Source organism: Rhizobium sp. S163 (assembly GCF_030380805.1).
Classification (GTDB): Bacteria; Pseudomonadota; Alphaproteobacteria; order Rhizobiales; family Rhizobiaceae; genus Rhizobium.
Map to the genome: position 1 here is coordinate 279,996 of NZ_JAUDSA010000036.1, position 53,981 is coordinate 333,976.

General features: G+C 62.7%; 55 protein-coding genes, 1 other RNA gene and 1 riboswitch (2 of these 57 cut by a window edge). Of the genes, 26 read left to right on the top strand and 30 right to left on the bottom strand.

Features of this window, described 5'->3' with window-relative positions; all coding sequences use genetic code 11:
• The 5 genes from QTL96_RS26435 to QTL96_RS26455 form a co-directional block, all read left to right on the top strand.
• Positions 1 to 1,152, top strand: partial view of a methyl-accepting chemotaxis protein gene (locus tag QTL96_RS26435; RefSeq protein WP_289729801.1) — the 3' portion only. It extends 786 nt beyond the left edge of the window; 1,152 of the gene's 1,938 nt are visible here — the last part of the coding sequence; its start codon lies beyond the left edge, outside the window; it ends in the stop codon at positions 1,150 to 1,152.
• A gap of 208 nt (positions 1,153 to 1,360) precedes the next feature.
• Complete coding sequence (locus tag QTL96_RS26440; protein ID WP_289729802.1) at positions 1,361 to 3,175, top strand: methyl-accepting chemotaxis protein; 1,815 nt, start codon at positions 1,361 to 1,363, stop codon at positions 3,173 to 3,175.
• Between the two features lies 1 nt (position 3,176).
• Positions 3,177 to 3,653 carry a chemotaxis protein CheW gene (locus QTL96_RS26445; protein WP_111563342.1) on the top strand — a complete coding sequence of 159 codons (477 nt, stop codon included), beginning with the start codon at positions 3,177 to 3,179 and terminating at the stop codon, positions 3,651 to 3,653.
• Positions 3,654 to 3,679: 26 nt separating this feature from the next.
• The gene (locus QTL96_RS26450; RefSeq protein ID WP_047509420.1) at positions 3,680 to 4,534 is read left to right on the top strand and encodes a CheR family methyltransferase; all 855 of its coding nucleotides are present in this window, start codon (positions 3,680 to 3,682) and stop codon (positions 4,532 to 4,534) included.
• A 12-nt stretch (positions 4,535 to 4,546) separates the two neighbouring features.
• Positions 4,547 to 5,641 (top strand): chemotaxis response regulator protein-glutamate methylesterase, encoded by a 1,095-nt coding sequence (locus QTL96_RS26455; RefSeq protein ID WP_047509418.1) that lies wholly within the window; start codon positions 4,547 to 4,549, stop codon positions 5,639 to 5,641.
• Positions 5,642 to 5,699: 58 nt separating this feature from the next.
• On the opposite strand, the gene QTL96_RS26460 is transcribed toward QTL96_RS26455, so the two are convergent.
• Together QTL96_RS26460 and QTL96_RS26465 are read right to left on the bottom strand one after the other, a co-directional pair.
• Positions 5,700 to 6,440, bottom strand: a complete 741-nt coding sequence (locus QTL96_RS26460; RefSeq protein ID WP_289729803.1) for a 3-oxoacyl-ACP reductase family protein — start codon at positions 6,438 to 6,440, stop codon at positions 5,700 to 5,702.
• A gap of 77 nt (positions 6,441 to 6,517) precedes the next feature.
• On the bottom strand, positions 6,518 to 7,096 hold the full coding sequence (locus QTL96_RS26465; protein ID WP_289729804.1) for a TetR/AcrR family transcriptional regulator: 579 nt from the start codon (positions 7,094 to 7,096) through the stop codon (positions 6,518 to 6,520).
• Between the two features lie 211 nt (positions 7,097 to 7,307).
• Between QTL96_RS26465 and QTL96_RS26470 the strand changes: the two genes are divergently transcribed.
• The 3 genes from QTL96_RS26470 to QTL96_RS26480 all read left to right on the top strand — a co-directional run bounded on the left by QTL96_RS26470 (position 7,308) and on the right by QTL96_RS26480 (position 10,341).
• Positions 7,308 to 8,108, top strand: coding sequence for an inositol monophosphatase family protein (locus tag QTL96_RS26470; RefSeq protein WP_289729805.1), 801 nt, complete (start codon positions 7,308 to 7,310; stop codon positions 8,106 to 8,108).
• A 100-nt stretch (positions 8,109 to 8,208) separates the two neighbouring features.
• Entirely contained in the window at positions 8,209 to 9,306 is a 1,098-nt protein-coding gene (locus QTL96_RS26475) for a flagellar motor protein MotA (RefSeq protein ID WP_289729806.1), read from the top strand.
• 3 nt (positions 9,307 to 9,309) lie between these two features.
• Positions 9,310 to 10,341: a peptidoglycan -binding protein gene (locus QTL96_RS26480; protein ID WP_018899686.1), complete on the top strand. Its 1,032-nt coding sequence runs from the start codon at positions 9,310 to 9,312 to the stop codon at positions 10,339 to 10,341.
• Positions 10,342 to 10,447: 106 nt separating this feature from the next.
• On the opposite strand, the gene QTL96_RS26485 is transcribed toward QTL96_RS26480, so the two are convergent.
• Positions 10,448 to 10,639, bottom strand: a complete 192-nt coding sequence (locus QTL96_RS26485; protein ID WP_047509410.1) for a YegP family protein — start codon at positions 10,637 to 10,639, stop codon at positions 10,448 to 10,450.
• A gap of 100 nt (positions 10,640 to 10,739) precedes the next feature.
• On the bottom strand, positions 10,740 to 12,530 hold the full coding sequence (locus QTL96_RS26490; RefSeq protein ID WP_289729856.1) for an ABC transporter transmembrane domain-containing protein: 1,791 nt from the start codon (positions 12,528 to 12,530) through the stop codon (positions 10,740 to 10,742).
• A 203-nt stretch (positions 12,531 to 12,733) separates the two neighbouring features.
• Here QTL96_RS26490 and rpmE point away from each other — a divergent pair, with 203 nt between their 5' ends.
• Positions 12,734 to 12,955 (top strand): 50S ribosomal protein L31, encoded by a 222-nt coding sequence (rpmE, locus tag QTL96_RS26495; RefSeq protein WP_037182697.1) that lies wholly within the window; start codon positions 12,734 to 12,736, stop codon positions 12,953 to 12,955.
• 161 nt (positions 12,956 to 13,116) lie between these two features.
• Here the strand turns inward: rpmE and QTL96_RS26500 are convergent, their stop codons facing one another.
• From QTL96_RS26500 to QTL96_RS26510, 3 genes are all read right to left on the bottom strand, one after another.
• Positions 13,117 to 13,632, bottom strand: coding sequence for a DUF1465 family protein (locus QTL96_RS26500; RefSeq protein WP_026283232.1), 516 nt, complete (start codon positions 13,630 to 13,632; stop codon positions 13,117 to 13,119).
• Positions 13,633 to 14,012: 380 nt separating this feature from the next.
• A complete protein-coding gene (locus tag QTL96_RS26505; RefSeq protein WP_289729807.1) occupies positions 14,013 to 14,201 on the bottom strand; it encodes a DUF1192 domain-containing protein in 189 nt (62 codons plus the stop codon).
• Between the two features lie 59 nt (positions 14,202 to 14,260).
• On the bottom strand, positions 14,261 to 15,538 hold the full coding sequence (locus tag QTL96_RS26510; RefSeq protein ID WP_018899678.1) for an MFS transporter: 1,278 nt from the start codon (positions 15,536 to 15,538) through the stop codon (positions 14,261 to 14,263).
• A 175-nt stretch (positions 15,539 to 15,713) separates the two neighbouring features.
• On the opposite strand from QTL96_RS26510, the gene QTL96_RS26515 reads away from it, so the two are divergent.
• Complete coding sequence (locus QTL96_RS26515) at positions 15,714 to 15,878, top strand: hypothetical protein (protein ID WP_018899677.1); 165 nt, start codon at positions 15,714 to 15,716, stop codon at positions 15,876 to 15,878.
• A 114-nt stretch (positions 15,879 to 15,992) separates the two neighbouring features.
• Positions 15,993 to 16,391, top strand: a complete 399-nt coding sequence (locus QTL96_RS26520) for a VOC family protein (RefSeq protein WP_289729808.1) — start codon at positions 15,993 to 15,995, stop codon at positions 16,389 to 16,391.
• A gap of 27 nt (positions 16,392 to 16,418) precedes the next feature.
• Here the strand turns inward: QTL96_RS26520 and QTL96_RS26525 are convergent, their stop codons facing one another.
• On the bottom strand, positions 16,419 to 16,862 hold the full coding sequence (locus tag QTL96_RS26525) for a helix-turn-helix domain-containing protein (protein WP_289729809.1): 444 nt from the start codon (positions 16,860 to 16,862) through the stop codon (positions 16,419 to 16,421).
• Between the two features lie 156 nt (positions 16,863 to 17,018).
• On the opposite strand from QTL96_RS26525, the gene QTL96_RS26530 reads away from it, so the two are divergent.
• The gene (locus QTL96_RS26530; RefSeq protein ID WP_289729810.1) at positions 17,019 to 18,821 is read left to right on the top strand and encodes a chloride channel protein; all 1,803 of its coding nucleotides are present in this window, start codon (positions 17,019 to 17,021) and stop codon (positions 18,819 to 18,821) included.
• A gap of 55 nt (positions 18,822 to 18,876) precedes the next feature.
• Here QTL96_RS26530 and QTL96_RS26535 read toward each other — a convergent pair whose 3' ends face one another.
• The 9 genes from QTL96_RS26535 to tkt form a co-directional block, all read right to left on the bottom strand.
• Complete coding sequence (locus QTL96_RS26535) at positions 18,877 to 20,235, bottom strand: voltage-gated chloride channel family protein (protein ID WP_289729811.1); 1,359 nt, start codon at positions 20,233 to 20,235, stop codon at positions 18,877 to 18,879.
• A gap of 90 nt (positions 20,236 to 20,325) precedes the next feature.
• Positions 20,326 to 20,406, bottom strand: a riboswitch (Fluoride riboswitch).
• Positions 20,407 to 20,479: 73 nt separating this feature from the next.
• On the bottom strand, positions 20,480 to 21,397 hold the full coding sequence (locus QTL96_RS26540; RefSeq protein WP_289729812.1) for a PhzF family phenazine biosynthesis protein: 918 nt from the start codon (positions 21,395 to 21,397) through the stop codon (positions 20,480 to 20,482).
• Between the two features lie 155 nt (positions 21,398 to 21,552).
• Positions 21,553 to 22,449 (bottom strand): fructose bisphosphate aldolase, encoded by an 897-nt coding sequence (locus QTL96_RS26545; protein WP_289729813.1) that lies wholly within the window; start codon positions 22,447 to 22,449, stop codon positions 21,553 to 21,555.
• A 252-nt stretch (positions 22,450 to 22,701) separates the two neighbouring features.
• Complete coding sequence (locus tag QTL96_RS26550; RefSeq protein ID WP_113011473.1) at positions 22,702 to 23,904, bottom strand: phosphoglycerate kinase; 1,203 nt, start codon at positions 23,902 to 23,904, stop codon at positions 22,702 to 22,704.
• Between the two features lie 72 nt (positions 23,905 to 23,976).
• Entirely contained in the window at positions 23,977 to 25,827 is a 1,851-nt protein-coding gene (locus QTL96_RS26555) for a potassium/proton antiporter (RefSeq protein ID WP_289729814.1), read from the bottom strand.
• A gap of 319 nt (positions 25,828 to 26,146) precedes the next feature.
• Positions 26,147 to 26,461: a hypothetical protein gene (locus tag QTL96_RS26560; RefSeq protein ID WP_112944904.1), complete on the bottom strand. Its 315-nt coding sequence runs from the start codon at positions 26,459 to 26,461 to the stop codon at positions 26,147 to 26,149.
• 82 nt (positions 26,462 to 26,543) lie between these two features.
• Positions 26,544 to 26,672, bottom strand: a complete 129-nt coding sequence (locus tag QTL96_RS26565) for a hypothetical protein (RefSeq protein WP_280637050.1) — start codon at positions 26,670 to 26,672, stop codon at positions 26,544 to 26,546.
• A 188-nt stretch (positions 26,673 to 26,860) separates the two neighbouring features.
• The gene (gap, locus tag QTL96_RS26570; RefSeq protein ID WP_111563323.1) at positions 26,861 to 27,871 is read right to left on the bottom strand and encodes a type I glyceraldehyde-3-phosphate dehydrogenase; all 1,011 of its coding nucleotides are present in this window, start codon (positions 27,869 to 27,871) and stop codon (positions 26,861 to 26,863) included.
• 72 nt (positions 27,872 to 27,943) lie between these two features.
• Complete coding sequence (gene tkt / locus QTL96_RS26575) at positions 27,944 to 29,917, bottom strand: transketolase (protein WP_209235490.1); 1,974 nt, start codon at positions 29,915 to 29,917, stop codon at positions 27,944 to 27,946.
• Between the two features lie 360 nt (positions 29,918 to 30,277).
• Between tkt and QTL96_RS26580 the strand changes: the two genes are divergently transcribed.
• The 3 genes from QTL96_RS26580 to ssrS all read left to right on the top strand — a co-directional run bounded on the left by QTL96_RS26580 (position 30,278) and on the right by ssrS (position 31,177).
• Positions 30,278 to 30,553: a DUF4164 domain-containing protein gene (locus tag QTL96_RS26580; RefSeq protein ID WP_018899664.1), complete on the top strand. Its 276-nt coding sequence runs from the start codon at positions 30,278 to 30,280 to the stop codon at positions 30,551 to 30,553.
• 15 nt (positions 30,554 to 30,568) lie between these two features.
• Positions 30,569 to 30,946 carry a cell division protein ZapA gene (gene zapA / locus QTL96_RS26585; protein WP_018899663.1) on the top strand — a complete coding sequence of 126 codons (378 nt, stop codon included), beginning with the start codon at positions 30,569 to 30,571 and terminating at the stop codon, positions 30,944 to 30,946.
• A gap of 72 nt (positions 30,947 to 31,018) precedes the next feature.
• A non-coding RNA gene (gene ssrS / locus QTL96_RS26590) (6S RNA) lies at positions 31,019 to 31,177 on the top strand.
• A 56-nt stretch (positions 31,178 to 31,233) separates the two neighbouring features.
• On the opposite strand, the gene QTL96_RS26595 is transcribed toward ssrS, so the two are convergent.
• On the bottom strand, positions 31,234 to 31,692 hold the full coding sequence (locus tag QTL96_RS26595; RefSeq protein WP_289729815.1) for a hypothetical protein: 459 nt from the start codon (positions 31,690 to 31,692) through the stop codon (positions 31,234 to 31,236).
• A gap of 180 nt (positions 31,693 to 31,872) precedes the next feature.
• Here QTL96_RS26595 and QTL96_RS26600 point away from each other — a divergent pair, with 180 nt between their 5' ends.
• From QTL96_RS26600 to QTL96_RS26630, 7 genes are all read left to right on the top strand, one after another.
• Positions 31,873 to 32,223 carry a hypothetical protein gene (locus tag QTL96_RS26600; protein ID WP_289729816.1) on the top strand — a complete coding sequence of 117 codons (351 nt, stop codon included), beginning with the start codon at positions 31,873 to 31,875 and terminating at the stop codon, positions 32,221 to 32,223.
• 471 nt (positions 32,224 to 32,694) lie between these two features.
• Complete coding sequence (locus QTL96_RS26605; RefSeq protein ID WP_289729817.1) at positions 32,695 to 32,838, top strand: DUF1127 domain-containing protein; 144 nt, start codon at positions 32,695 to 32,697, stop codon at positions 32,836 to 32,838.
• A 177-nt stretch (positions 32,839 to 33,015) separates the two neighbouring features.
• Positions 33,016 to 33,603 carry a YigZ family protein gene (locus QTL96_RS26610; protein ID WP_289729857.1) on the top strand — a complete coding sequence of 196 codons (588 nt, stop codon included), beginning with the start codon at positions 33,016 to 33,018 and terminating at the stop codon, positions 33,601 to 33,603.
• A 221-nt stretch (positions 33,604 to 33,824) separates the two neighbouring features.
• Positions 33,825 to 34,844, top strand: coding sequence for a phosphogluconate dehydrogenase (NAD(+)-dependent, decarboxylating) (gene gnd, locus QTL96_RS26615; RefSeq protein ID WP_209235487.1), 1,020 nt, complete (start codon positions 33,825 to 33,827; stop codon positions 34,842 to 34,844).
• Positions 34,845 to 35,011: 167 nt separating this feature from the next.
• A complete protein-coding gene (locus tag QTL96_RS26620) occupies positions 35,012 to 37,147 on the top strand; it encodes a mechanosensitive ion channel family protein (protein ID WP_289729858.1) in 2,136 nt (711 codons plus the stop codon).
• Positions 37,148 to 37,395: 248 nt separating this feature from the next.
• On the top strand, positions 37,396 to 39,999 hold the full coding sequence (gene mprF / locus QTL96_RS26625; RefSeq protein WP_289729818.1) for a bifunctional lysylphosphatidylglycerol flippase/synthetase MprF: 2,604 nt from the start codon (positions 37,396 to 37,398) through the stop codon (positions 39,997 to 39,999).
• Positions 39,996 to 41,378 (top strand): AcvB/VirJ family lysyl-phosphatidylglycerol hydrolase, encoded by a 1,383-nt coding sequence (locus QTL96_RS26630; RefSeq protein ID WP_289729819.1) that lies wholly within the window; start codon positions 39,996 to 39,998, stop codon positions 41,376 to 41,378. The genes mprF and QTL96_RS26630 overlap by 4 nt, the downstream gene beginning before the upstream one ends.
• Here QTL96_RS26630 and QTL96_RS26635 read toward each other — a convergent pair.
• The 9 genes from QTL96_RS26635 to ruvC form a co-directional block, all read right to left on the bottom strand.
• The gene (locus QTL96_RS26635) at positions 41,375 to 41,938 is read right to left on the bottom strand and encodes a DinB family protein (RefSeq protein WP_289729820.1); all 564 of its coding nucleotides are present in this window, start codon (positions 41,936 to 41,938) and stop codon (positions 41,375 to 41,377) included. The genes QTL96_RS26630 and QTL96_RS26635 overlap by 4 nt on opposite strands.
• Before the next feature lie 52 nt (positions 41,939 to 41,990).
• Positions 41,991 to 42,209, bottom strand: a complete 219-nt coding sequence (locus QTL96_RS26640) for a DUF2945 domain-containing protein (protein ID WP_113008782.1) — start codon at positions 42,207 to 42,209, stop codon at positions 41,991 to 41,993.
• Between the two features lie 48 nt (positions 42,210 to 42,257).
• Entirely contained in the window at positions 42,258 to 43,298 is a 1,041-nt protein-coding gene (ruvB, locus tag QTL96_RS26645) for a Holliday junction branch migration DNA helicase RuvB (RefSeq protein ID WP_018899653.1), read from the bottom strand.
• Positions 43,295 to 43,702: a PIN domain-containing protein gene (locus QTL96_RS26650; RefSeq protein ID WP_289729821.1), complete on the bottom strand. Its 408-nt coding sequence runs from the start codon at positions 43,700 to 43,702 to the stop codon at positions 43,295 to 43,297. Before QTL96_RS26650 ends, ruvB begins: the two co-directional genes overlap by 4 nt.
• The gene (locus QTL96_RS26655) at positions 43,699 to 43,977 is read right to left on the bottom strand and encodes an AbrB/MazE/SpoVT family DNA-binding domain-containing protein (protein WP_289729822.1); all 279 of its coding nucleotides are present in this window, start codon (positions 43,975 to 43,977) and stop codon (positions 43,699 to 43,701) included. Before QTL96_RS26655 ends, QTL96_RS26650 begins: the two co-directional genes overlap by 4 nt.
• Before the next feature lie 67 nt (positions 43,978 to 44,044).
• Positions 44,045 to 44,662, bottom strand: coding sequence for a Holliday junction branch migration protein RuvA (ruvA, locus tag QTL96_RS26660; RefSeq protein ID WP_112944919.1), 618 nt, complete (start codon positions 44,660 to 44,662; stop codon positions 44,045 to 44,047).
• A gap of 25 nt (positions 44,663 to 44,687) precedes the next feature.
• On the bottom strand, positions 44,688 to 45,107 hold the full coding sequence (locus tag QTL96_RS26665; RefSeq protein ID WP_112534084.1) for a type II toxin-antitoxin system VapC family toxin: 420 nt from the start codon (positions 45,105 to 45,107) through the stop codon (positions 44,688 to 44,690).
• Positions 45,088 to 45,351 carry an AbrB/MazE/SpoVT family DNA-binding domain-containing protein gene (locus QTL96_RS26670; RefSeq protein WP_018899646.1) on the bottom strand — a complete coding sequence of 88 codons (264 nt, stop codon included), beginning with the start codon at positions 45,349 to 45,351 and terminating at the stop codon, positions 45,088 to 45,090. Before QTL96_RS26670 ends, QTL96_RS26665 begins: the two co-directional genes overlap by 20 nt.
• A gap of 54 nt (positions 45,352 to 45,405) precedes the next feature.
• Positions 45,406 to 45,918: a crossover junction endodeoxyribonuclease RuvC gene (gene ruvC, locus QTL96_RS26675; RefSeq protein ID WP_111563306.1), complete on the bottom strand. Its 513-nt coding sequence runs from the start codon at positions 45,916 to 45,918 to the stop codon at positions 45,406 to 45,408.
• Positions 45,919 to 46,160: 242 nt separating this feature from the next.
• Between ruvC and QTL96_RS26680 the strand changes: the two genes are divergently transcribed.
• The 4 genes from QTL96_RS26680 to QTL96_RS26695 all read left to right on the top strand — a co-directional run bounded on the left by QTL96_RS26680 (position 46,161) and on the right by QTL96_RS26695 (position 52,201).
• Positions 46,161 to 48,473, top strand: coding sequence for a methyl-accepting chemotaxis protein (locus tag QTL96_RS26680; RefSeq protein ID WP_289729823.1), 2,313 nt, complete (start codon positions 46,161 to 46,163; stop codon positions 48,471 to 48,473).
• Between the two features lie 413 nt (positions 48,474 to 48,886).
• Complete coding sequence (locus QTL96_RS26685) at positions 48,887 to 50,089, top strand: TCR/Tet family MFS transporter (RefSeq protein WP_289729859.1); 1,203 nt, start codon at positions 48,887 to 48,889, stop codon at positions 50,087 to 50,089.
• Between the two features lie 111 nt (positions 50,090 to 50,200).
• Positions 50,201 to 51,079, top strand: a complete 879-nt coding sequence (locus QTL96_RS26690) for an aldo/keto reductase family oxidoreductase (RefSeq protein WP_289729824.1) — start codon at positions 50,201 to 50,203, stop codon at positions 51,077 to 51,079.
• Positions 51,080 to 51,205: 126 nt separating this feature from the next.
• Positions 51,206 to 52,201: an LLM class flavin-dependent oxidoreductase gene (locus tag QTL96_RS26695; protein WP_289729825.1), complete on the top strand. Its 996-nt coding sequence runs from the start codon at positions 51,206 to 51,208 to the stop codon at positions 52,199 to 52,201.
• A gap of 44 nt (positions 52,202 to 52,245) precedes the next feature.
• Here the strand turns inward: QTL96_RS26695 and QTL96_RS26700 are convergent, their stop codons facing one another.
• From QTL96_RS26700 to QTL96_RS26710, 3 genes are all read right to left on the bottom strand, one after another.
• Positions 52,246 to 52,863, bottom strand: a complete 618-nt coding sequence (locus QTL96_RS26700) for an SH3 domain-containing protein (RefSeq protein WP_289729826.1) — start codon at positions 52,861 to 52,863, stop codon at positions 52,246 to 52,248.
• Positions 52,864 to 52,908: 45 nt separating this feature from the next.
• Entirely contained in the window at positions 52,909 to 53,415 is a 507-nt protein-coding gene (locus QTL96_RS26705) for an invasion associated locus B family protein (RefSeq protein WP_112980030.1), read from the bottom strand.
• 236 nt (positions 53,416 to 53,651) lie between these two features.
• Positions 53,652 to 53,981 carry the 3' portion of a YebC/PmpR family DNA-binding transcriptional regulator gene (locus tag QTL96_RS26710; protein WP_018899637.1) on the bottom strand. 417 nt of this gene lie beyond the right edge of the window, so the window shows 330 of its 747 coding nt (coding positions 418–747); its start codon lies off the right edge, out of view — the gene reads right to left on this strand; the stop codon is at positions 53,652 to 53,654.

The following is a 53,981-nucleotide window of genomic DNA, read 5'->3' on the forward strand; positions in this document are numbered from 1 at the left end:
GACCAGGTGGCGCAGGGCGACCTCTCCATCGATCCGCGCCCGCTTTCGGAGAAGGACGTGCTCGGCATCGCCATGAAGGACATGGTCACCAATCTGCGCGCCACGTCTGCCATCGCCGACCGCATCGCCAATGGCGACCTGACGGTTTCGCCGAAGCCGCTGTCGGACAAGGACACGCTCGGCATCGCGCTGGAGCAGATGGTCGAGCGGCTGCGTGGGGTCGTTGCCGATGCGCTTTCGGCTTCCGAGAATGTCTCCGCCGGCAGCCAGGAACTGTCCGCCAGCTCCGAGCAGGTGTCGCAGGGTGCCAGCGAACAGGCAGCGTCCGCCGAAGAGGCTTCGGCTTCGATGGAAGAGATGGCGGCCAACATCAAGCAGAACGCCGATAACGCCGCGCAGACCGAGAAGATCGCCCGCCAGTCGGCCAAGGATGCCGAGGAGAGTGGTGCGGCGGTTACCCGCGCCGTGATCGCCATGCGCACGATCGCCGACAAAATCGTCATCGTGCAGGAAATCGCTCGACAGACGGATCTCTTGGCACTCAATGCCGCCGTCGAGGCCGCGCGTGCCGGCGAGCATGGCAAGGGTTTTGCGGTCGTGGCTTCCGAAGTGCGCAAGCTTGCCGAGCGCAGCCAGTCCGCTGCCGCCGAAATCAGCGCCATGTCTGGCGATACGGTGAAGGTTGCCAGCGAAGCGGGCGACATGCTTGGCCGGCTGGTGCCCGATATCCGCAAGACGGCCGAGCTCGTTTCCGAGATCAGCGCCGCCTGCCGCGAACAGGATATCGGCGCATCGCAGATCAACGAGGCGATCCAGCAGCTCGACAAGGTAACCCAGCAGAACGCCGGCGCCTCCGAGCAGATGTCGGCGACCTCGGAAGAGCTTGCGGCGCAGGCCGAGGAGCTTCAGGCCTCGATCGCCTTCTTCAAGGTCGACATGTCGGGCATGCGCGCAGGTGTGCGGACCGTTGCGGCCAAGCCCGCCGCGACACGGTCTGCCCAGGCCGGCGCCACCCGCCCGACGGCGGCCGGCAACAAGAATTTCAGTGCCCGCTCGGTCTCGGCCCAGCAGGCACGCGCCAAGGGGTTTGCTCTCGACATGTCGATGGGTGGCCCTGACGCCGGCGACGATGACTTTCTCGAAAGCGCTTGATCGGCGCTCTCGTCTAACGCCTGGAGCCGGTGGCTCCAGGTAACGGCCAACGAATGACGCGTTGGATGCGGCCACGGCGGCAGAATCCGTGGTGCAAGGGTAAATGCTCGCTCTTCCCATCATGATGCAAAATCCTTCCCTCAGTGGCGCGAATTAAGGCTCGCGGTTCCGAGGGAACTACTCAAATCCAATGCCCTGGAGCATACCCATGCGCTTTACGATCAAGTTGAAACTTGGCCTTGCCTTTGGCCTCATCATTCTCATGACATGCGGAATGGCAGGACTTGCCATCTCCAGCCTTTCCGGCCTGAACGTCGCCATCACCGATATCGTTCAGGGACCGGCCGCCAACCTGAAGAACTCCAGCGACCTCTCGGATTCGGTCTACAAGTCCGTGCGCGCCGAGAAGAACGTCATCCTCAACGAAGATGCATCGCAGATTCAGAGCTACGTCCAGGAAGTACAGTCTGCCCGCACGGACATTCAGGTACTGCTGACGCAGCTGGACCACGAAACGAATTCCGCCGTTGTCGCCAAGGTCGCGGAATTCCGCCAGGCCTATCCGCAGTGGCTGCAGATGCAGGACAAGATCCTCGATTTCGGTCGCCAGAACACCGCCGAATCCAACAAGCAGGCGGCCTCGCTTTCGATGGGCGAGGGTGCGAAGGTCACCGGCGTCCTGCTGACGGCGCTTGGTGGGCTGAATGATGCGATTGCCGCCGATCTCTCCAACACCGACCAGCTGACCAACACCCAATACAACGACTCCAAGATGCTGCTCATCGCGATTGTCGTCGGTGTTCTGCTCTTCTCGGCTGTCGTCGCCCTGTGGATCTCGCTCAGCATTTCCCGCGGCCTGAAGCGCGCCGTCAACCTGGCCGACGCTGTCAGCATTGGCGACCTCAATCAGGAGATCGACCACAAGAGCAACGACGAAATTCGCGATCTTGTGAACTCGATGTCGGTCATGACCGCAAACCTGCGCAACACGGCCAACATCGCCACGCAGATTTCGAACGGCGACCTGACCGTCGCGCCGAAGCCGCTGTCGGACAAGGATACGCTTGGTCTGGCGCTGGAGCAGATGGTCGAGCGCCTGCGCGGCGTCGTTGCCGATGCGATCGCAGCCGCTGAAAACGTCTCGGCTGGCAGCCAGGAACTGTCGGCGAGCTCCGAGCAGGTGTCGCAGGGGGCCACCGAGCAGGCAGCATCCGCCGAAGAAGCCTCTGCTTCGATGGAAGAGATGGCTGCCAACATCAAGCAGAACGCCGATAACGCCGCCCAGACCGAGAAGATCGCTCGCCAGTCCGCCAAGGATGCCGAGGCTTCCGGTGACGCGGTGACCCGCGCCGTCGAGGCAATGCGCACGATTGCCGAGAAGATCGGCATCGTCCAGGAAATCGCTCGCCAGACCGACCTGCTGGCGCTGAACGCCGCCGTCGAGGCAGCGCGTGCCGGCGAGCATGGCAAGGGTTTCGCAGTTGTTGCTTCCGAAGTACGCAAGCTTGCAGAACGCAGCCAGTCGGCAGCGGCTGAAATCAGCGCCATGTCGGGCGATACCGTCAAGGCCGCCAGCGAAGCCGGCGACATGCTTGGTCGTCTGGTTCCCGACATCCGCAAGACCGCGGAACTGGTCTCCGAAATCAGCGCGGCTTGCCGCGAACAGGATATCGGCGCCTCGCAGATCAACGAAGCGATCCAGCAGCTCGACAAGGTGACCCAGCAGAACGCCGGCGCATCGGAAGAGATGTCGGCCACCTCCGAAGAACTGGCGAGCCAGGCGGAAGAACTGCAGACCTCGATCGCCTTCTTCAAGGTTGACATGGCCGGCAGCCGCGACAGCCGCAAGCCCGCCGCCCGCATCAGCGTTCGCAGCCCGGCACCCGCAGCCAGCCGCAAGCCTGCATCCAAGCCGGTGGCCAACTCGGTCTCGGCGCAGCAGGCGCGCGCCAAGGGCTTCGCACTCGACATGGCCATGGGCGGACCCGATGACGGCGACGCCGATTTCAAGGAAAGCGCATAATATGGCAACCACCTCCCAGGAAGCGCAGTTCGTCACCTTCAGCCTCGGCGAGGAAATCTTCGCCGTGCCGGTGGAGGTGGTTCGCGAGATCCTCGACTATGCCGAGGCCTTCAAGATCCCTAATGGTCCCGACTATCTCCTTGGCCTGCGCGACGTGCGCGGCCAGGGCGTCCCGACCATCGATCTCAGGCTGAAGCTCGGCATGTCGAAGACGGTGCCCACGTCGCACACGCGGGTGCTTGTCCTCGATATCCCTATGGAGAGCCGGCTTCTCACGCTCGGCCTCGTCGCCGACCGGGTCTTCGAGGTCACGCCGTTCAGGCGAGACCAGATCGAGGCGGCGCCTGACATCGGCGTGCGCTGGCGCTCGGATTACATTTCCGGCGTCGTGCGCCGGGAAACCGGCTTCGTCGTCATCGTCGATCTCGCGCGGCTTCTGTCGCGCGAGGATGCCTCCGCCCTGCAATCGGCCGCCTGAGCGGACACGCTGGAGTATTTTGACTTATGAGCATGGCTGCCGTTGAGACCCAGATGGTGGGCGACAGGATCAGCAAGCGGAATTTCGAGAAGCTTGCACAGTTCATCTATGACTATAGCGGCATCAAGATGCCGCCGACGAAGCTGACGATGCTTGAGGGCCGGCTTCGCCGCCGGCTGCGGGCAACGCAGCACGCGACCTTCGACGACTATTGCGACTTCCTGTTTCACGACGACGGGTTGGAGCAGGAGACGGTCTATCTGATCGACGCGGTGACGACGAACAAGACCGATTTCTTCCGCGAGGCGCGCCACTTCGAATATATGCAGCAGGTGGCGCTTCCCGCACTCGTCTCGAGCGGCGTCCGCACGATCCGCACCTGGAGCTCCGCCTGCTCCACGGGGGCCGAGCCTTATACGATGGCCATGGTGCTGGAAGAGTTCGTCGCCGACCGGCGCGACCTCAACTACAGCATTCTCGCGACCGATCTCAGCACCGACGTGCTGGCGACGGCGCGGCGCGGCATCTATTCCGAGGATCTGGTGCATCCGGTGCCGCGCGAGCTGCAGCGGAAATATGTGATGGTGGCCAAGCAGAAGGATCGCCGCGAGGTTCGCATCTCGGCCGATCTGCGCAGCCGCGTCGGTTTCGCGCGCATGAACCTGATGGACGAGAATTATCCTGTCGGCGAGGGGATGCACATGATCTTCTGCCGCAACGTGCTGATCTACTTCGACAAGCCGACGCAATCAGGCGTTCTGAAGCGCTTGTGCGCGCGGCTTCTGCCGGGTGGCTACATGTTCATCGGCCACTCCGAATCCATCACCGGTATCGACCTGCCCCTGAAGCAGGTTTCCAACACCGTGTTCCAGCGCATCTAGGTCAAAGAGCATATGGGCAAGAAGATCCGCGTTCTCGTCATCGACGATTCCGCAAGCGTTCGCCAGACGCTCGTTCGCGTGCTGCAGGAAGATCCCGATATCGAGATCATGGGGGTCGCGACCGATCCCTTCATGGCGGCGAAGAAGATCCAGGAAGAGATCCCTGACGTCATCACGCTGGATGTCGAGATGCCGCGCATGGATGGTATCACCTTCCTGCGCAAGCTGATGTCGCAGCGCCCGATCCCCGTCGTCATGTGCTCGTCGCTGACGGAGGCGGGGTCGGAAACGCTGATGCAGGCGCTGGAGGCCGGCGCCGTCGACGTGATCCTGAAATCGAAGATCGGCGCTGCCGACAGTCTGGCCGACGATGCGGTCCGCATCCGCGAGGCGGTGAAAAGCGCCTCGCATGCGCGCCTCGGCAATGTCAGACGCAACGTCAACAGCCTGCGGCCCGGCGCGCCGATGCCGGCGCAGAAGCTGACGGCGGATGCGATGCTGCCACCGCCGACCGGGAAAGCCATGGCGAAGACGACGGAGATGGTGGTCTGCGTGGGCGCATCGACCGGTGGAACGGAGGCGCTGCGCGAGTTTCTGGAGGCGCTGCCGGCCAATGCACCTGGCATCGTCATCGTCCAGCACATGCCGGAGAAATTCACCGCCGCCTTCGCCAAGCGGCTGAACAGCCTGTGCGAGGTCGAGGTCAAGGAGGCCGTTGATGGCGATCCCGTGCTGCGCGGCCATGTGCTGATCGCGCCCGGCGACAGCCACATGCTGCTCGAGCGGCGCGGCGCGCGCTATCACGTTGCGGTCAAGAGCGGCCCGCTGGTCTCGCGCCACCGGCCATCGGTCGATGTGTTGTTCCGCTCGGCGGCGCGTTCGGCCGGCTCCAACGCCATGGGCATCATCATGACCGGGATGGGCGATGATGGCGCCAAGGGCATGCTCGAGATGCACCAGGCCGGCGCCTACACGGTGGCGCAGGACGAGGCGACCTCCGTGGTCTTCGGCATGCCGAAGGAGGCGATCGCCAAGGGCGGGGTGGACCGTATCCTGCCGCTGGAGCAGATCGCCCGCGAGGTTCTGATCACGCAGCAGAAGTTCTGAGGTGCTGCAATAAACAGATGAAAGCCGGCGGCGTGCGAGCACCGCCGGCTTTTTGCGTTCAGGCGAGATAGCCGCCGTCGATGGTGAGCGCGGAGCCGGTGACGAAGGATGCTTCGGGGCTGGCGAGATAGGCTGCAAGGCTGGCGATCTCGCTGTCCTCGCCCATGCGGCCCAGCGCCATCAGCGGCGACAGGTGCTCCTCCGTGCCCGGCGCGCCGTTCATGTCGGTGGCCGTTGGTCCCGGCTGGATGGTGTTGACGGTGATCCCGCGCGGGCCCAGATCGCGCGCCAGGCCGCGAGTCATCGACGCGATCGCGCCCTTGGTCATGCTGTAGACCGAGGATGTTGGAAAGCCGATGCGGTCGGCAACGACGCTGCCGATATTGATGATGCGACCGCCTGCCTGCATGTGCCTTGCCGCTGCCTGGGTGCCGACGAAGACGGCGCGGACGTTGACCGCGAACATGCGGTCGAAATCTTCCAGCGCGAATTCATCGAGTGGGGCGAGCATCAGGATGCCGGCATTGTTGACGAGGATGTCGAGCGCGCCGAAGCGGCCGATTGTGGTGGCGACGGCATTGCGCACGGCTTCGGGATCGGCGCTGTCCGCCTTGATCGCCAGCGCCTTGCCGCCTTTGGCTTCGATCTCCGTGGTCAGCGCCTTCGCCCGGTCATCGCTGCTGGCATAGGTGAAGGCCACGGCCGCGCCGTCTTGTGCCAACCTGCGGACGATCGCCGCGCCGATGCCGCGCGAGCCGCCGGTGACGAGGGCGACCTTGTCGGTGAGAGAGTGAGACATTTTAAATTTCCTTTCTGGTTTCTGGATCATTCAGTCTAGAATTGGGCGTAGAAAAACGACGCGGTCTTGCGGTGGGCCTAGCGGAGGCTGCGGATGGCCATGCGGGCGATGCCGCGAAGGGTTTCGGGGGAGGCGCCGTTGCGGGCGCTGACTTTCATGCCTGATAGGGTCGCGCCGAGGAAGTGGACGGCCTCGTCGGGGTTGATGTCGGATGCGATGCCGCCGCTCTTGCGGCCGTCTTCGATGATCGTCTTCAGCGCCGTGGACAGGGCGCGAGACGCTGTGTCAGTCAGCGTGGCGATCTCAAGATCGGTGCGGCCGAACTCGCAGACGGCGCTGACGCCGAGGCAGCCGCGGCTGGCTTCCGACGCTGGCCGCGAGGCGAAGGCGACGAGCGCACCCTCCAGCGCTTCGACAGGCGATGCCTGGCGCTTCAGGTCGTCGATCAATCTCGCTGTGCTGTCGGCGTTGTAGCGCTGCAAGGCTTCCAGATAGAGGCCACGCTTGTCGCCGAAGGTATCGTACATGCTCTGGCGGCTGATCTTCATTGCCGTCAGCAACTGATCCGTCGACGTGCCTTCATAGCCGTGCTCGGAGAACACGTTGATGGCGGCGCCAAGCGCCAGGTCGCGATCGAATTCCTTGTGTCTTGCCATGGGGGAGATATAGGAATTACAGACTGATCTGTCCAGAATTAATTTGCAGCCTTCCTGCGATTCAATGCAGCCATGCGGCGGCGCTCTTGAAATTTCCCCGATTTTGTGGTCTTGAAGCCGCCAATCTTATAAAGCGCAGCTTCTACCGGCGATCAGGGACTATCCCCGCCCTGACAACGCGCACCTATTTAGCCCAAGGAAAACCGCCCACATGGCCCGTTCAGCTCTTCTCAATGTCATGGTTCAGGCTGCCCTCAAGGCAGGAAAATCGCTGGGGCGTGATTTCGGCGAAGTGCAGAACCTGCAGGTCTCGGTCAAGGGACCGGGCGATTTCGTCTCGTCCGCCGACCGCAAGGCCGAGAAGATCGTGCGCGAAGAGCTTCTGAAGGCACGCCCGACCTATGGCTTCCTCGGCGAGGAAGGCGAAGAGATCAAGGGCACCGACGGCGCGCACCGCTGGATCGTCGATCCGCTCGACGGCACCACCAACTTCCTGCACGGCATTCCGATGTTCGCCGTGTCGATCGCGCTCGAGCGCAACAACGAGATCGTTGCCGGCGTCATCTTCAACCCGGCGACCGACGAGCTCTACACCACCGAGCGCGGCGGCGGCGCCTTCCTCAACGATCGCCGCCTGCGCGTCGGCGCGCGCCGCGTGCTGTCGGATTCGGTCGTCGCCTGCGGCGTTCCGCATCTCGGCCGTGGCAACCACGGCAAGTTCCTTGTCGAACTCCGGCACGTCATGGGCGAAGTCGCCGGTGTCCGCGGCATGGGTTCAGCCTCGCTCGACCTCGCTTATGTCGCGGCCGGCCGTTTCGACGGTTTGTGGGAAACCGACCTTTCGGCCTGGGATATCGCGGCCGGCATCCTGCTCATCCGCGAAGCCGGTGGGTATGTCAGCGACTGGGATGGCGGCAACTCGATTCTCGAGACCGGCAACGTCGTGGCCGGCAACGAGTACATCCAGAAGGCGCTGATGGAAGTTGCCAAGCGTCCTGTGCCCAGCCGGTAAGTCTTTGTTATAAAGACAGGCTTTTTCGTTCCGCATACTTCAATTCGGCACAATGATGATCTAGTCTCCGGCTGTGATGAGGCCGGAGGCTGCGGAATCTATGGAAAATGTGAATGTGGCGGAGTTCGGCTCGACCGAAAAAACCACGGGAAATTACAGCTATAAGCTATCCAGCCCGATGCCCTTTCTGTGGACGATGGTGCTGTTCCTCGTCATCGTCGGGTTCATAGCATCCATCCTGTTCCGCCAGGCGCAGACGGCCTTCATGCACAATCCGGGGCTGAACGGCCTGATTCTCGGCGTTCTCGGCATCGGCATCATCCTTGTCTTCAGCCATGTGCTGTCGCTTCGGCCCGAGGTGCGCTGGTTCAATTCGTTCCGCGCCGCCGGCAGCGCCGACAAGGTGAACCGTAACCCGAAGCTCCTCGCACCGATGCGCACGCTGATCGGCAGCCGCACCTCCTCGGCCGCCGGCATCTCGACCACGGCCTTCCGCTCCATTCTCGATTCGATCGCCAACCGCCTGGACGAATCCCGCGACGTCTCGCGCTACCTGATCGGTCTCCTCGTCTTCCTCGGCCTGCTCGGCACCTTCTGGGGCCTGATCGGTACGATCGGCTCGATCAGTTCGGTTATCCAGTCGCTGGATGCCGGCACGAGCGGGTCTTCCGATGTTCTGACCTCGCTGAAAGAGGGGCTATCGCAGCCGCTTTCGGGCATGGGACAGGCGTTCTCGTCGTCGCTGCTTGGTCTTTCCGGCTCGCTCATCCTCGGTTTCCTCGACCTGCAGGCCGGCCGCGCGCAGAACCGCTTCTATACCGAGCTGGAAAACTGGCTGTCGTCGGTGACCGATGTCGGCTCCGACCTTGCCGCTCCCGTGATCGACACCAAGGGCGGCGTTTCGCCCGAAGAGATCCGCGCGCTGTCTGAATACATGCAGAAGGTCTCGGAAGAGGGCGGCGGCAGCCAGCGCTCGGTCGCGGCCATGGCCAATCTCGCCGAGGGTATCCAGGGGCTGGTCAAGAACATGCGCAACGAGCAGCAGATGCTGCGCGACTGGATCGAGGCGCAGCAGGACGAGGCGAAGGCGATGCGCCGCACGCTCGACAGGTTGGCCGAGCGGATCGGCGCGCAGGAAAAGCATGCGTCTTCCGAGCGCCCCCGCATGCCGCAGACCGAAAAGAGCGAGGGCAAGTAAGCCATGGCTCTTGCCCGCAACCGTCGCCGCGAACGCACGGTCGACTACTGGCCCGGCTTCGTCGACGCGCTGTCGACGCTTCTGATCGCGGTGATGTTCCTGCTCACGGTGTTCGTCGTCGGGCAGTTTATTCTCAGCCGCGAAATATCCGGCCGCGACGAGGTGATGAACCGGCTGAACAGCCAGATCAACGAACTGACGCAGCTCTTGGCGCTCGAAAAGGGCAGCAAGCAGGATCTGGAGGACAGCGTCGCCAATCTGCAGGCGTCGCTTGCGACCGCCGAGGGCGAACGCTCGCGGCTGCAGTCGCTGCTTTCGGCCGGCTCCGGCGGCCAGGACGCGGCGCAGCAGCGGATCGGTTCGCTCACCAAGGAGCTCGACGAGCAGAAACAGATGAGTGACCGGGCGATGAGCCAGGTGGAACTGCTCAATCAGCAGATCGCGGCGCTGCGCAACCAGATCGCCGCCGTCGAGGTGGCGTTGCAGGCCTCCGAGCAGAAGGACCAGCAGTCGCAGACGAAGATCGCCGATCTCGGCCGCCGCCTCAACGTCGCTTTGGCTGCACGCGTGCAGGAGCTCAACCGTTACCGCTCGGACTTCTTCGGGCGCTTGCGCGAAATCCTGTCGGACCGCGAGAATATCCGCATCGTCGGCGATCGTTTCGTGTTCCAGTCGGAAGTGCTCTTCCCCTCCGGTGGCGCCGATCTCAATCCCGACGGACAGACGGAGATGGCGAAGCTCGCGGCAGCGCTGCTCGACGTCGCCAAGGAAATTCCACCGGAGATCAACTGGGTGCTGCGCGTCGACGGCCACACCGACAACGTCCCGCTCGCCGGCACCGGCCGCTTCGCCGACAACTGGCAGCTGTCTTCGGCGCGCGCGATCTCGGTGGTCAAGTTCCTGATCGCGCAGGGCGTGCCGGCCGACCGACTGGTGGCCGCAGGCTTCGGCGAGTATCAGCCGATCGCGCCTGGCGATACGCCAGAGGCACGGGCGACCAACCGACGGATCGAGTTGAAGCTGACGGAGAAGTGACGGGGTAGGGGTGCTTGCGCAAGTAACGGCGCGGCATCGCGCAACCGTTTATGGCCCAGCAACACAAAAGAAAAAGGCGGCGCCCTGAGGTGCCGCCTTTGATGTATCAGGCGTCAGCCGCCTTGGTGGTGTCGTCGACGACGGCGCCGGGAGCGTTTTTCTTGATGGATTCGATCGCGCTCAGCGCCGACGCCTTGGCCTTGTAGCCCTCGGAGCCGAACATCGCTTCGCCGTTCGATGCCTTGAAACGGAAACGGAATTCGCCTGCCTTGTCCTTATAAACTTCGAACTTATACATCGATTGTCTCCCGGAATCAGGATGTTGTTTAAATCTGCAAGCGCAGCCTAAAACAAAAAATCCAATTATTCCATCGGGAAGACCATTGATGTCGGTAGTGTTATTTCACCGCTGCAAGCAGCTCCTCGGCACCAGCATCGAACTGCAGCCGGGCCAGCTTAGCGTAGATGCCGCCGTGGCGCACGAGGCTCTGGTGGGTGCCTTCCTCGACGACGCGGCCCTGGTCGAGGACCAGAATGCGGTCGGCCTTGAGGACTGTTGCGAGGCGGTGGGCGATAATCAGGGTGGTGCGGCCTTCCATGAGTCCATCAAGGGCGCGCTGGACGAGCGTTTCGCTTTCGGCATCGAGTGCCGAGGTGGCTTCGTCGAGGAGCAGGATCGGTGCGTTCTTCAGGATGGCGCGGGCGATGGCGATGCGCTGGCGCTGGCCGCCCGACAGCATGATGCCGCGTTCGCCGACCGTGGTGTCGTAGCCCTCACCGAGCCGGGCGATGAACTCGTCGGCCTGGGCGGCGATGGCGGCGGCGCGGACTTCCTCGCGCGTGGCGCTGGGGCGGCCAAAGGCGATGTTGTCATGGATGGATGCGGCGAAGATGGTGACGTCCTGGGGGACGATGGCGATGCGCTTGCGCAGGCCGTCGGTGTCGGTCTGGCGCGCATCGACGCCATCGATCATGACGGCGCCCTGCTGCGGATCGTAGAAGCGCAGCAGCAGCGAGAAGATGGTGGTCTTGCCGGCGCCTGAGGGTCCGACGATGGCGACGGTCTCACCCGGCTTGACCGCGAAGCTCAGGCCATGCAGCGCCGATGTGTCGGGGCGCGATGGGTAGGCGAAGTGTACGTCTGTGAACTCGACGCGGCCGAGGCTCGGGTCGGGCAGGGCGGTCGGGTTGGCTGGCGTTACGATCGGCGAGACTTCGTCGAGCAGTTCGGTCAGGCGGTCGGCGGCGCCGGCCGCCTGCGACAGCTCGCCCCAGACTTCCGAGAGCGCGCCGAGCGAGCCGGCGGCGATGACAGAGTAAAGCAGGAACTGGCCGAGCGTGCCGGCAGACAGCGTGCCCTCGAGCACATTGTGCGCGCCGACCCAGAGGACGGCGACGACGCTGCCGAAGATCAGCGTGATGGCGATGCCCGTGAGAAGCGAGCGCGAGCGGATGGCAGCGCGGGCGGCGGTGAAGGCTGCTTCGACAGCTGCTCCATAGCGGTTTGCCGCAGCGGTCTCGCCACCGAAGGCCTGGACGGTGCGGGTGGCGGCGATGGTTTCGTTGGCGAAGGCGGATGCCTCGGCCAGCGTGTCCTGTGCCGCGCGCGAGCGCTTGCGCACCGAGCGGCCGAAGGCGACCAGCGGGAAGACGATGAGCGGTATGGCCAACAGCACGAGGCTGGCGAGCTTCGGCGATGTGACGACCATCATCACGATGGCGCCGAGACACAGGATCATGTTGCGCAGCGCGACCGAGGCGGTGGCGCCGACGGCGGACTTGATCTGCGTGGTATCGGCGGTCAGCCGCGAGACGATCTCGCCGGACTGGTTGACGTCGAAGAAGGAGGCGGACAGCCGCGTCACGTGGGCGAAGACGTCGCGGCGGAGATCCGAGACGATGCGCTCGCCAAGCGTGATGACGAAGAAGTATCGCAGCGCGCTCGATATGGCGAGAACGACCGCCATGACCATGAGCATGACGAAGTAGCTGTTGATGAAGCGGCCGTCGGAGTGGCTGAAGCCGTGGTCGATCATGCGGCGGACGGCAAGGGGAAGCGCCAACGAGGTGACGGCGGCGAGCGCCAGCGAGAAGAGGGCGCCGGTGACGAGGCCACGATAACGCATGACGTAAGGCGTCAGCCTGCCGAGAGGTTTCAGCGAGCGGGACTTTTTCTTCTCGGTCTGCATTGCGTCTGTCAATTCAATCTCCAGCAGCCCTCAACACCGTGCAACACGGTCGATGGCTCTTGTTATCCTAATGGCCTTCATGTATAGGCACCGCATCCTAATGGGAAGCCGTAGCCAGTAGCGACTGCGGCTTCATTTATTCAATCGGTCCTCTTGTCGCAACGTGGTGCGTCAAATGGACGTGACATCGCAGGAAGATTGTTATGAAGGCTGAAATCCATCCCGACTACCACACCATCAAGGTAGTCATGACCGACGGCACCGAATACGAAACCCGCTCGACCTGGGGCTCTGAAGGCGCTGTAATGAACCTCGAAATCGATTCCAAGTCGCACCCGGCCTGGACGGGCGGCAACCAGCAGCTCATGGACCGCGGTGGCCGCGTTTCCAAGTTCAACAAGCGTTTCGGCGGCCTCGGCCTCTAATCGCTGCTGTTGCACTGATTTCGAAGGAGCCCTGCGAAAGCGGGGCTTTTTTGCGTTTGGGCCATGCTTGAGCTGAAAGCCGATTAGCGGCTGAGGGCCAGACAACAAAAAACCGGCCGCGCAGGGAACGCAGCCGGTTTATGCAGTCTACTTTGAATGGATCAGTTGTTGCCGAAGGCCGTCTGCAGCAGGCTGAGCTGGGCCTGTACGCTGTTCTGGTTGTCGGGAACGATCGCTGCCTCGTTCGGGCGATAGATTTCGCGGTCGAGCAGGGCGACGCGGTTCTGCAGGCGCAGCGAGCGTTCGATCAGGTCGCGGAAGGCTTCCGGCAGGTCGCCCCAGCCCGGTGCGTTGCGGTCGACATTGAAGCCGTCGAGGCGAACCTTGTTCTTTTCGGCCAGAACCTGATCGCGCGACATTTCGCCATTGTTGACGGCGCGCTGCAGGAGGAGCCAGGAGGCCATCTGCATCAGGCGGGTGGTGAGGCGCATGGATTCCGCTGCGTAGAGAACCGATGCCATGCGCGGCAGAACCTTGGATGCGGTGCGGCCATTGCCATCCAGATAGGCGGCGGTCTCTTCGACCAGCGACATGCCCTCGGAGTACAATGTCTTAAACTGCGACGATGCGGCAGCGCGTCCTGCAAAACTGATCGTGTTCAATCCAAGCTCTGACATTTAAAGGGTCCCTGTTGCACGCATCTACTTATTGATCAGGTAACGCAGGCCGGTCCCAAAAGGTTTCACCGGTCAGCCTTAATGACTTTAAAGATGGTAGTTTTAGCCTAATAGCGCAAGGCGTTTCTTAATAAAGGGTTAACTTCCACAGTTTCGTGGTTTTCGTCCCCAGCCAATGCGAAAAAGGAGAGCCGCAAAAGCGGCTCTCAAGGTAAAACAGGGAGAAAAATCAGACCAATTCACCGCATGGGAAACTGTCTGAGATCCAGAGCAAGTCCGGATGAGCACATCAATACATTAGAAAGCTTAACGCCTCATTAAGTGTGTGCCGAATTAACACTTGCGCGGCGGCTATAAATCAAATCCGGGGTTTTTCCGGCTCACGATTTGAAGAGGTTTTCTGCAGCCAATCTTCCCGATGTCTTGCGCGCCGCTTCGGCCTCGATCCGCGAAATCTCGGCCTTGAGCATGTCGATACGGTCCTTGAGTTCGTCCACCGACATCATCGAGAGGTCCATGCCGATCTCGTGATTCGGTTTCTTCTGCGGCCGGTCGTCATCCACGCTCATGTTCGGTCCTCCGTCCTCGTGTCGGCGGGCAAGCGCCCGGCCGTCTCCGCATTCCAAGTCTATCGGGTTGCCGGCTCCATCGGCGGCTCGGGCGTCTTGTTCTGCCCGCGATCGGCGAGCGTCATACCCTCGGGCGTCATCATCTGTGAGGTGGCCGTCGGGATGGTGGTGAAGGCATCGCGGTCACTTGCCGGAATGGCGGCGCGCGCGCGGCTGCGGATGATCGCGTAAGCCGTGATCAACACGTGGGCGAGTGCGGTCACCAGGAACAGCGCGTGCGGGCTTGCCATCGACATGACGGGGCCGCCGATCGTCGGGCCGATGATGGTGCCGATGCCGTAGAGCAGCAGCAGGCCGCCGGAGACCTTCACGAAGTCTTCCGAGGAGGCGTAGTCGTTGGCGTGGGCGACGGCGATCGGATAGAGGGTGTTGGCGACCGCGCCATAGAGCACCACGAGCGTGATGATGAAGGCGGGCGAGGAGGGGTGGAGGACGACGAGCATGAGACCGGCGAGCGCCGCGATCGCCGACATGGCGGCCAGCACGTAGCGGCGGTCGATGCGGTCGGAGAGGCGGCCGGCCGGGAGCTGCATGACCGCGCCGGCGAAGATGGTCGAGCTCATCATGATGGCGATCGAGGTATCCGAGAGACCGGCGCCGGCGCCGAAGACGGCACCGAGTGTGCCATAGGCGCCATTGGCGATACCGACCAGGAGAATGCCGAGGCAGGAGACCGGCGAGTTGCGATAGAGCGCCTTGAGATCGAGCTTCACGGCCTTCAGCGGCTGCGGCGAGGCGGCGGTCGACAGCAGCGTCGGTAGCATGGCGATGCAATAGAAGATGCCGCAGATCATGAAGAGGATGGGCGTACGGACATCCTCGAGTGGGATCATCATCTGGCCGGCGACGACGCCGATCAGGGTGATGGCGATATAAAGCGAGAAGATCGCGCCGCGGCTTTCATTGGTGGCGCGCTCGTTCAGCCAGCTCTCGATGATCATCGAGGTGCCGGCCGTGGCAAAGCCGGTGACGGCGCGCAGCAGCACCCACCAGACCGGATGAACGGCGATGCCGCTTACCAGCGCGATGATGGCGATGATCGAGATGAAGCCGGAGAAGGCGCGCACATGGCCGACACGGCTGACCATCTTCGGCGCAACTAGGCAACCGATGACGAAGCCGGCGGCCCAGGATGTGCCGAGCAGGCCGAGCGTGGTGGTCGCATAACCTTCGAGATTGCCGCGGACGGGGAGGAGGATACCTTGCAGGCCATTGCCCATGAACAGAAAGAGCGTGCCGAACAGAAGTGCGGCGACGGATAGAAGATTTCGTTTCATTGGCCCCCCATGCAACTCAGCTTACATGCACAAAGACATATGGCAGCACACGATGCTGCCCAGTCTTTGAAATGTTGATTGTCTCCCCGAATGCCTTTACGGCATGTTTAGAAGCAGTGGTTGCGCGAAATAATGTCCGTCCTGTGACAACAAGAACATATGGAAAAATAAAGACATGACGAAGCTGATCGCGCTTCTCCTGATGCTTGCGATGGTGGTGCACTTGATCAAGCCGCTCGGTCTGCCGGGCCTTAGGAAGCGTGCGGATTTCTGGAAGATCGCGCTGTTTGCCTTCGCGATCTGGGCCGTCGCGCTGCTCGGGCGGGATCTGTTTGTTTAAGCGCAATTGGTTGTAGAGACGCCGGTCGTGGGAAGGGGTTCCCCCTCAGATGGCGTCAGGCTGCTGTTTCGGCTATTGTGAGGGTTGCTTGGACGCTTCTTGGGGGGAGAGGACATGCTTGCCCTGCATCACGTGTCGATCATCACTGATGACCTGGAGAAATCTCTACCGTTTTACCGCGATGTCTTTGGTCTTTACGAAATTCCTCGGCCGGACTTTCCGGTCGGAGGGGCGTGGCTCGCCTGCGGCAGTCTGCAGGTCCACCTCGTCGTGCATCTCGAAGGCACCTTCCGGCAACGGCCGGTCATCGATCGCAACGACTGGCACTTCGCGTTTCGGACCGATGACTTCGAGGGCGTTCTCGAACGCCTCGCCGCCCTCGGCTTCAGCGGGGATCTGCCTGAAGACGATCCCAAGCACATGCTAATCTTCCGCACCGGGCTGGCGGGGTTCCCGCAGCTTTATCTTCGTGACCCTGACTTGAATATCGTCGAGATCAACGGCGCGCCGTGAGGCGTTGTCCGCAACCTCGTCGACATCTTATGCCGACCACGGATCATCCGGCAGCGGCGTTTCCTGCTGAATGCTCTGGAGGATGCCGATCAGGCGCGGTGCCATTTCGCGGATTTCCTTGAGGTGGATCGTCGTCAGCTGTTTGAGGACGGCTTCGGCCTGGTCCGTCAGGATGAGCGTCTGGCGTCGGCGATCGTTGGGATCGGGGCGGCGGCTGACGTAGCCGGCGGCTTCGAGACGGCCCACCAGTTCGGTCGCGGTATGCGGCGCGATGATCAGCCGTTCGGCGAGCAGGCCGACGGTCATCGGATCGGGGGCGCGGTGCCCCTTGATGGCGAGCAGCGCCTGATGCTGCTGCGCGGGCAGGCCGGCTTCAAGCGCGGCTGACGCGCTGAAATCCATGAAACGGCGCAGCGTGTGGCGAAGGTTCGCGAGAGCTTCGTAATCCTCCTCCGACAGATCGTCCCGCATCGCCACATCCTTCCGTCAACGCCCATGAAAGTCAGGGCGATCTCTAGCCGTTATCGCCGCCATCCGCAAAGCCTGCGGCGCGAGAGGCAGGTCTCTTGATTTATATCGTAATACGATATATTTGAGCGCGCAGATAAACACCAGACAGGATCGATCATGCCCCCAAAATCTCTTCCCCCCGATACATCCCCCAATGCCGCCTCCCTGCTGCCGCGCCGCGCGGCGGGCGATTTCACCACCGACAAGCGCGTTCTGGCGCTGATCGCGATGGCCGTCGTCGTCGGCACTGGCGGCGCGTTCGCGGCGTGGCTGCTGGTCAGCCTGATTTCGCTCGTCTCCAATGTCGTCTGGTTCGGAAAGTTCAGCCTCGTTGCCGAAAGCCTGGCGCATGCGCATCCGTCGCTGTGGATGCTTGTCGTGCCTGTCATCGGCGGACTGATCATCGGGCTGATGGCGCGCTTCGGCTCGGAGAAGATCAGGGGACACGGCATCCCTGAGGCCATCGAGGCCATCCTGATAGGCGGCAGCCGGATGTCGCCGAAGGTGGCGGTGCTCAAGCCGCTGTCGTCGGCGATCTCGATCGGCACCGGTGGCCCGTTCGGCGCCGAAGGGCCGATCATCATGACCGGTGGGGCGATCGGTTCGCTGTTTGCGCAGTGCTTCGAGATGAGCTCGGCGGAGCGCAAGTCTCTGCTGGTCGCGGGTGCTGCCGCCGGCATGACGGCGATCTTCGGCACGCCGATCGCGGCCCTTCTCCTGGCGGTCGAGCTGCTGCTGTTCGAATGGAAGCCGAGGAGCTTTATTCCGGTTGCCGTGGCTGCCTGCGTGTCGGCTTGCTGGCGGCCGTTTCTGTTCGGCGCCGGTCCGCTGTTTCCCGCGCATTTCGATATGAGCCTCCCTTGGTGGGGGATCGCGCTCTGCGCCGGGCTCGGCATTCTCACAGGATTCGCTTCCGGTCTTCTGACGGTGCTTCTTTACAAGGTCGAGGACCTGTTCGAGGCGTTGCCTGTGCACTGGATGTGGTGCCCTGCGATCGGCGGGTTGTTCATCGGGCTCGGTGGGCTTATCGAGCCCCGCGCGCTCGGTGTCGGTTATGATATCATCGAGGATCTGCTGCACAGCAACGTCCTTCCGGCCGCCGTCCTCACCATCCTTGCCGTGAAGGTGGCGATCTGGCTGATCGCGCTTTCCTCCGGAACGTCGGGTGGCGTCCTGGCGCCGCTGCTTATCTTCGGTGGGGCGATCGGCTGGCTGGCCGGGCTGTTTCTGCCTGGCGACCAGGGCTTTTGGGCGCTGATCGGCATGGCCGCGATGATGGGCGGCACGATGCGCGCGCCGTTGACCGGTACCTTCTTCGCGGTGGAGCTGACGGGAGACCTGTCGGCGCTTCTGCCGCTGCTCGCCGCCACGGTGTCCGCTTATGCGGTGACGGTGCTCGTGCTTCGGCGCTCGATCCTCACCGAAAAGATCGCCCGGCGCGGCCAGCACATCACGCGCGAATACGGTATCGACCCGTTCGAGCTGACACGCGCCCGCGACATCATGATCGTCGATGTCGACGTGCTCTCTGCCCGGCAGACGGTGGGGGAGGTGAAGACCTTCTTCGAGACGGCCGAGAAGACGCATCGCGTCTATCCCGTCGTCGATGACCAGCGCGTGTTGCTTGGCCTGGTCTCCCGCGCCGATGTGCTGCGGTGGCATCAGGAGGGCGTGGCAGATGATGTCAGCATTGTCGACGCGACGTCGAACGCTGAGATCGCCTATGCGCTTGCGGATGACACGGTCGGGCATGTCACCGATATCATGCTGAATTCGGGAGAAGGACGCATCCCCGTGATCGATCCGCAAACGAAGCGGCTGGTCGGGCTGATCGCGCGCAAGGATCTGCTGCATCTGCGGCATTCCTTCAAGACAAGCGAGACGGAACGCCGGCCTTATCTGTTTTCGAGCGCTGCTTAGGCCGATGCCGAACAAGTCGCCCACCGCGTGTCTCGTGGCGGGCGCTTTCATTTTGTCACTTCTCGACACCCTCGACAGCCGGCACCTTCCGCTCCCTGATGTGGCGGAGTGAGACGCCTGAGGGGATGGTGCCCATGGAGCGGCGTTTCGGCACGCCGAGGCGCTGGGCGAGATAGATGCTCGAATGGCCGCTGCAGAGATAGGCGAGGAAGCAGGCGACGGCGAGGTAGACGGCGTGAGTGGCGCCGAAGAGCTCGATGCCCATGATCATGCATGCGAGCGGCGTGTTGGTGGCGCCGGCGAAGATCGCCACGAAGCCGAGCCCGGCGAAGAGATCGGACGGCGCGCCGAGGAGGCCTGCCAGCGCATTGCCGAGTGCGGCGCCGATGAAGAAGAGCGGCGTGACCTCGCCGCCCTTGAAGCCGGCGCTGAGCGTGACGATGGTAAAGATCGCCTTCCACAGCCAGCTCCAGTAATCGACGGCGCCGGGTGCGAAGAAGCCCGCGATCGTCGGGTCAGCGGCGTCGGGCGACCAGACGCCGAGGCCGAGATAGGCGCGGGTGCCGAGCAGATGGACTAGGCCGATGACGATCAGCCCGGCCAGAACGGGGCGCAGCGGCGCGTAGGGCAGGAGCTTCTTGAACAGGGCTGAAGCCGTGTGGGAGAGTTCGGCAAAGGATTTCGCCGCAAGCCCGAAGACGACGCCGGCGATGGCGACTTTCGACAGCAGCAACGCATCGAGATGGAAGACATTGGCGGGCGCGTCGGCGAGATAAGCGATGTGGTAGTGCGTGTGCTCGATGCCCCAGGCGTGGCAGGCCCAGTCACCGGTGACTGCGGCCATCAGGCAGGGGATCAGGGCTTCATATTGCATGCGGCCGATGGTCAGCACTTCGAGCGCGAAGATGGCGCCAGCGATCGGCGTGCCGAACACCGCGCCGAAGCCGGCCGCGACGCCGCCCATGAGGAGGATTTTCACGTCGGCGGGCGACAGGCGGAAGAGTTTCGCCACGGCGCTGGCGATGCTGCCGCCGAGCTGCACCGCCGTGCCCTCGCGGCCGGCCGAGCCGCCGAAGAGATGAGTGGCGATGGTGGAGACGAGGATGAGCGGTGCCATGCGCAGGGGAACGCCGGCGCCGGGCTCGTGGATCTGGTCAACGATCAGGTTGTTGCCGCCCTCGGCGGACTTTCCGAATGTCTGGTAGATCAGCACCATCAGGAAGCCGGCGGCGGGCAGGCCGTAGAGCAGCCAGGGATGGTCGAAGCGGCTCCTGGTCGCGAGGTCGAGCGCCCAGAGGAAGAATGCGCAGAGCGATCCCACGACGACAGCCATCGGAACGATGACGGCGATCCACTTGCCGATATCGCGAAGCTGGCGCAGGCGGATGCCGAAAAGGTCGGAGAAGGCGATCATAGTGCTGCCCCTTGATGATGGGCGGTATCGCCGGCGATGTGTGGTGAAACTAAGACTTCGAACATGACTCTACCCTTTCGCGCGATGGCAAATGAAGTAGGAGTCATCGGCTTCGTCGGGGAAGCGGTTCAGCCTTTTTTGGCCTCGGCAGAATCCATTGCCGATAGCCAGTTTGATATCGCTTGCGCCGGATTGCTGTCAAGCGCGCCGGGGCAGGGATCCGTCTTGTTCAGGCGGGTTGCGATCAGCAGTCGATCACGCCGCGCATGACCTCGACGCAGGCGCCCGAGATCGCGACGTCGGTGATCACGCCGTCCGTCTTCGTCACCTCGATGCCGATGAAGCTGCGGCGGCCCATTTCGACGCCCTGCTCGATGGTCAGCGACACCGTCATGTCGGGTTCCGGCTCGAGCGAGACGAGGTAGGCGCCGAGTGCGGCCGAGGCGCTGCCGGTGGCGGGGTCTTCCGGGACATTGTCGAGCGGGGCGAACATGCGGGCGCGGATATGCCAGGGCTTATCGGCCGAGCGGACGTAGACGAAGAGCGAGAAGTCGTGGTTGCCCTCAAGCGTCGGGCTGACTGCATCCTGGAAGTGTGCGAGGTTGGGGCGGGCGCGGGCGAGCGTGTCGAGATCGGCGAGTTCGGCGACGACAAAGCTCAAGCCGACTGATGTCGTCAGCGGCTGGTGGGCGCGGGTGCTGACCTCTGTGCTGTCGATGGCGATGCAGCGGGCGATGGTCTCTGCAGGGACAGTCCTGCCAGTCGATAGGGGCTTCGGGGCGCGGATCGCGGTCGAGGCCACGCGGCCGTTCTCGCGGCGGACGTCGACGGTGACCACGCCGGCCTTTTCCTCGAAGTGCATGACGTCGCCGACGGGTTGGCCGAAGATGTCGTCGAGGTTGCCGAGCACATAGGCGGTGCCGACATTGGGGTGGCCGGCGAAGGGCACTTCCGTTGTCGGCGTGAAGATGCGCACGCGGGCCGTATTCTCGGGGTTTTCTGGCGGCAGCACGAAGGTCACTTCCGAATAGCCGAACTCGGCGGCGATCTTCTGCATCTGATCATCGGAGAGGCCGCGCGCATCCGTCATCACAGCCAGCGGGTTGCCTTCGAAGCGGGTGGAAGTGAAGACATCGACGGTGGTGAAGGAAACGGCGGTCATTGCGTGCTCCGATGATTCAGGAGCGCAATCAGTAGCCATCGCCGCCGGCTGGCAGAAGGGGAATTCTTGTCGCCGTGACAATCGATCGATGACGACGCGTGGCAACAAAAAACCGGCCGCCAGAGGCAGCCGGTTCGTAGAGATAGGCGGGCGGATCAGGCCTTGTTGACGCTGGCGCCGTAGATCTCGCTGATCGTTTCAGCGAGGCTCGCATCGAACTCCGCGTCGCTCATCGAAACGCGCAGGTTTTCGGTCAGTGCGCGCGAGAAGCTGGCGATCATGCCGTGGTTGTGGCTGAGCTTTTCGCAGGCGTCGGTGCGGCTGTAGCCGCCGGAGAGTGCGACGACGCGCACGACCTGCTTGTGGGCGACCAGAGGCGCGTAGAAATCGGCGACTGTCGGGATCGTCAGTTTCAGCACCACCTTTTCGCTCGCCGGAAGCAGGTCGAGCTGATTTGCGATCTCGTCGCGCAGGATGGCTTCCGCCTCCTGCTTCGTCGGGCTCTTGATGGAGACTTCAGGTTCGACGATCGGAACGAGGCCGCTGCCGATGATCTGGCGTGCCACTTCGAACTGCTGCTTTACGACGGCTGCAATGCCGGTCCTGTCGGCGCCCGCGATCACCGAGCGCATCTTGGTGCCAAAAATTCCCTTGTCGCGGCCGCGCGCGAGGAGCGTCTCGAGTTCAGGCATCGGCTTCATGATCTGGACGCCGTTTTCCTCGGCAGCCAGGCCCTTGTCTATCTTCAGAAGCGGCACGACGCCGCGCTTTTCCCAGAGATAGGAAGGAACCGGCTGGCCATCGACGTCGCCATCCATGGTGCGCTCGAAGAGGATCGCGGCAATGATCTTTTCGCCGGTGAAGGCAGGCGCGCTCATGATGCGGACGCGCATGGCGTGCATCAGGCGGAACATTTCCTCATCGCCCTGGTAGTCGCTGTCGGCGATGCCGTAGAGGCGCAACGCTGCGGGTGTCGAACCACCGCTCTGGTCCAGCGCTGCAATGAATCCTGGCGCCGAGCTGATCTTGTCCAACATCTTCGCGTCCACCATACTTCATTCCTTCTCTCGAACCGGCGCATCGCGTCCGGATTTTGCTCTTTGTCAAAGCCGATCGGCACTCGAATCTGCGATACCAGAAGAATTTTAAAAGGAAAATCCTGGGGTAAGCTATTGAAACGATTGAAATCGTTTCAAACGTTTGAAAGTTTAAAGTTGTTTTAGTTTCAACGGAAAGACCGCGAAAGCGCTGGCTCCCGCGGTCTTCAATGAAACGGTTCAAACAGGCCAAAAGCCCGGTTTGACTTACTTGGCCTTGGTGAGGACCTCTACGCCAGGAAGGACCTTGCCTTCCATCCATTCCAGGAATGCGCCGCCTGCGGTCGAGACGTAGGTGAAGTCATCGGCAACGCCGGCGTGGTTCAGCGCCGAGACGGTATCACCGCCGCCTGCGACCGAGGTGAGCTTGCCAGCCTTGGTGCGCTCTGCCGCATATTGAGCGGCTGCAACGGTTGCCTTGTCGAAGGGTTCGATCTCGAAGGCGCCGAGCGGGCCGTTCCAGACCAGCGTGTTGGCGCGCTCGATCCAGGCCTTCACGGCTTCGACCGACTTCGGGCCGACGTCGAGCATCATGGCGTCATCGGGGATGGCGTCGATGGCGACGATCTCGTTGGCGGCACCGGCCTTGAACTCGCGTGCGACGACACCGTCCTCGGGCAGAACGATCGCGCAGCCGGCCGTTGCGGCTTCGATCATGATCTGGCGGGCGGTGTCGGCGAGGTCATGCTCGCAGAGCGACTTGCCAACGCTGGTGCCGCGCGCGGCGATGAAGGTGTTGGCCATGCCGCCGCCGATGACGAGGGCGTCGACCTTCTTCACGAGGTTCATGAGGAGGTCGATCTTGGTGGAGACCTTGGCGCCGCCGACGATGGCAACGACGGGGCGAACCGGCTGGCCGAGGCCCTTTTCCAGCGCTTCCAGTTCAGCCTGCATGGTGCGGCCGGCGTATGCGGGGAGGTGACGAGCGAGGCCTTCGGTCGAGGCATGGGCGCGGTGCGCCGCCGAGAAGGCGTCGTTGACGTAGATGTCGCCATTGGCGACCAGCGCCTTGACGAAATCGGGGTCGTTCTTTTCCTCGCCCTTGTGGAAGCGGGTGTTTTCCAGAAGCAGGATGTCGCCATCCTTCATGGCAGCAACGGCACCTGCGGCGGCTTCGCCGATGACGTCGGTTGCCGTCTGCACCGGATGGCCGAGAACGGCCTCAACCGACGGGGCGATCAGGGTCAGCGACAGGTCCGGCGAGGGGCCGTCCTTGGGGCGGCCGAAGTGCGCGAGCAGGATAACCTTGGCGCCCTTCTTGGACAGTTCCTTGATGGTCGGGGCGACGCGCTCGATGCGGGTCACGTCCGTCACCTTGCCGTCCTTCATCGGGACGTTGAGGTCGACGCGGACGAGAACGCGCTTTCCGGCAATGTCGTTAAGATCGTCGAGTGTCTTGAAGGAAGGCATGGGGAAATCCGTTCGTTTATTGCCTGAAAAGATGCGGGGACCATAGCAAGGATCATCGCGGACGCAAGGCGTTCAGCGCGGGTTTTCGTCGGCTTTTCCACCTGCCGCGGCGGCTGCCGCCTCCTTGTTCTTGCGGTTCTTGAAGCGGTCGTGCACGCGGTCGATGATATCGCGCATATTGATGAAGATCGGCAGCGTCACGGCCGGCTCGACGGCCTCCAGAGACATGCCGATCGCGCTGATATGATCGTGGTCGTCGAGGTCGCGGACGATGAGGATGATGGAGCCCAGGCGCACGCGGTCGGCATATTCCGCCTTGCCGCCGAGACGCTGCTTCATCAGCTCCGCGATCGTGAGGCCCTTCTCGTTTTCGTTCAAAAGGCCGGGGCCGTAGGCGGCGTCGAGATCGGTCGCCGGGCGGCTCGGGGAAAGGGCGAAGGCGCCGAAGAAATCGGTGTCGTCTTCCTCGACCGGCACGCGGCTTGCGAACAGCTTGTCGAGCAGGCGCGAGTAGGAGGGAACGATGAAGAGGTAGACCAGATCGTTCTCGCGCAGGCGGCCGGCATATTGATAGCGCATCGACTTGCCGTCGCGGATGACGAGCGAGGGTGTCGCCCAGCGCGGAATGCGCTCGCCGCGCAGCACTGGGCTGTCCTTGACGACGCGATAGGAGAGGAGTTCGTGGTTGGCCGCGCCCGGCAGGTCGACCTCCACCTTGTCGACAGCGCCGATGCGCGGCGGAATGATCAGGCCGAGCTTCTTGGCGACCGGCTTGATGGTCCAGCCCTGCACCAGCAGCGAGACGAGCACGATGATGAAGGCGGTGTTGAAGTAGACCTGGCCGTTTTCCAGACCGCCGAGGATCGGCATGATGGCGAGCAGGATGGAGACGGCGCCGCGCAGGCCGACCCAGGCGACGAAGCCGATTTCCTGTTGCGTGTAGTCGAAGGGCAGCAGCGACAGCCAGATCGCTAGCGGGCGGGCGATGAAGATCAGGAAGAGCGCAAGCAGCACGGCGGGAATGGCGATCGCGCCGAACTGCGACGGCGTCGCCAGAAGGCCGAGCACCAGGAACATGATGATCTGCGCCAGCCAGGTCATGCCGTCCTGGAAGCGCTTGATCGAGGCATAGCCGGGCAGCTTGCGGTTGCCAGCATAGATGCCGGCGACGTAGACCGCGAGGAAGCCACTGCCGCCGACGGCGCCGGTGAACGAGAAGACCAGAAGCGCCAGCGCCAGAACGAAGATCGGCGTCAGGCCGCGATCAGTCTCGAGTCTCCCGACGATCAGCACGATCATCATGCCGCCGAGCAGGCCTAAAATGACGCCGAGGCCCATCTGCTGCACGAACATGGCGAGCATGCCGATGTTGATGCCGTGATAGCGCTCGCCCGATGCCAGGACCTCGACGAGCGCGATGGTGAGGAAGATCGCCATCGGGTCGTTGGTGCCGGATTCGACTTCGAGCGTCGAGCGCACCTTGTCGCGAATGTTGATGCCGCCAATGCGCAGCAGGAAGAAGACGGCTGCGGCGTCGGTGGAGGCGACGATGGAGCCGAGCAGCATGCCCTCGAGCCAGGTGAAGTTCAAAAGCCACATGGCGGCCACGGCAAACAAGGACGCCGTCATCAGCACGCCGACCGATGCCAGCGTTATCGAGGGGACGGCGGCGAGCTTGAAGGCCTGCACCGGCGTGCCGAAACCGGAATCGAAGAGGATGATGGCAAGCGCGATCGAGCCGAGGATATAGGCGAGGTAGTTGTTGGTGAATTCGATGCCGAGGCCGTCGCTGCCGGCAAGCAGGCCGATGCCGAGAAACAAGAGCAGAAGGGGCGCGCCGAAGCGGAAGGCAAGCAGGCTGGAGAAGGCCGCAAGAAGCACGAGCGCCGTCGATACCAGTACGACGATGTAGAATGCTTCCATGCCCAAACCCCTTTATGCAAATATCAATCGCCGCAGTGTCGCCCCCCGTCGCATGCGGCTGTCTAAAACTATGGTATCGCGTCTCCAGTTCCGGTCCGATGCCTGCCAGTAAACGGCAAAATCCAAACGAAGGGTAGACCTAAAGGGCTATCCTTGCGCTTTGCTGCATCATGCTGCTGAGCGATCCGCCTAACGGCAAATCAAATGAACGGTTGGAGAGTGATCCTGAGTAAAGTGTAGGATCAAATCAGGCGAGAGCAGGGCAGAAATCGCTGCCCTGTCCTTTTCTTGGACAATCGTCGCGTATTTCTTTTTGGCCTTAGGCCTCTTCGTCGCCGTCGTCTTCATCCGCGTCCGAAATCGGGATGAGGAAGACGACGAATTCGTCGTCGATGGTGCGCGAGGGATCGTCGTCGAACTCGTAGGCGTGCTCGACTTCGCTTGCCTCATCAGGCGTCGCCTTGCGCAGGGTGAGCGGCGCCTTGCCATCCCATACCGGCTTGCCTTCGGTCTCGAGCACCGTCAGATCCTCGCGGAAATCCTCGGCCTCGATGAAGTGCTTGGCGTCCTCGGCGTTTTCCGAGCGGAAACTCGCGATGGCTTTGCCAGATATCTCGATGGTGAAATAATCCATTGAATTCTCTTTCGTTTCGCTGATGTCTAACATTATGGTGTTCGTTCGCGCCACGCCAGCCCCGCAGCCGCCGTGCGTGCAATTATCGCGGTCCCATCAGTCGCGAGGACGAGGCGAGCAGCGGTTGGCCCTTGGCAAGCTGCTTGGAGCCGCCGCCGACAACAGTCAGGCTGAGCACACCGGCGATCATGACAAGTAGGATTGCCAACATCAGGATTTTCATGGGTGGTTCGCTCGTTGTCGGTTCGGCGTCTCGTTGCGCGACCGCGTTGCAGCTTCGATCGAATTTACCGCATCCGGCCGGATGACGGCAAGCGCGTTTGGCTGCCTTGGTGCTTCCTAACAAACGAAAAGCGGCCCGGTTTCCCGAGCCGCTTTCCGAAATCGATATCGCTAACCTTAGATGGTCTTGGCGAAGGCGACAGCCGTGTCCGACATGCGGCTGGAGAAGCCCCACTCGTTGTCGTACCAGGACAGAACGCGCACGAAGTTGCCTTCCATGACCTTGGTCTGGTCGGAGGCGAAGATCGAGGAGTGGCTGTCGTGGTTGAAGTCGCGCGAAACCAGCGGCTCGTCGGTGTAGCCGAGGATGCCCTTCAGCTTGCCGTTCGAAGCAGCCTTGATGGCTTCGTTGATTTCGGCAACCGAGGTGGCCTTCTTGGCAACGAACTTGAAGTCGACGACCGAAACGTTCGGGGTCGGAACGCGGATCGAGGTGCCGTCGAGCTTGCCCTTGAGGTGCGGCATGACGAGGCCAACGGCCTTTGCTGCACCAGTCGAGGTCGGGATCATGGACAGAGCTGCAGCGCGGGCGCGGTACAGGTCCTTGTGCATGGTGTCGAGCGTCGGCTGGTCACCCGTGTAGGAGTGGATCGTGGTCATGAAGCCATGATCGATGCCGACGAGATCGTCGAGAACCTTGACGACCGGCACGAGGCAGTTCGTCGTGCAGGAAGCGTTGGAGATGACCAGGTGTTCCTTGGTCAGCTGATCGTGGTTGACGCCGAAGACGACGGTCAGGTCAGCACCGTCGGCAGGAGCCGAAACGATGACGCGCTTGGCGCCAGCCGTCAGGTGAGCGGCAGCCTTGTCGCGCGAGGTGAAGATGCCGGTGCATTCCATGGCGATGTCGATGCCGAGTTCGGCGTGCGGCAGCTGTGCCGGGTCGCGAACAGCGGTGACCTTGATCGGCTTGCCGCCGCCAACGGTGATCGTGTCACCTTCGACCTTCACTTCGGCCGGGAACTTGCCGTGGATCGAGTCGTAACGCAGCAGGTGCGCGTTGGTCTCGACCGGGCCGAGGTCGTTGATGGCAACGACTTCGATGTCCGTGCGGCCGGATTCAACGATGGCGCGGAGAACATTGCGGCCGATACGACCGAAGCCGTTAATGGCAACCTTTACAGTCATGTGTGTCTCTCCCGAGAGTAGGGCTTGGTTTATAAGCAAAGAGGAGCGCCCTGAGGCGCTCCTTGTATCAGATCAAAGCTTGGCTTCAACTGCGGCGACGACGGCTTCCGTCGTGATGCCGAACTTCTTGAAGACATCCTTGGCAGGACCCGAAGCGCCGAAGCCCTTCATGCCGATGAAGGTGCCTTCCGGTCCGATGAACGCATCCCAGCCTTCGCGAACGGCGGCTTCGACGGCGATCTTGATCGGCGACTTGCCGAGGATCTCGGCGCGGTAGGCATCCGGCTGCTCGAAGAACAGTTCGGTCGAGGGGACCGAGACGACGCGGACGGTAACGCCCTTTTCTTCAAGCGTCTTGCGGGCGGCAACGGCCAGCTCGACTTCGGAGCCCGAAGCGAAGATCGTGACCTTGGCATCGGCATTGCCGGCCAGCGTGTAGGCGCCGAGTTCGCAAAGGTTCTTCTCGCTGTACTCGGTACGAACCGTGGTGAGGTTCTGGCGGGTGAGCGCCAGGCCCGACGGACGGTCCTTGGTGTTCAGCGCAATCTGCCAGCACTCGGCGGTTTCGACGGCGTCGGCCGGGCGGAACATCATCAGGTTCGGGATGGCGCGAAGCGAGGCCATCTGCTCGACCGGCTGGTGGGTCGGGCCGTCTTCGCCAACGCCGATCGAGTCGTGCGTCAGAACGTGGACGACGCGGATGCCCATCAGCGAAGCGAGGCGGATAGGAGGGCGGCAATAATCCGAGAAGATCATGAAGCCGCCGCCGTAGGGGATCAGACCGCCGTGCAGCGCGATACCGTTCATGGCAGACGCCATGCCGTGCTCGCGGATGCCCCAGTGCATGTAACGACCGGCGAAGTCCGTCGGCGTGATCGAATGCATCTGGCTGGTCTTGGTGTTGTTCGACGGCGTCAGGTCGGCGGAGCCGCCGATCGTCTCGGGCAGGAAGCCGTTGATGACTTCAAGCGCGTCTTCGGAAGCCTTGCGGGTCGCAACCGTCGGCTTGGTCTCGGCGAGCTTCTTCTTGTAGTCGCTGATGGCGGCGTCGAAGCCCTCAGGCAGGTCGCCCGCGAAGCGGCGGGTGAACTCGGCCTTGGTCGCTGCCTTTTCGAGGCGGCCTTCCCATGCCTTGACGGCGTCAGCCGAACGCGTGCCGGCGGCGCGCCAATCGGAGAGAACGTCGTTCGGGATGACGAAAGGTGCGTATTCCCAGTTCAGTGCCTTGCGGGTCGCTGCGATTTCCTCGGCGCCGAGCGGCGAACCGTGAACCTTGTGGCTGCCCTGCTTGTTCGGAGCGCCGAAGCCGATGACGGTCTTGCAAGCGATGAAGGTCGGCTTGTCGGACTTGTGAGCTTCTTCGATGGCTGCTGCAATCGCAGCCTGGTCGTGGCCGTCGACTTCGATCGTGTGCCAGTGAACGGCCTTGAAGCGCATGATCTGGTCGGTCGAATCCGACAGGGAGACAGCGCCGTCGATGGTGATCGAGTTGTTGTCCCAGAAGAGGATGAGCTTGTTGAGCTTCAGGTGGCCGGCGAGCGCGATGGCTTCATGGCTGATGCCTTCCATCAGGCAGCCGTCGCCGTTGATCACGTAGGTGTAGTGATCCTGCAGGTCGGCGCCGAATTCCTCGCGCAGCTTGCGTTCGGCGATCGCCATACCGACGGCATTGGCAATGCCCTGACCGAGCGGGCCGGTAGTGGTTTCGATGCCCGTGGCGTGGCCGTATTCCGGGTGGCCGGCTGTCTTGGAGCCGAGCTGGCGGAACTGCTGGAGGTCATCGACCGACATGTCAGGGTAGCCGGTTAGATAGAGCAGCGAGTAGAGCAGCATCGAGCCGTGGCCGGCCGACAGCACGAAGCGGTCGCGGTCTGGCCAATGCGGCTTCAACGGGTCGAACTTCAGATACTTCGAGAACAGGACGGTGGCGACATCGGCCATACCCATCGGCATGCCCGGATGGCCGGAATTCGCCTTCTCGACTGCATCCATTGAGAGGAAACGGATCGCGTTTGCCATCCGGTCGTGTTGTTCAGGAGAAATCATCGCTATTCCGCTTGTTCCGGGGTGTCGGGGGATGGCCTCAAGCCTGCGGAGACCATCAATGAGAGCGGGTGCACAAATAGCAGTTGGAGCAGGCAAGTCAATAAATCGAAGCCCTAATAGAGGGGTCGGAATGACGATTTTTGACATTTGACCAACGATTTTAACAAAAGTTGACAGGCGTGTGACAGAGGCGCTGAGGAGGCCGTCGACGGAGTTGCCGATTTCAGTCATCCACAACTAGCTCGCCTGCCGCCTTCCAGCCTTTATTGACGGGCAGTTGGCGAGCTGCATATCCTTTTGAAAACATCGCGTCGGGCCTCATTACCGATTCGCGGGTCTTGCGCGGGGAACCGGAAAGACATGACATCCACAGGCAACAGCATCGATGCAGCGCTCCTGGAGCTCCGGCAGGCGATTTCGGCGCTCGACAGCGCCGTCGACGCCCGGATCGAGCGGCAGCGCGAGACCGGCGAGATCGAGGGCGAGGTGCGCCGCGTGCACGCCGATCGCTCCAAGCTGGCGCAGGAGCTCGATCAGGCGGAATTCCGCGCGAACCGGCTGGAAGAGGTCAATCGTGAGGTGTCGCGTCGTCTTGTGACGGCGATGGAGACGATCCGCGCGGTTCTCGACCGCTAATAAAGGGCTTAGGACATGGCGCAGGTAACGGTAACGATCGACGGCAAGGCCTATCGCATGGCCTGCGAAGAGGGGCAGGAAGATCACCTGACCGATCTCGCCACCCGTTTCGACCGCTATGTCGGCCATCTCAAGGATCAGTTCGGCGAAATCGGCGATCTCCGCATCACTGTCATGGCCGGCATCATGATCATGGACGAGATCTCGGAGCTGACGCGGCGCGTCGCCAGCCTGGAAGATGAGCTCAACAGCCTGCGTAGCAACCGCGACACGGTACTGGCGGCAACCAGCCGCACCGAAGAGAGCATCGCGGCTGCCATCGTCGAGGTCAGCAGCCAACTGCGCGGGATCACCGACAAGCTGAACGGCCGGGCGCCGGCTGCTCTGAATTAAGCGGGCTGAATTAAATCCGGGACGCTTGCGTCAGCCTCTGGCGCGCGTCATGGATCGGTCTTATATAGCAGTTGCGATCTGCGCCTCTCGACAGGAACCACAATCCCTGGGGCCATACTCGATCCAAAGGGAGCTGTCCCTGGCCAGGCCCGTGGGCTTGGACATATGGCGCCCACCTACGTTTGTAGGCACCCAGGATCGTAAACCTCCATCGGTTGCCGCGGATCGCACTCTTCCTTCTCATCTCCGGCAGTCGTATCGCGCTTCGAGCGCCCTGGTATCAGGCGCTATTCAGCGCCGTTTTCCTTCATGCAGGTCGTCAGCGCGGCAAATGCCTCCTCCGTGCCCGTCAGCGGCAGGATGACGTCGATGCCGTTGGCGGTGACGGTCAGTTCCTTGCCCGAGGTCAAGGCGGTGACGGCCGCAGCATCGTTCGGAACGTCGATCGTCACGGTCTTGTCGCTGTCGGCAGTCGAGGAAAATTCGGCGGCGGCGGCGCCATCCACCGACCATGTCCCGTTGACGCGCTCACCCTTGGCGATTGCGAAGCCGTCGGCATTGGCAAACAGCGCCAGCTTGTCGCCGACGGCGAGGTAGCCGATGCCGGTGTGGTTGTTCTGGGCAAGGCAACCGATGAACGTGTCGCCATCCGTCATCGGGGTGACGCCGAAATCGGCGGCGCGGGTGGCTGAGACCGAGAGCAGGGTGGTGGTTACCAGTGTGGCCGCGGCGAGTATATGCTTCATATAAGTTCCTTGTTGCGCGGGTGCTGGCACGGCCACCGGCTTAGCGCATTCGATCACGCCGGCGCGCTTCTACTGCCGTATGCCGGGTTTGCTGGCAATGGGGGAAAGGCTCGCCTCGTTCGTTCGGATAGATTGGCACTAGCTTTCAGACGCCAAAACGTCTTTCTGTCGATTCGACGCATGGCCGACACTCGTCGTGCGCTTAAGCTTTGCCACTATCTGAACCAGAGGTCATCAGTGACACAATTACTATCCAACTCGATCGCCGCGCTTTCTGACGAATGCCGGAACAACGCCTTGACCGTACCATCCGAGGAGGGGGCGGCCGAGTACGCTGGTGCGGTCAACGGACTTTGCGACGCACTGGACAATTTGGCTGAAGAGGCACTTTCACGGCATGTCTACCTTTCGGAATTCACCGACCTTCTGAACGAGCTTGTCGAGCTTTCGGCCGGCCCATCGCACGCTCTTCTCGCTGCGGTGCAAAGCGCTTTCGCCGAACAGGGACCGCCCGACGAACCCGCTCGGTAAACGCCGGCAATATGGCATGGTCGCTGCGGTTTGGTGGCGACCATGCGGCTCCTCGTGAGCCTTTCGCGGACCGTCCGGGGCAGCGTCGCAGGCTTGCCAATAAAGCATGCGCTGAGCGCACGGGATGTGTTTCGGGTTTTTCTCACGCAGAAATCGCTGATTTTCCGAAGCGTGGAGCCGATATCGGCCGATTGAAACGGTTAAAACACTTTAACGATTGTGATCGCGCCGATCGCCATTCCGCGAATTCATGCGAAATCGCTGCAAAATGGCGCTTTCCTAAAACGTTTACGGCTTTTCTGAGGGCAAAAATACTAAGCAGCATGGTTTTAGTTATGCGCATGGCGCATAGGTGTTTTGATGCTTTAGCGCTGTTCGTTGTCGGCCTTCATGCATATATTCGCATCAACAGAGAGACACGGGCAGCAAACACGCTGCCAAGCGCTGAAAGCCCTAGGAAAGGGGATCATCATGAACGTAGCACGCTCCTACAATAACTGGCGCAAGTATCGTCAGACCGTTAGCGAACTCGGCCGCATGTCCAACCGTGCGCTGAACGACCTCGGCATCGACCGCTCCGAGATCCAGCGCGTTGCTCGCGACGCCACTCGCTAACAAGCGATTGCTGCTCTTTATGAGCAGATGGATTTCAAACGCCCGTTGCTTCCAGCTGCGGGCGTTTTGCTTTTGTGGCCTTTGATTTGCAAGCGGGGCTGGGATTTGCGAGCGGGGCTGGGGCTTCAAGCCGGTTTTGCTTGCGAAGCGCGCGGTGCTGGCGATATGGCAATGGCCATGTTTTCACTCACCCGCATCGAGACCCTGGAGCAGATCGTCAAGAAGAGCCGGTTTCTGGCTGTCGCTGCACCGATCGGCTCCGAAGAGGATGCCAAGGATTTTCTCGCCGCGCACGGCGATCCCGCCGCCAATCACAATTGCTGGGCATGGCGGATAGGCCAGAACTATCGCTTCAACGATGATGGCGAGCCGAGCGGCACCGCGGGCAAGCCAATCCTGCAGGCGATCGACGGGCAATCGCTCGACCGGGTGGCGGTCGTGGTTACCCGCTGGTTCGGCGGCGTGCTGCTTGGAACCGGCGGCTTGATCCGCGCTTATGGCGGTACGGCTGCCGCGTGTCTGAGGGCCGCGGCGACGGTCGAGCTGGTCGCGACGGTCGAGGCCGAGATCGCGGTGAATTTCTCGGATCTGGCTCTGGTGAAGGCGCGGCTTGCGGGCTCCGCCGGCGTGCGCGTTGTGGCCGAGGTGTTCGTCGATGCGGGTGCGTTGCTGACGCTTTCCGTGCCGGAAGCCGTGTTCTCCGAGACCGCACGGATGCTCAGCGATGCCACCAGCGGCCGCGTTATTCTTGCGGTGCAGCAATGAGCCGCAGCCTTATTGGCGCTTTGCGGTTGACATTCGAAATATTTTTTTAGTTTCCAGATTCGGCGGAAGGCCTTGCGGGCTCGCGGTTCTCGCGTTCAGCAGAGCGATATCCGGCGGCGTTCCCGCTATTGTGACGGAGACTTCGCTTGCGTGCTGCAGTGCGAGTGATAGGTATTCGCGCATAATATCGATTAGATTCTCAATTCTCAGGAGATTATGAGATGCAGCTTGGCATGGTTGGGTTGGGCCGTATGGGCAGCTTCATGGTCCAGCGCTTGATGCGTGATGGCCATGAATGCGTGGTCTATGATGCGAAGACGGAAAGCGTGAACGATCTGGTCGGCAAGGGCGCCATCGGCAGCGCTTCGCTGGAAGAGTTCGTTTCGAAGCTCTCGCGTCCGCGCGCCGTGTGGCTGATGCTGCCGGCCGCCATCACCGACAAGGTGATCGCGCAGATCACGCCGCTGCTCGACAGCGACGACATCATCATCGACGGCGGCAACTCCTATTATCACGACGACATTCGCCGTGGCGGCGAGCTGATCACCAAGGGCCTGCACTATGTCGACGTCGGCACCAGCGGCGGCGTGTTCGGTCTCGAGCGCGGCTATTGCCTGATGATCGGCGGCGAAAAGGCTGTCGTTGAATCGCTGTCGCCGATCTTCAAGTCGCTGGCGCCCGGCGTCGGCGATGTCGTTCCTTCGGCGCACCGCCCCGACCAGGCCGGAAGCACTGCCGAGCAGGGCTACCTGCATTGCGGCCCGCATGGCGCCGGCCACTTCGTCAAGATGGTGCACAACGGCATCGAATACGGCCTGATGGCGGCTTACGCCGAAGGCTTCAACATTCTGAAGCGCGCCAATATCGGCGCCGACAATCATGAAGTCGACGCCGAGACGGCGCCGATCGCGCACCCTGAGCATTACCAGTACGACTTCAACCTGCAGGACGTCGCCGAAGTGTGGCGTCGCGGCAGCGTCATCACCTCCTGGCTGCTCGACCTGACCTCGGATGCGCTGCATGCGGATCCCGCGCTCGGCGCCTATGCCGGCCGCGTTTCGGACTCTGGCGAAGGCCGCTGGACGATTATGGCCGCCATCGACGAAAGCGTTCCGACGCCGGTCCTGAGTGCCGCGCTCTACAGCCGCTTCTCCTCGCGCGACAATGACGAGTTTGCCAACAAGGTGCTCTCGGCCATGCGCGCCGGCTTCGGCGGCCACGTCGAAAAGCCGAAGGCGTAAACCATTCAGCAATAATGGTTATCCAAGCCCGCGCAGCCACAAGCTGCGCGGGCTTTTCTTTCCCGCGCTTCAATATAAGCTACGCTATATATATTGGAGGGGCTGGTATGGGTCTGGGGTTTGGTGCGCGCGTCATGAAGCGGCTTCTGCCGCTCCTTGCATTTGGCATGATCGTTTCGAGTGCAGCGGCGCAAACGCCAGCGGCAACAACCAGCCCGACACCGGCAGCGCCGCCGCCCGCCGAGGTGCGGCAGATGCTGCAGCTCATGGAGACGCCCGCCGTCAAGCAATGGATGGCGACGCAGGCGCAGACGCAAAGCCCGACGGCTCAGGCTCCGGCAGGGCAGGCCCCGGCGGCAGCGCAGCCTGCGAGCACCCCGGCACAACCGGCAGCACCCGGCGGCGAGATGTCCGGCGAGCAGATGTCGGTTCTCTCCGATTTTCTCGGCCACGCCCGCCGTCACTTCGATCTCGTCTCCGGCGCCGCGATGACGCTGCCGGATGAAGTCGAGAATGCATCCGAGATCGTCGAGCGCGAGGTGCAGCCGAGTGGTTGGGCATTCGTGACCATCGAGTTGCTGGCGCTGTTCCTGGCCGGGGTGGTGGCTGAACTCCTGTTCCGGATGATCGTGCCGCGGCCGCGTGTCAAACTCGAAGATGGCGCGGTCGTCACGGTCGCGCACCATGCGGCGAACAATCTGAGCTACCGCATCGTGCCGGCGCTGGTGTTCTGTGTCGCGACGCTCGTACCGCTCGTGCTCTTCAACTGGCCGCCCATCACGCAATCGCTGGCGATTGCCGTCGCCATCGCGCTGATCGTCTCGCGCGTCACCATCTCGGTCGGCCGTCTCATCGTGGCGCTGGTGACGCTGCCGCATGTGGGGGGCGAAAGGGACGTCTCGCGCGCCACCGCGATGTTCTGGTTCAAGCGCAGCTGCATCTTCATCATCTATTTCGTGTTCGGCTGGGTGCTGATCCAGCTGATGGCGCCGCTGGGTTTCTCTCCCGGGTCGCGCTATCTCGTGGCCTACGCGCTCGGGCTCGGGCTGCTTGCCATCGCGACCGAAGCGGTCTGGTCGCGCCCGGCAGAGGAGGGGCAGAAGAGCACGACGGCCTCCTGGATGCTGACCATCTATTTCGCGGCCCTCTGGCTGCTATGGGTGGCGGGCTTCAATCTCATCCTGTGGATCGGCATCTATCTCGTGGCGTTGCCGCGCGTTCTGCGCGTCTCCACGCTTGCGGTGCGGGCGCTGCACAAGGCCGAGGCCGGGTTTCTTGCCAAGAAGCGGATCGCGGCGGTGCTGCTCGACCGTGGCGTCCGCGCCGTCATCATCACCATCGCGGCCCTCTGGCTCGGCCGCATTCTCGGCTTCGCGGCCGAGCGGATGGCGGCCGGCGAGACGATGATGGACCGGATCGTGCGCGGCTCGGTCGGCGGCATCGTCATCCTGCTTGCGGCCGATCTGCTCTGGCACCTGGCGCGCGCCTATATCAACGGAAGGCTGGAGGACTCGCCTCTGGAAGGTTCGATCAACGATGAGGAGAAGGCAAGGCGGGCGCGGCTGCAGACGCTGCTGCCGATCTTCCGCAACATCCTCGCCGTCGTGATCGCCGTCATCGCCGTGCTGATGGTGCTCTCCGGCCTCGGCGTCGAGATCGGGCCGCTGATTGCCGGCGCCGGCGTTGTCGGTGTCGCGGTCGGCTTCGGGGCGCAGACCATCGTCAAGGATGTGATCAGCGGCATGTTCTATCTCTGGGACGATGCCTTCCGGGTTGGCGAATATATCGAGAGCGGCAGCCACAAGGGCGTTGTCGAGGCGTTCAGCCTGCGCTCCGTCAGGCTGCGCCATCATCGCGGGCCGCTGACGACGGTGCCGTTCGGCGAGCTCGGGGCGGTCAAGAACCTCAACCGCGACTGGACGATCGACAAGATCACGCTGAACGTCACCTACGACACCGATCTCGTCTTGGCGAAGAAGGTGATCAAGCAGATCGGCCAGAAGCTGCTCGAGAACCCCGACTACGCGCCTCACATCATCGAGACGATGAAGATGAAGGGCGTCGAGCAGTTCGGCGAGTTCGCGATCGTCATTCGCCTGGCGATGATGACGAAGCCCGGCGAACAGTTCGTCATCCGCCGCAACGCGCTGGCGATGATCCGCACGGCCTTCAAGGAAAACGGCATCGAGTTCGCCGTGCCGACGCTGCAGGTATCGAGCGAGACGCATGATGCCGACGCCAATGCGGCTGCTGCGCGCTACGCGGCGCAGAAGAACAACCAGGGCGCGGAGCCGGCGGCTTAGCCGGCATGCCAGCATCCCCGGATGCCGGTATTGGCGCATCGAAGGCTTTAACCTTACGAAAATACAATATTCAAACCCCTGTCCCCGCGCCAAAAATGCCCCAATTGGGGATGAAGCAGGCGTCGTTAAGCGGCATTGGGGTAGTGTTGGCATGTATTCGCGGGCTTGCGTCCAAGAACTTACATGCAGGTTATGTTAGATGCCCAAGACATGATTCCCGCTAATATGTAGGTTTACGACGGTTCGTAATGTCGAAGCACGCCAATTTGGAAGAGATTGAAGTCATAGAAGAATCCGCCATTTCGCGGTTTTTCAGCCGGTATCGGACGCATCTGACGGCGCTCGCCACGCTGGCCGTGTTCTGCATGGTCGGTTTTGCGATCGAGCAGCTGACGACCGAGGTGCGCTACGACGACGTGGTGCAGGCGCTGGCCGACACCAAGATCAGCTCGATCGTGCTGGCGCTGTTCTTCACGGCGCTGAGCTTCCTCGCGCTGGTGTTCTACGACGTCAACGCTATCGATTACGTCGGCAAGAAGCTGCCGTTTCCGCAGGTCGCGCTGACCGCGTTTGCCGCCTATGCCGTCGGCAACACGGCGGGCTTCGGCGCGCTGAGCGGTGGGGCCATCCGCTACCGCGCCTATTCGAGGCTCGGATTGACGCCCGAGGATATCGGCCGCGTCATCGCTTTCGTCACCATCGCCTTCGGCCTCGGCCTGGCCGGTGTCGGTTCCATCGCGCTTCTCGCCATCGCAGACGAGATCGCGCCCCTCATCGATGTCAGCAGCTGGGTTCTGCGTCTCCTCGGCGGATCGATCGTGCTGGTGCTGGCGGCGGGCGTCGTGCTTGGCCGTGGTGGCCGCGCGGTCAGCATCGGCCGTTTCTCGCTGCGGCTGCCCGATTCCGCCACATGGTCGCGTCAGTTCTTGGTCGCCGCCTTCGATATCGCGGCATCCGCCACCGTTCTCTATGTGCTCCTGCCGCAGACGGCGATCAGCTGGCCGGTGTTTCTCGCCGTCTACGCGATTGCCGTCGGCCTCGGCGTGCTCAGCCATGTGCCGGCCGGCCTCGGCGTGTTCGAAACTGTTATCATCGCCGCGCTCGGCAGTGCGGTGAATATCGACGCCGTGCTCGGCTCGCTGGTGCTCTACCGCCTGATCTATCACGTCGTGCCGCTGCTGCTGGCGGTCCTGGCGGTCTCGGCGACCGAGCTTCGCCGCTTCGCCGACCATCCCGTCGCCTCCGGATTTCGCCGGATCGGCATCCGGCTGATGCCGCAGCTCCTGTCGGCGCTGTCGCTGCTGCTCGGCGTCATGCTGATCTTTTCGAGCGTCACGCCGACGCCGGATTCCAACCTGGAGTTCCTCTCCAATTATCTGCCGCTGCCGATCGTGGAAGGCGCGCACTTCCTGGCGAGCCTTGCCGGACTGGCGCTGGTCGTTGCCGCTCGCGGTCTTGGCCAGAAGCTCGACGGCGCATGGTGGATCACCATCTTTTCGGCCGCGGCAGCACTGATGCTGTCGCTGCTGAAGGCTGTGGCGCTGGTCGAGGCCGCGTTCCTCGCCTTCCTGATTTTCGGCCTGTTCGTCAGCCGCCGCCTGTTTCGCCGCCGCGCCTCGCTGCTCAACCAGACGCTGACCGCATCCTGGCTGACGGCGATCGCCGTTGTCTGCGTCGGCGCCGTGGTTATCCTGCTTTTCGTCTATCGCGACGTCGATTATAGCAACGAGCTGTGGTGGCAGTTCGAATTCGCCGACGAGGCGCCGCGCGGTCTGCGCGCCGTGCTTGGCATCACCATCATCTCGACCGCCACCGCCGTCTTCAGCCTGCTGCGGCCGGCCACAACCCGGCTTGAGCCGGCAACGGACGAAGCGCTGGAGCGCGCCGTCGATATCGTCGAGAAGCAGCGCTACGCCGACGCCAATCTGGTGCGCATGGGCGACAAGAGCGTGATGTTCTCCGACAAGGGCGACGCCTTCATCATGTATGGCCGCCAGGGGCGCTCGTGGATCGCGCTGTTCGATCCCGTCGGCGACCGCAGCGCCATGCCGGAGCTCGTGTGGCGCTTCGTCGAGACGGCGCGCGCCGCCGGTTGCCGTGCGGTGTTCTACCAGATCTCGCCGGCGCTGCTTTCTCATTGCGCCGATGCGGGCCTGCGCGCTTTCAAGCTCGGTGAACTTGCCGTCTCGGATCTTTCGACCTTCGAGATGAAGGGCGGCAAGTGGGCGAACCTGCGCCAGACCGCGAGCCGCGCCCAGCGCGACGGGTTGAGCTTCGAGGTGATCGCGGCGGAAGACGTGCCAGGTGTGATGGACGAGCTGGCGGCGGTTTCCGATGCCTGGCTTGCCGACCATAACGCCAAGGAGAAGGGCTTTTCGCTCGGTGCGTTCACGCCCGACTACATCCTTGCGCAGCCGGTCGGCATCCTGAAGCTCGAGGGCAAGATCGTCGCCTTCGCCAATATCCTGATCACGGGCGCCAAGGACGAGGGCACCATCGACCTGATGCGTTTTTCGCCAGACGCGCCGAAGGGCTCCATGGACTTCCTGTTCGTGCAGATCATGGAATATCTGCGCGCCGAAGGCTTCTCGCACTTCAACCTCGGCATGGCCCCGCTTTCGGGCATGTCGAAACGCGAGACGGCGCCGGTTTGGGATCGCATCGGCAGCACCGTGTTCGAGCACGGCGAGCGCTTCTACAACTTCAAGGGCCTCAGGGCCTTCAAATCCAAGTTTCACCCTCAATGGCATCCGCGCTATCTTGCGGTGTCCGGAGGAGGCAATCCGATGATCGCTTTGATGGACGCGACGCTCCTGATCGGTGGCGGATTGAAAGGGGTCGTGAGGAAATGATGAAAAGACACATTCTGGCCGCCGCCTGTGCGCTGGCGCTCTCCATTCCCGCTGCACATGCGGCCGACGAGACGACGCAGGAGTTCGAGACCGGGCTCATCCCGTCGCCGCACATCTTCCTGCCTGATGGAGACGTCAAGGGCGCCGTGATGCTGATCTCGGACGCCGCGGGCTGGGGCGACAAGGAGAAGACGGAAGCCGACCGACTGGTGGGCGAGGGCGCCGTTGTCATCGGCGTCGACTTCCCGTCCTACATCGATGCTCTGCGCAAATACGACGTCAGCGATAATGACGGCTGCGTCTATCTGGTCTCCGATATCGAGTCGCTCAGCCAGCAGGTGCAGCGCGCCGCCGGCAACAGCCCGTACCACCTGCCGATCGTGGCCGGTATCGGCGAGGGCGGGGCGCTGGCGCTGGCAATCGCCGCGCAGACGCCGGATGCGACCATCGGCCAAACACTGGCCATCGATCCGCTGGCGGGTATTCCGCTGACGCAGCAGCTCTGCACGCCGGCCAAGAAGAAGACGGTCGGCGACCGGATGATCTACGGCCTCAGCGACATCGCGCTGCCCGATCCCATCATCGCCGCCTTCACGCCCAATGCCGACAAGGACGGCCGTGCGCATGCGGACGAGCTGAAGAAGGCGCATTCGGACATCGACATTCGCGAAGTCCAGGATGATGCGCAGACGACGCTGAGCAGCACGCTCGACGACCTGATCGCCGCATCCGGCAATGCCGACAATCCGCTCGGGTTGCCGCTGACGATCCTCGACGCCAAGCCTGCCTTCGACACGATGGCGATCATCTATTCCGGCGATGGCGGCTGGCGCGACATCGACAAGGAAGTAGGCGCGGCGCTTCAGAAGCAGGGCATTCCCGTCGTCGGCGTGGATTCGCTGCATTACTTCTGGTCGGAGCGTAAGCCTCAGGAAACCGCCGACGATCTCGGCAAGATCATCGAGCTCTACCGCAAGCAATGGAAGGTCAAGCATGTTCTCTTGGTCGGCTATTCCTTCGGCGCGGACGTCGTGCCGGCCGCCTTCTCGCGGCTGAAGCCGGCTGCAAAGAGCGCCGTCGCGCAGATCTCGCTGCTGTCGCTGTCGCACGAGGTGGACTACCAGATCTCCGTCATGGGCTGGCTCGGCGCGAAGACCGAGGGCGCCGGCGGCGACCCGGTGGCCGATCTGAAGGCCGTCGATCCGAAGATCGTCCAGTGCGTCTACGGCAAGGAAGATGACGACGAGGTTGCCTGCCCCGATCTGAAGGATAGCGGCGTCGATGTCATCGCGCTCGCCGGCGACCATCACTTCGACGAAAACTACGCGCTGCTCAGCAAGACGATCATCGACGGGCTGAAGGCGCGGCTGCAGGATTAGCCCATAATCCGTGCTTCGCTCCATCCGAGGGCGGCGATCTCGCCGCCCCGGAATTTGGCGTCGTCGGCGACGATGAATTCGTCGAGCTGCGGCGGCTTCACGCTGGTACCAGCCAGCATGGCATGCACCTGGCCGCGATGATGCGTCTGGTGCTGGAAGAGATGACCGAGCACATCCTCCATTCGCTCCCGCTGAATGCGTTCGCCGCGATGGATCTCGACGGTCGAGACCAACCTCTGCGGCGAGAGCGCTTCAGCGAACATTACCAATCTTGTGTCGACGGCTTTCTGTTCGGCGGCAAGGCTTGCGATATCAGGGCAGGGCTCCTCGACCGCCCAAGCCTGCGGCCCCAGTGTGCCGCCTTCCAGCGCATCGACATAGAACCAGTCCACCGTCAGGATATGGTTCAGCGTCGCCTTGATCGAGGGGAAGAAGCTCATGCGCGGCGCTTCGAACTCGCCCGGCTGCAACAGCGCGCAGGCCATGTGCAGGCGATGATTGGCGAGCGCGTTGTTATAGGCGAGCTTGCGGAAGGGGCGGATGGGGTCGAAAGCCGTCACGGCATGTCCTCCTCGTTGCGACGGCTGGGGCATGCAGGCCTTTAGGCTGCCGTCAGCCGGATTTCTTCAGCTCGGAATGGCTCTTCAGGACTTTGCCGCCGTCTTCCTGCTCGATCAGATAGGCCGGCTCTTCCCTGCTCGCCTTCCGCTTGATGACCGCACCTTCGATCGTACGCTCGACGTCGTCGGTGAAGCTCTCCTTGATCTTGCCGGTCCCGGTTCCCTTGCCCCATTTCCATTCGACACCAGTGCCGATGCGGTACTTGCGCATGACCATCTCCTTTCGAGATGCCAATGCGCGAAGCGGGGTAGGGGTTCCTCAATCGTCCTGCTGGAACAGGCGGAACTGGGCTGCTTCGAGATCCTTCGGCGGCTGCATGCCGAGGTGCTTCCAGGCGGTGGCGGTCAAGACGCGGCCGCGCGGGGTGCGCTGGATGAAGCCCTGCTGGATCATGTAGGGCTCGATGATATCCTCGATGGCGTCGCGTGGCTCAGAAAGCCCGGCGGCGATCGTCTCGATGCCGACGGGGCCGCCGCCGAAATTCACCGCGATCATGTTGAGATAGCGCTTGTCGAGCTGGTCGAGGCCGAGATTGTCGACCAAGAGCCGGGTCAGCGCCTCGTCGGCGATCTCGCGTGTGACGGCTTCGGCCCGGGCAACCTCGGCGAAATCGCGGACGCGGCGCAGCAGACGGCCGGCGATGCGGGGGGTGCCGCGGGCGCGACGGGCGATCTCGCGTGCGCCTTCGTCGGTCATCGGCAGGTTCATCAGCCGGGCGCCGCGGCGCACGATCAGCTCCAGTTCGTCGACGGTGTAGAAGGAGAGCCGCACCGGGATGCCGAAGCGGTCTCGCAACGGCGTCGTCAAAAGGCCGAGGCGGGTGGTGGCGGCGACCAGCGTGAACTTCGACAGGTCGATCTTCACCGAGCGGGCGGCAGGGCCTTCGCCGATGATGAGGTCGAGCTGGAAGTCCTCCATCGCGGGATAGAGAATTTCCTCGACGGCGGGGCTCAGGCGATGGATTTCGTCGATGAAGAGCACGTCGCGCTCCTCGAGATTGGTCAGCAGCGCCGCAAGATCGCCCGCCTTGGCGATGACCGGGCCTGAAGTCGAGCGGAAGTTGACGCCGAGTTCCTTGGCCATGATCTGCGCCAGCGTCGTCTTGCCGAGACCGGGGGGGCCGACGAAGAGGACGTGATCGAGCGCCTCGCCACGGTTCTTCGCGGCCTCGATGAAGATTTTCAGATTGGCGCGGGCCTCGGCTTGGCCGGTGAACTCGTCGAGCGACTGCGGCCGCAACGTCGCGTCGAAATCCTCGCCGCGTTTTTCCGGGGTAATGAGGCGGGCGGTGTCGGTCATGCGAGAAGTTCCATTCCGGGAATTTTGCGGGCGGCCTTGCGGTCGAAGGTAAAGGTTTTGGCGCAGCCGTCGAGCCGGTTCATTTCACTGAGCAGCACATCGGCGAAATCGACATTGGCGGTTCGGCAAAGGTAGACGGCATTGCCCACGGCTTCGTAGGCGGCGACCTCGAATTCTCGTCGTTCGAGGACCGCCTGGATGAAATCGAGAATACGCTCTCTCGGATAGCGATACATGCGGTTCAAAACCCAATAGGCTTCCAGAACGACGGAGACATTGACGAAGAGGACATCGTCCGCCTCCAGGCGACCGAGCAGAGCCGCCACGGCATCGGCTTGCCTGGCGTCATCAGCCATGGCGACGCGCAAGAGCACGTTCGTGTCGATGCCGAAGCGTGCGGTCATTCGCGCTCACTCTTTCCAATCGCATTTGCATAGCGCTCGACGGCAGCGTCCATGATTGCCTCATCGATACCTTCTTGGGACAGCGGCGCATCAATCGGCGGCTTGCCGAGGATGCCTGCAAGCTCGCTGAGCGGCTTGTTGCGGGGGACCATGATGAGTTCGCCGTTTCGGACCCAGGCATAACACTTGTCGCCGGCCTTGACGTTCAGCTGATCGCGCAGGTCCTTGGGGATCGTCATCTGTCCCTTTGATGTGATCGTGATGTTGAAGCCCATGATCTCGCTCCGTTGCTCCGCCTTACGTTTGCATAATAGTAAGGCGCGGTCGCCCTGGCAATCGCGCTTACCGCGACAACTCCTTCAGCCCCAGCCGGATCAGCTTGGCGCTGTCAGCGCCTTCTCCCGCCGTCTTCATCGCGGCGGCAACCGCGTTGGCGGCCTGGTCTCTGCTGTAGCCGAGGTTGGTGAGGGCCGAGACGGCGTCGGCGACAGGGGCGGAGGCGACGCCTTCGCCGAGTTCCTGCTTCAGGCCGATATTGGCGGATGCCTCGCCGGCGAAGGCGGGGGCTTTGTTCTTCAGTTCGGTGACGATGCGGACTGCGACCTTGGGGCCGACGCCGTTGGCGCGGGAGATCGACGTCTTGTCCTGCAGGGCGATGGCGTTGGCGAGTTCGCCCGGGGTCAGCGTCGAGAGCACCGCTAGTGCCACCTTGGCGCCGACGCCCTGGACGCTCTGCAACAGGTTGAACCATTCACGCTCAAGCGCGGTCATGAAGCCGAAGAGCTTCAATTGGTCTTCGCGCACATAGGTCTCGATGAAGAGAATGCAGGCTTCGCCCACCGAGCCGATGCGCGACAGGGTGCGCGCCGAGCAATGGGCGACGTAGCAGACGCCGTGCACGTCGACGAGCACATAGTCGTCGCCGATTTCGTCGATGGTGCCTTTGAGCTTGCCGATCATGTTTGGTGGTCCGCCGGTTAAGAGTTCAGATGGGATGGGTTTCGGGCGTGATGAGGTCGAGTGCTGGGAAGTACGCCCGGTAGCGTCCGGGATCGCGGGTGAGCAGACGATGGGAGCGAACGGATGCATGCGCGCCGATCAGGAAATCGGGCAGGGTGCGTTCGCGCGCGCCGCCGGCGCGGCGGTAGGCGATGTGGGCCATTCCAGCCTGATAGGCTGCAGGAAAGGGTACCGCTTCGCGCACCAGATTAAGCCGTGCCAGCATGAACATGAGCTGATCCTCACTCGGCGCCATGCTTGCCAATTCGGCCCAGACTATCGGCGTGAGAATGAACTGCGCTTGCGGGCGCAGCCTCAAAATCATCTCCGACGACCATTCCTTGAACTGCGTTTCCGGCCCAAAAACATCGATGAAGACGTTGGTATCAACGAGGACCGAGGTCATCGCGCGGCCCCCTCAGCCATTCCATATACTCGTCGGTGGTCATGCCGAGCGTGTCGAACGTACCCGAAACGCTTTTCAGCCACGTCGCGAATTCTTCGTCCGATGTGGATTTGCCTTCGGCGACGACCACAAGCCGAGCGCCTTTCTCGTCCGCGACAAAATCCACCTCCGACCCCGGGCCGATGTTCAATCGGTCGCGGATCTCCTTGGGGATCGTCACCTGGCCTTTTTCGGTTACACGCATGGTAATACCTCTCAGGTATTACTTACCACGAAATGAGAACAAGTCAAGAACAAGCTAGCCGGCGAGCGCTGCCATGCGCATGCGGGCGCCGCCGCGGTTGTGGGCGTGGCAGATGGCGATGGCGAGTGCATCGGCGGCGTCGTCGCCCTTGAACTCGGCCTTCGGCATCAGGATCTTCAGCATCATGTGGATCTGCTTCTTCTCGGCGTGGCCGACGCCGATGACGGCTTTCTTCACCGCATTCGGCGCGTATTCCGAGACTTGCAGGCCAGCGCGGGCGGGGACCAGCATGGCGATGCCGCGGGCCTGGCCGAGCTTCAGCGTGGCGACGGCGTCCTTGTTGACGAAGGTCTGCTCGACGGCGGCTTCGTCCGGTTGGTGGCTGTGGACCACGTCGGCAAGGCCATCATGCAGCTGGCAGAGGCGTGATGCGAGGTCCATGTCGCCATCGGACGTCACCGTTCCCGAGGCGACGAAGCGCAAGGAATTGCCGAGCGTCTCGATGACGCCCCAGCCGGTGCGGCGCAGGCCGGGGTCGATGCCGATGATACGAATCGCGCTTTGCATGCGGTAATCCTATTGCAGATCAGCGATAACTGCCATCGATATGTGAACAAAACAAAAACATCTCGGTGTTTTTGTCAGGCCTCATTTACGGGAATTTAAATTCCCTCGGTAACTTTTGATCCACAAGAGATGAGAGGAGCCAGCTTTCTCGGGCGAAGGCTCCCCGTGTTCTGTTTTCAGGCCTGCCTGTGGGGCGCCAGCCCCGTCGGTATCAGCCGTTCCGGAAGGGGTTCGAGTTTTTCATGGTTCAGAGATTCCAGTCGCTGTCCTTCAAGGTCATTGCTACTTTCATTCTGCTGACGGCGCTGTCGATCGCCGCCATCAACTGTCTCGCCTATTTCGCCAGCAGTCGCATTTCCGGCGAGCAGGCGCTGAAGGCCAAGGAGAGCGTGCTGATCTTTCGCGGCGACATGCTGCATGATCAGCTGGCGCAGCTTGAAAACCAGGCCAATTCGATCGCCCGCATCGAGGCGCTGCAGATGTCGATCACCAGCCTGAAGAGCGGCTGGAAGACTATCGAGAAGACCTCTGGCGATGTCCGCGCCGAGCTCAAGAAGGTGTTCATCACCGACAATCCAAACCCGGCCGGCGAGCGCGAGAAGCTGGTGAAGCCGGATGCGCCGAGCGGCTTCTATTATTCCAACCATGAAAAGACCCAGGGCGAAGTCGCGCGCGATCTGCAGAACACACCGTTCAGCGATCTCCTGATCGCCGATCTCGATGGTTTCGTGCTCTATTCCTACAAGAAGAACGACGATTTCGCCGAGAACCTGAAGTCGGATGCGTGGAAATCGACCGGCGCCGGCCTTGCCTTTGCCAAGGCGATCGAAAACACCGCCAAGGCCACCGACGATGGCGCGCCTGCCGGCTTCTCCGGCCTGCGGGTGGATGCGAACGGTGCATCGGCAATCTTCTACGCCGTGCCTGTCGTCAAGCTCGGCCAGCCGAAGGGCGTGATGCTGTTTAGGGTGCGCGACGATGTCGTCGCCAGCATCCTCTCCAAGGGTATCGTTGCCGGCAGCACGGCGCAGGCGGCAATCGTTTCCGAGGATGGATCGGCGGTGACGGTCAACGAAGCCGGCCGGCTGGCGACGCTCGATACCGCGCCTTTCACCTTCCTTAAAGACGCGTTTGCCAATCCGGCGATGTCGGTCAACGACTTCAGCCGCGCCGATGGCGCCGCGCGCGCCTATGTGAAGCCCGTCGATTATCAGGGTGCGCGCTATTTGGTGGTCGAGAGCATGCGGCTCAGCGAGATCAATGCCGGTTCGCTTGAAATCGCGATGTTGTTGACGATGATCGGCTGCGGCGTGCTCGTGGTCATGGCGGTTGCCACCGGGATCATCACCAAGATGCTGTTTTCGCCGCTCGCCAAGCTTGCCGGCGTCACTCGCGCTGTGGCCGATGGCGATCTCGAGGTCGAGATCGGCAGCCAGAACCGCCACGACGAGATCGGCACGATGGCCAAGGCGCTCGCCCGCTTCAAGCAGTCGCTTATCGACAGCCGCACGCTGGAAGCGGCCAGCGCCGAAACGCGCGAACGCGCCGACCGCGACCGCCAGCAGCACATGGCCGAGCGCGAGGCGGAGGCGAAGACGCTGCAGGAGGTGGTCGAGGCCATCGACGAAGGTTTGCTGCATCTGGCGAACGGCGATCTCGCCTATCAGATCGATCGCCGCTTCCCCAACGAGCTCGAGGGATTGCGCCACAATTTCAACCAGGCGCTGGCGACGCTCAGCGACACGATGACGGCGATCGGCGGCAATTCGGCGGCGGTGCGCGCGGGCTCGGAAGAGATGCGCGCCGGCTCGGACGATCTTGCCGGCCGCACCGAGCGGCAGGCGGCGTCGATCACCGAGACGGCAAGCGCCATCGACGCGATCACCCAGTCGGTCCGCTCGCAGCTCGCGCGCGCCGAAGAGGCCGAGCGGATCGCCCGCGATGCCAAGCGCGAGACATCGGGTTCCGGCCAGATCATGCGCGACACGATCGCGGCCATGGAGGCGATCCAGGCATCGTCGCGGCAGATCAATTCGATCATCTCGGTCATCGATTCCATTGCCTTCCAGACCAATCTGTTGGCGCTGAACGCCGGCGTCGAGGCGGCACGCGCCGGCGAGGCCGGCAAGGGCTTTGCGGTCGTGGCGCAGGAAGTGCGCGAGCTTGCTCAGCGTTCGTCGGGTGCGGCCAAGGAGATCTCGCATCTGCTGCAGAAGTCCACGCATGAGGTTGAGGCCGGCGTATCGCTGGTCGAGCGGGCCGGCGTGGCGCTGACGGGTATCGGCGGCCATGTCGAGGCGATCAACGGCCAGATCAGCGAGATCATGGATGCCACCCGCGAGGAAGCAGAGACGCTGCGCCAGATCAACAGCGCCGTCGCCGAGCTCGATCAGATGACGCAGCAGAACGCGGCGATGGTCGAGGAAAGCACGGCCGCCATCCACTTGCTTGCCACAGAGGCCGTGGAGATGGATCGCCAGCTCGCCAATTTCACGTTGGCGCAGGGTGAGCATCAGCACAGCGCAGAGGTGCATGTGTTGAGGCGGCGTGGGTAAGACTCGCATCGAGGCCGCCGCTTCTCACACTTGAAGCGGCGGTGACGGATCTACGTATGCGTAAGGTCCGTCTGGGGGCGAAATTAGCTCCATCGCGAATGTTCTGCGCCGGGGCAGTCAGTCGTCCGGCGGAAGCCACGAGTACGCCACTTGCCGCAAGCGCGCGATTGGCGTAAATAAGCGCATCGCGAAAAGCGACCGCTTTCCTTGATCCGCTCAGTGGCGGAGTAAAATAGGTGGACGAATTGTCGTCCATGCGGTCAAGCACACGCCATCCATGCCGCCTCAGGCATTGATCGGCCAGCGTTCCCAAACATCAATCGCCTGCCTCGTCAGGCCCTATCGTGAGCCATCGGCGCCGCGTGCGCTCGTGCGCTTGCGTCCGATCGGAACACGCCATGACCACACCATCCATGACCAGACCACTTCTCGTCATCTTCACTGCCATCGTTCTCGATGCCGTCGGCATCGGGCTTATCTTTCCCATTCTTCCCGCGCTGCTCAAGGACGTCACCCACACCGACAACGTCGCCTCCACCATCGGCATCATGACCGCGCTCTATGCGACGATGCAGTTCATCTTCGCCCCTGTGCTCGGCTCGCTCAGCGACCGGCTCGGGCGGCGGCCGGTGCTTTTGATCTCGCTTGGCGGTGCGGCCATCAACTATCTGTTCCTCGCCTTCGCACCCAGCCTCTGGATGCTGCTTCTCGGCCGCGCCATCGCCGGGCTCACCAGTGCCAATGTCTCCGTCGCGTCCGCTTACATCACCGACATATCGCCCGAGGACAAACGCGCCCGCCGCTTCGGTCTCATCAATGCGATGTTCGGGGCCGGCTTCATCGTCGGCCCGGTGCTCGGCGGCGCGCTCGGCGATTATTGGCTGCGGCTGCCCTTCATCGCGGCAGCGGTGCTCAACGGCTGCAACCTGATTCTCGCTTTCCTCATGCTTCCGGAATCGCGCAAGCCGAGTCGGGAGAAGATCGATCTTGCTGCATTGAACCCGCTGCGGCCGCTCTATTGGCTCTTTTCCATGAAGAGCCTGCTGCCCATCGTCCTCATCTTCTTCGTCTTCAGCGCCACGGGCGAGGTTTATGGTACCTGCTGGGCGCTTTGGGGCGCGGACAGCTTCCAGTGGAACGGTCTTTGGGTCGGCCTTTCGCTCGGCGCCTTCGGTGTCTGCCAGACGCTGGCCCAGGCCTTCCTTCCGGGGCCCGCCGTCAAGCTGCTCGGCGAACGAGGCGCCATCCTCACCGGCGTCGCCAGCGCTTGTCTCTCGCTGGTCGTCATGGCGTTTGCCACGCGGGGATGGATGATCTTCGCGATCATGCCGCTCTTTGCGCTGGGCGGCATCGGCGTTCCGGCGCTGCAATCGCTGGCGACGCGGCAGGTCGACGAGAGCCAGCAGGGGCGGTTCCAGGGTGTGTTGTCGTCGGCGGTGAGCCTTGCCTCGATCGTCACGCCGCTCGGCTTTTCCAGCATCTATTTTCTCGTCAGAGCGCAATGGCCGGGCGCGATCTGGCTGTCGGTCATCGTCGTCCACGCGGTGAGCGTGCCGCTCGTCTGTGGATTGCGGTTCGGCAAGCCCGGGGCGGTTCCTGTTCCGTCTTCACCGTGAGCGGACATCAACTCACTGTCCGAAATTCCGAACAGCCCGTGCGGATTGTCTTGGCTTATCGATGGAACCAGACTGACCTATTTCTCGTCTTGATCGAAACGGAGAAAGATCATGTCCAATCTTGAAAAGTCCGGAACATTCAAACTCGGCAACCGCACCGTCAAACGGCTCGGCTACGGCGCGATGCAGCTCGCCGGCAAGGGCGTCTTCGGGCCGCCGAGAGATCGCGCGGAAGCGGTGGCGGTGCTGCGCGAGGCCGTCGAGAGCGGTGTCGATCACATCGACACCAGCGATTTCTACGGCCCGCACGTCACCAACCAGATCATCAAGGAAGCGCTGCATCCCTATAAGGACGACCTCGTGATCGTCACCAAGATCGGGGCGGTGCGCGGGGCGGATGCGTCCTGGAACCCGGCCTTCTCGAAGGAGGCGCTGACGCAGGCGGTGCACGACAACCTCAAGAACCTCGGCCTCGATGCGATCGAGGTGGTCAACCTGCGCGCCATGTTCGACGTGCATGGCCCTGCCGAGGGATCGCTGGAAGAGCCGCTGACCGTGCTTGCGGATCTGCAGCGCCAGGGCCTCGTCAAGCATATCGGCCTCTCCAACGTTACCGCCAAGCAGATCGCCGATGGGCGCAAGATCGCCGAGATCGTTTGCGTGCAGAACCAGTACAATCTCGCCCATCGCGGCGACGATGCGCTGATCGAAAAGCTTGCGGGCGAGGGGACGGCCTATGTGCCCTTCTTCCCGCTCGGCGGCTTCTCGCCGCTGCAGTCCTCGACGCTGTCGGATGTCGCGGCCGAGCTGGGAGCATCCCCGTTGCAGGTGGCGCTGGCATGGCTGCTGCAGCGCGCGCCGAACATCCTGCTGATCCCCGGCACCTCGTCGCGCGGGCATCTGCGGGAAAACCTCGCGGTCGCCGATCTCGTGCTGCCCGCCGATGCCGTCGCCAAGCTTGACGGTATCGCATCGGCAAAGGCTGGTTGATCGCTCCAACTCGATGACTGGCCCGCGCGGGTTAAAGCGCGCGGGCCTTTTTCGCGGTGAAAGCTTTGGTCCGGCCGGGTGGCTACCTACATAGGGTGTCCAATTCAACCACCGACAGGCCGCGCCATGGTTCCCTTCTCGATCCTCGATCTCTCCCCCGTTGCCGAAGGCAGCACCATCAGGCAGTCGCTGGAGAGTTCGGCGCGGATGGCGCAGCGGGCCGAGGCGTTCGGCTATAACCGCTTCTGGCTGGCCGAGCACCACGGCATGCCGGGTATCGCCAGTGCCGCCACCGCCGTGGTCATCGGCCATGTCGGGGCTGCTACGAAAAGGATCAGGATCGGCTCAGGCGGCATCATGCTGCCGAACCATGCGCCGCTGGTGATTGCCGAGCAGTTCGGCACGCTGGAGGCCTTGTTTCCGGGTCGTGTCGATCTCGGGCTCGGGCGGGCGCCAGGGACTGACATGCGCACGGCGCAGGCGTTGCGCCGCAATCTCGATGCCAGCAGCTTCCCCAACGATGTCGTCGAATTGCAGCAGCTGCTCGGCGCGCCGGTCGAGAACCAGGCGATCCTCTCGGTGCCGGGCATGAACAGCAACGTGCCGATCTGGCTGCTCGGCTCCAGCCTCTACAGCGCGCAGCTCGCCGGCATGCTCGGGCTTCCCTACGCGTTCGCCTCGCACTTCGCGCCAGATTCGCTGATGGAGGCGCTGGATATCTATCGCGACCGGTTCCAGCCATCGGCCGTGCTCGACAAGCCCTATGCGATGGTCGGCGTCATGGGATCGGTGGCGGAGACCGACGAGGAGGCCGCGTATCACTTCACCTCGGCGCAGCAGCAGTTCGTGAACCTGCGCCGCAACGTGCGCGGCCAGTTCCCGAAGCCGCTCCAGGATATGGAGAGCTTCTGGTCTCCGATGGAGAAGATGACGGTCGAGCACACGCTGCGCTATGCCGTGGTCGGATCACAGAAGACGGCGGAGGCGAAGCTCGCGGAATTCCTGCGCGATACGCAGGCCGACGAGCTGATCATCTCCATGCCGATCCACGATATCGAGGCGCGGCTGAAGTCGGTCGAGCTGTTCGCCGGGCTCAACACACTGATGCAGGCTGCTGCCTGACGGCAGCGAGGGTGATGCAGGCCGCCGCCTGACGGCCTGAACCTCTACTTGATCGTCTCGTTGGGATAGACGCCCCAGAGCGCGGATTGCCTGACGAAGCCTTCGAGGTCATGGCCGGTCACATCCACCTTGCACCAGCTGCCGTCGCAATCGCTGATCGCGACCCGAACGCGAGGGGTCAGCGACGCCAGCTTGCGGGACGAACTGCTCGCTCCGTCGCGAAGGGGCACGTGCGTCGATAGCCACGGTCCCACGATGGCGGTGCGGTTGCTCGACAGAAGTGCGCGGTGCATCCAGCCGGAGACGCCGTCGCTGTCGCGCACCTGGCGCCAGTTGCCGTATTCGGCGGTGATCTCCAGCGGCAGTCCGGGAACGCGGTAAATCCAGGCGATGCCGTAATCGAGCGAGGGGCCGACGCGCATGCGGGCCTCACGCGACCGCAGCGACACGAAGCGAGGAACCTTCAGCCCGGTCTCGCGGCCTTTGGGGCCATTGTCGGCCTTGGCCGCGACGGGTGCGGGCTGTGACAGCAGCGGATTGGCGGCGATCGAGGTGCAGGCCAGTGCCATGCCGGCAAGGCAGATCGCCGCCGTGCGCTTCCAGCCGCGAGCAAGGCGGGCAGGGGACGGCACGCGGGCGCCGTCCTTTCGAGCGCGCCTCATGCCGAGATGCGCTTGGTCAGTTTTGTCTTACGCATTGCGATCGGCTCAGTTGCACTGTGCCATGCGCTTCAGCGCGGCGGTGACGCCGTTCAGCGAGTAGGTGTAGCTGGTGGCGGTGCCGCGGCGCGAGACGGCGTCGACGGTCATGTCGCTGCCGCCGCGCATGGAGTCGATCAGATCAGGCTCCTTGGTCTCTTCCAGCACCCAGGCGGACGAGCCCTTGGTGAACATGGTGAATTCCTTGCCGCCGATCTCCACCTTGGCACGCGAGCCGGGTTTCAGATCGTAGCCCATGATTGCCTGCGGCTCGTAATTGGTGCCACGGCCCGGCGCGCGGCCGACCACGAAATAGTTGCGGCCATGATCGACGGCTGCGGGCTGCATGGTCTTCGGCACTGTCAGAATATAGCACACCGTCTTGCCCGAGCGGTCGTAGGAATAGACACCCCAATCGTCGAACTGCTTGACCATGGATGGCTGCGCATGAGCGGTGATCGCGCCTGCGAGCGTGCCTGCAAGTGCGATGGAGAGCGAAAGGGATAGTCTTTTCATGGGTCGTTTTCCCGCCGAGAGAAGTAAATGAGGCTGGCCTTGAGGCAGACCGGCTGGAGCGAATGGGCGGCATTCAAAGCGGCCAGGGTTACCGAGGCCTTAACAAACACCCCGTGTTCACGGACGTGTTACCGCTTGAGGCCAGTATGTGAGGGTTCACGCGGATAGACCTGTGGACAACAAAAAACCGGCCGCGTTTCCGGGGCCGGTTTTTTTCAGATTGCGATCGGAAGCGATCAGGCCGAGAGCTTGGCCAGAACTTCTTCCGAAACTTCGAAGTTCGAATAGACGTTCTGCACGTCGTCGTCGTCCTCGAGGCTGTCGATCAGCTTCAGCAGCGACTGGGCGCGCTCTTCGTCGACAGGCACGTTGTTCTGGGCGCGCCAGACGGCCTTGACGGTTTCAGCTTCGCCGAGCGAGGCTTCGAGCGCCTTGGCGACTTCGCCGAGAGCTTCGAAACCGCAGGTGATGTAGTGGCCTTCCTCGTCGGTCTCGACGTCGTCGGCGCCGGCTTCGATCGCCGCTTCCATCATCTTGTCGGCATCGCCGGCAGAGAGCTTGTAGGT

Bases quoted from the DNA above. Each gene is read 5' to 3' on its own strand.
- QTL96_RS26440 (WP_289729802.1), top strand. From the start codon at position 1,361: ATGCGCTTTACGATCAAGTTGAAACTTGGCCTTGCCTTTGGCCTCATC.
- QTL96_RS26445 (WP_111563342.1), top strand. From the start codon at position 3,177: ATGGCAACCACCTCCCAGGAAGCGCAGTTCGTCACCTTCAGCCTCGGC.
- QTL96_RS26450 (WP_047509420.1), top strand. From the start codon at position 3,680: ATGAGCATGGCTGCCGTTGAGACCCAGATGGTGGGCGACAGGATCAGC.
- QTL96_RS26455 (WP_047509418.1), top strand. From the start codon at position 4,547: ATGGGCAAGAAGATCCGCGTTCTCGTCATCGACGATTCCGCAAGCGTT.
- QTL96_RS26460 (WP_289729803.1), bottom strand. From the start codon at position 6,440: ATGTCTCACTCTCTCACCGACAAGGTCGCCCTCGTCACCGGCGGCTCG.
- QTL96_RS26465 (WP_289729804.1), bottom strand. From the start codon at position 7,096: ATGGCAAGACACAAGGAATTCGATCGCGACCTGGCGCTTGGCGCCGCC.
- QTL96_RS26470 (WP_289729805.1), top strand. From the start codon at position 7,308: ATGGCCCGTTCAGCTCTTCTCAATGTCATGGTTCAGGCTGCCCTCAAG.
- QTL96_RS26475 (WP_289729806.1), top strand. From the start codon at position 8,209: ATGGAAAATGTGAATGTGGCGGAGTTCGGCTCGACCGAAAAAACCACG.
- QTL96_RS26480 (WP_018899686.1), top strand. From the start codon at position 9,310: ATGGCTCTTGCCCGCAACCGTCGCCGCGAACGCACGGTCGACTACTGG.
- QTL96_RS26485 (WP_047509410.1), bottom strand. From the start codon at position 10,639: ATGTATAAGTTCGAAGTTTATAAGGACAAGGCAGGCGAATTCCGTTTC.
- QTL96_RS26490 (WP_289729856.1), bottom strand. From the start codon at position 12,530: ATGCAGACCGAGAAGAAAAAGTCCCGCTCGCTGAAACCTCTCGGCAGG.
- rpmE (WP_037182697.1), top strand. From the start codon at position 12,734: ATGAAGGCTGAAATCCATCCCGACTACCACACCATCAAGGTAGTCATG.
- QTL96_RS26500 (WP_026283232.1), bottom strand. From the start codon at position 13,632: ATGTCAGAGCTTGGATTGAACACGATCAGTTTTGCAGGACGCGCTGCC.
- QTL96_RS26505 (WP_289729807.1), bottom strand. From the start codon at position 14,201: ATGAGCGTGGATGACGACCGGCCGCAGAAGAAACCGAATCACGAGATC.
- QTL96_RS26510 (WP_018899678.1), bottom strand. From the start codon at position 15,538: ATGAAACGAAATCTTCTATCCGTCGCCGCACTTCTGTTCGGCACGCTC.
- QTL96_RS26515 (WP_018899677.1), top strand. From the start codon at position 15,714: ATGACGAAGCTGATCGCGCTTCTCCTGATGCTTGCGATGGTGGTGCAC.
- QTL96_RS26520 (WP_289729808.1), top strand. From the start codon at position 15,993: ATGCTTGCCCTGCATCACGTGTCGATCATCACTGATGACCTGGAGAAA.
- QTL96_RS26525 (WP_289729809.1), bottom strand. From the start codon at position 16,862: ATGCGGGACGATCTGTCGGAGGAGGATTACGAAGCTCTCGCGAACCTT.
- QTL96_RS26530 (WP_289729810.1), top strand. From the start codon at position 17,019: ATGCCCCCAAAATCTCTTCCCCCCGATACATCCCCCAATGCCGCCTCC.
- QTL96_RS26535 (WP_289729811.1), bottom strand. From the start codon at position 20,235: ATGATCGCCTTCTCCGACCTTTTCGGCATCCGCCTGCGCCAGCTTCGC.
- QTL96_RS26540 (WP_289729812.1), bottom strand. From the start codon at position 21,397: ATGACCGCCGTTTCCTTCACCACCGTCGATGTCTTCACTTCCACCCGC.
- QTL96_RS26545 (WP_289729813.1), bottom strand. From the start codon at position 22,449: ATGGTGGACGCGAAGATGTTGGACAAGATCAGCTCGGCGCCAGGATTC.
- QTL96_RS26550 (WP_113011473.1), bottom strand. From the start codon at position 23,904: ATGCCTTCCTTCAAGACACTCGACGATCTTAACGACATTGCCGGAAAG.
- QTL96_RS26555 (WP_289729814.1), bottom strand. From the start codon at position 25,827: ATGGAAGCATTCTACATCGTCGTACTGGTATCGACGGCGCTCGTGCTT.
- QTL96_RS26560 (WP_112944904.1), bottom strand. From the start codon at position 26,461: ATGGATTATTTCACCATCGAGATATCTGGCAAAGCCATCGCGAGTTTC.
- QTL96_RS26565 (WP_280637050.1), bottom strand. From the start codon at position 26,672: ATGTTGGCAATCCTACTTGTCATGATCGCCGGTGTGCTCAGCCTGACT.
- gap (WP_111563323.1), bottom strand. From the start codon at position 27,871: ATGACTGTAAAGGTTGCCATTAACGGCTTCGGTCGTATCGGCCGCAAT.
- tkt (WP_209235490.1), bottom strand. From the start codon at position 29,917: ATGATTTCTCCTGAACAACACGACCGGATGGCAAACGCGATCCGTTTC.
- QTL96_RS26580 (WP_018899664.1), top strand. From the start codon at position 30,278: ATGACATCCACAGGCAACAGCATCGATGCAGCGCTCCTGGAGCTCCGG.
- zapA (WP_018899663.1), top strand. From the start codon at position 30,569: ATGGCGCAGGTAACGGTAACGATCGACGGCAAGGCCTATCGCATGGCC.
- QTL96_RS26595 (WP_289729815.1), bottom strand. From the start codon at position 31,692: ATGAAGCATATACTCGCCGCGGCCACACTGGTAACCACCACCCTGCTC.
- QTL96_RS26600 (WP_289729816.1), top strand. From the start codon at position 31,873: ATGGCCGACACTCGTCGTGCGCTTAAGCTTTGCCACTATCTGAACCAG.
- QTL96_RS26605 (WP_289729817.1), top strand. From the start codon at position 32,695: ATGAACGTAGCACGCTCCTACAATAACTGGCGCAAGTATCGTCAGACC.
- QTL96_RS26610 (WP_289729857.1), top strand. From the start codon at position 33,016: ATGTTTTCACTCACCCGCATCGAGACCCTGGAGCAGATCGTCAAGAAG.
- gnd (WP_209235487.1), top strand. From the start codon at position 33,825: ATGCAGCTTGGCATGGTTGGGTTGGGCCGTATGGGCAGCTTCATGGTC.
- QTL96_RS26620 (WP_289729858.1), top strand. From the start codon at position 35,012: ATGATCGTTTCGAGTGCAGCGGCGCAAACGCCAGCGGCAACAACCAGC.
- mprF (WP_289729818.1), top strand. From the start codon at position 37,396: ATGTCGAAGCACGCCAATTTGGAAGAGATTGAAGTCATAGAAGAATCC.
- QTL96_RS26630 (WP_289729819.1), top strand. From the start codon at position 39,996: ATGATGAAAAGACACATTCTGGCCGCCGCCTGTGCGCTGGCGCTCTCC.
- QTL96_RS26640 (WP_113008782.1), bottom strand. From the start codon at position 42,209: ATGCGCAAGTACCGCATCGGCACTGGTGTCGAATGGAAATGGGGCAAG.
- ruvB (WP_018899653.1), bottom strand. From the start codon at position 43,298: ATGACCGACACCGCCCGCCTCATTACCCCGGAAAAACGCGGCGAGGAT.
- QTL96_RS26650 (WP_289729821.1), bottom strand. From the start codon at position 43,702: ATGACCGCACGCTTCGGCATCGACACGAACGTGCTCTTGCGCGTCGCC.
- QTL96_RS26655 (WP_289729822.1), bottom strand. From the start codon at position 43,977: ATGGGCTTCAACATCACGATCACATCAAAGGGACAGATGACGATCCCC.
- ruvA (WP_112944919.1), bottom strand. From the start codon at position 44,662: ATGATCGGCAAGCTCAAAGGCACCATCGACGAAATCGGCGACGACTAT.
- QTL96_RS26665 (WP_112534084.1), bottom strand. From the start codon at position 45,107: ATGACCTCGGTCCTCGTTGATACCAACGTCTTCATCGATGTTTTTGGG.
- QTL96_RS26670 (WP_018899646.1), bottom strand. From the start codon at position 45,351: ATGCGTGTAACCGAAAAAGGCCAGGTGACGATCCCCAAGGAGATCCGC.
- ruvC (WP_111563306.1), bottom strand. From the start codon at position 45,918: ATGCAAAGCGCGATTCGTATCATCGGCATCGACCCCGGCCTGCGCCGC.
- QTL96_RS26680 (WP_289729823.1), top strand. From the start codon at position 46,161: ATGGTTCAGAGATTCCAGTCGCTGTCCTTCAAGGTCATTGCTACTTTC.
- QTL96_RS26685 (WP_289729859.1), top strand. From the start codon at position 48,887: ATGACCAGACCACTTCTCGTCATCTTCACTGCCATCGTTCTCGATGCC.
- QTL96_RS26690 (WP_289729824.1), top strand. From the start codon at position 50,201: ATGTCCAATCTTGAAAAGTCCGGAACATTCAAACTCGGCAACCGCACC.
- QTL96_RS26695 (WP_289729825.1), top strand. From the start codon at position 51,206: ATGGTTCCCTTCTCGATCCTCGATCTCTCCCCCGTTGCCGAAGGCAGC.
- QTL96_RS26700 (WP_289729826.1), bottom strand. From the start codon at position 52,863: ATGAGGCGCGCTCGAAAGGACGGCGCCCGCGTGCCGTCCCCTGCCCGC.
- QTL96_RS26705 (WP_112980030.1), bottom strand. From the start codon at position 53,415: ATGAAAAGACTATCCCTTTCGCTCTCCATCGCACTTGCAGGCACGCTC.